The organism is Mesorhizobium sp. WSM4816, from assembly GCF_055811535.1.
The window spans coordinates 1-53022 of the sequence record NZ_JBVVQR010000040.1 but is presented as its reverse complement, the minus strand read 5'-3'; the positions used below and the strand labels follow the sequence as shown (position 1 = coordinate 53022).

General features: G+C 62.6%; 54 protein-coding genes and 1 tRNA gene. 29 read left to right on the top strand and 26 right to left on the bottom strand.

Translation table 11 applies throughout. The annotated features are described in order from the left end of the window. Positions 1-297 precede the first annotated feature (297 nt). Positions 298-837, bottom strand: coding sequence for an outer membrane protein assembly factor BamE (locus AC0L3H_RS28365; RefSeq protein WP_473587664.1), 540 nt, complete (start codon positions 835-837; stop codon positions 298-300). Between the two features lie 114 nt (positions 838-951). Here AC0L3H_RS28365 and AC0L3H_RS28360 point away from each other — a divergent pair, with 114 nt between their 5' ends. From AC0L3H_RS28360 to AC0L3H_RS28340, 5 genes are all read left to right on the top strand, one after another. Continuing rightward, complete coding sequence (locus tag AC0L3H_RS28360; RefSeq protein ID WP_473587663.1) at positions 952-1494, top strand: ubiquinol-cytochrome C chaperone family protein; 543 nt, start codon at positions 952-954, stop codon at positions 1492-1494. A gap of 26 nt (positions 1495-1520) precedes the next feature. Then, on the top strand, positions 1521-2084 hold the full coding sequence (locus AC0L3H_RS28355) for a YceD family protein (RefSeq protein ID WP_473587662.1): 564 nt from the start codon (positions 1521-1523) through the stop codon (positions 2082-2084). 131 nt (positions 2085-2215) lie between these two features. Further along, positions 2216-3286 carry a phosphate acyltransferase PlsX gene (plsX, locus tag AC0L3H_RS28350; protein ID WP_128183722.1) on the top strand — a complete coding sequence of 357 codons (1071 nt, stop codon included), beginning with the start codon at positions 2216-2218 and terminating at the stop codon, positions 3284-3286. Between the two features lie 9 nt (positions 3287-3295). Further along, on the top strand, positions 3296-4267 hold the full coding sequence (locus tag AC0L3H_RS28345; protein WP_023798388.1) for a beta-ketoacyl-ACP synthase III: 972 nt from the start codon (positions 3296-3298) through the stop codon (positions 4265-4267). 105 nt (positions 4268-4372) lie between these two features. Then, the gene (locus AC0L3H_RS28340) at positions 4373-4696 is read left to right on the top strand and encodes an integration host factor subunit alpha (RefSeq protein WP_023798387.1); all 324 of its coding nucleotides are present in this window, start codon (positions 4373-4375) and stop codon (positions 4694-4696) included. Positions 4697-4706: 10 nt separating this feature from the next. Here AC0L3H_RS28340 and AC0L3H_RS28335 read toward each other — a convergent pair whose 3' ends face one another. Beyond that, the gene (locus AC0L3H_RS28335; protein WP_473587661.1) at positions 4707-4892 is read right to left on the bottom strand and encodes a hypothetical protein; all 186 of its coding nucleotides are present in this window, start codon (positions 4890-4892) and stop codon (positions 4707-4709) included. On the opposite strand from AC0L3H_RS28335, the gene AC0L3H_RS28330 reads away from it, so the two are divergent. Then, the gene (locus AC0L3H_RS28330) at positions 4891-5433 is read left to right on the top strand and encodes a MerR family transcriptional regulator (protein WP_095485784.1); all 543 of its coding nucleotides are present in this window, start codon (positions 4891-4893) and stop codon (positions 5431-5433) included. The two genes, AC0L3H_RS28335 and AC0L3H_RS28330, sit on opposite strands and share 2 nt — an antisense overlap. 151 nt (positions 5434-5584) lie before the next feature. Then, complete coding sequence (locus AC0L3H_RS28325) at positions 5585-5923, top strand: hypothetical protein (protein ID WP_473587660.1); 339 nt, start codon at positions 5585-5587, stop codon at positions 5921-5923. Between the two features lie 53 nt (positions 5924-5976). On the opposite strand, the gene AC0L3H_RS28320 is transcribed toward AC0L3H_RS28325, so the two are convergent. Continuing rightward, positions 5977-6252 (bottom strand): hypothetical protein, encoded by a 276-nt coding sequence (locus AC0L3H_RS28320; protein WP_473587659.1) that lies wholly within the window; start codon positions 6250-6252, stop codon positions 5977-5979. Between the two features lie 382 nt (positions 6253-6634). Continuing rightward, positions 6635-6793 carry a hypothetical protein gene (locus tag AC0L3H_RS28315; protein WP_473587658.1) on the bottom strand — a complete coding sequence of 53 codons (159 nt, stop codon included), beginning with the start codon at positions 6791-6793 and terminating at the stop codon, positions 6635-6637. Here AC0L3H_RS28315 and AC0L3H_RS28310 point away from each other — a divergent pair. Together AC0L3H_RS28310 and AC0L3H_RS28305 are read left to right on the top strand one after the other, a co-directional pair. After that, positions 6792-6974 (top strand): helix-turn-helix transcriptional regulator, encoded by a 183-nt coding sequence (locus tag AC0L3H_RS28310; RefSeq protein ID WP_366510174.1) that lies wholly within the window; start codon positions 6792-6794, stop codon positions 6972-6974. The genes AC0L3H_RS28315 and AC0L3H_RS28310 overlap by 2 nt on opposite strands. A gap of 175 nt (positions 6975-7149) precedes the next feature. Further along, a tRNA-Pro gene (locus AC0L3H_RS28305) sits at positions 7150-7226 on the top strand. A 233-nt stretch (positions 7227-7459) separates the two neighbouring features. Here AC0L3H_RS28305 and AC0L3H_RS28300 read toward each other — a convergent pair. From AC0L3H_RS28300 to AC0L3H_RS28280, 5 genes are all read right to left on the bottom strand, one after another. Further along, positions 7460-7897 (bottom strand): hypothetical protein, encoded by a 438-nt coding sequence (locus tag AC0L3H_RS28300; RefSeq protein ID WP_473587657.1) that lies wholly within the window; start codon positions 7895-7897, stop codon positions 7460-7462. A gap of 271 nt (positions 7898-8168) precedes the next feature. Further along, on the bottom strand, positions 8169-9428 hold the full coding sequence (locus AC0L3H_RS28295) for an O-antigen ligase family protein (RefSeq protein ID WP_473587656.1): 1260 nt from the start codon (positions 9426-9428) through the stop codon (positions 8169-8171). Beyond that, positions 9425-10960: an undecaprenyl-phosphate glucose phosphotransferase gene (locus tag AC0L3H_RS28290; RefSeq protein WP_473587655.1), complete on the bottom strand. Its 1536-nt coding sequence runs from the start codon at positions 10958-10960 to the stop codon at positions 9425-9427. Before AC0L3H_RS28290 ends, AC0L3H_RS28295 begins: the two co-directional genes overlap by 4 nt. 124 nt (positions 10961-11084) lie before the next feature. After that, positions 11085-12215 carry a glycosyltransferase family 4 protein gene (locus AC0L3H_RS28285; RefSeq protein ID WP_128246696.1) on the bottom strand — a complete coding sequence of 377 codons (1131 nt, stop codon included), beginning with the start codon at positions 12213-12215 and terminating at the stop codon, positions 11085-11087. 5 nt (positions 12216-12220) lie between these two features. Beyond that, positions 12221-12784: a polysaccharide biosynthesis/export family protein gene (locus tag AC0L3H_RS28280; RefSeq protein WP_091591533.1), complete on the bottom strand. Its 564-nt coding sequence runs from the start codon at positions 12782-12784 to the stop codon at positions 12221-12223. Between the two features lie 259 nt (positions 12785-13043). Here AC0L3H_RS28280 and AC0L3H_RS28275 point away from each other — a divergent pair, with 259 nt between their 5' ends. Then, entirely contained in the window at positions 13044-15278 is a 2235-nt protein-coding gene (locus AC0L3H_RS28275) for a GumC family protein (protein ID WP_473587654.1), read from the top strand. Positions 15279-15609: 331 nt separating this feature from the next. Here the strand turns inward: AC0L3H_RS28275 and AC0L3H_RS28270 are convergent, their stop codons facing one another. Beyond that, entirely contained in the window at positions 15610-16833 is a 1224-nt protein-coding gene (locus AC0L3H_RS28270; RefSeq protein WP_473587653.1) for a GNAT family N-acetyltransferase, read from the bottom strand. A 90-nt stretch (positions 16834-16923) separates the two neighbouring features. Between AC0L3H_RS28270 and AC0L3H_RS28265 the strand changes: the two genes are divergently transcribed. Further along, positions 16924-17979, top strand: a complete 1056-nt coding sequence (locus AC0L3H_RS28265; protein WP_473587652.1) for a polysaccharide deacetylase family protein — start codon at positions 16924-16926, stop codon at positions 17977-17979. Between the two features lie 188 nt (positions 17980-18167). On the opposite strand, the gene AC0L3H_RS28260 is transcribed toward AC0L3H_RS28265, so the two are convergent. Both AC0L3H_RS28260 and AC0L3H_RS28255 read right to left on the bottom strand, forming a co-directional pair. Then, positions 18168-20033, bottom strand: coding sequence for an adenylate/guanylate cyclase domain-containing protein (locus AC0L3H_RS28260; RefSeq protein WP_473587651.1), 1866 nt, complete (start codon positions 20031-20033; stop codon positions 18168-18170). 351 nt (positions 20034-20384) lie between these two features. Next, positions 20385-20603: a DUF2842 domain-containing protein gene (locus AC0L3H_RS28255; protein WP_023798362.1), complete on the bottom strand. Its 219-nt coding sequence runs from the start codon at positions 20601-20603 to the stop codon at positions 20385-20387. Positions 20604-20755: 152 nt separating this feature from the next. Here AC0L3H_RS28255 and AC0L3H_RS28250 point away from each other — a divergent pair, with 152 nt between their 5' ends. Further along, the gene (locus AC0L3H_RS28250; protein WP_473587650.1) at positions 20756-21847 is read left to right on the top strand and encodes a COX15/CtaA family protein; all 1092 of its coding nucleotides are present in this window, start codon (positions 20756-20758) and stop codon (positions 21845-21847) included. Here the strand turns inward: AC0L3H_RS28250 and AC0L3H_RS28245 are convergent. From AC0L3H_RS28245 to speB, 3 genes are read right to left on the bottom strand one after another with little or no spacing between them, the layout of a single operon-like run. After that, a complete protein-coding gene (locus AC0L3H_RS28245; protein ID WP_473587649.1) occupies positions 21837-22676 on the bottom strand; it encodes an aminoglycoside phosphotransferase family protein in 840 nt (279 codons plus the stop codon). The two genes, AC0L3H_RS28250 and AC0L3H_RS28245, sit on opposite strands and share 11 nt — an antisense overlap. After that, entirely contained in the window at positions 22677-23609 is a 933-nt protein-coding gene (gene argC / locus AC0L3H_RS28240; RefSeq protein ID WP_473587648.1) for an N-acetyl-gamma-glutamyl-phosphate reductase, read from the bottom strand. Between the two features lie 31 nt (positions 23610-23640). After that, positions 23641-24648: an agmatinase gene (gene speB / locus AC0L3H_RS28235; protein ID WP_473587647.1), complete on the bottom strand. Its 1008-nt coding sequence runs from the start codon at positions 24646-24648 to the stop codon at positions 23641-23643. A 405-nt stretch (positions 24649-25053) separates the two neighbouring features. Here speB and AC0L3H_RS28230 point away from each other — a divergent pair, with 405 nt between their 5' ends. Then, positions 25054-26103 carry a glycerophosphodiester phosphodiesterase family protein gene (locus tag AC0L3H_RS28230; protein WP_473587646.1) on the top strand — a complete coding sequence of 350 codons (1050 nt, stop codon included), beginning with the start codon at positions 25054-25056 and terminating at the stop codon, positions 26101-26103. A gap of 270 nt (positions 26104-26373) precedes the next feature. On the opposite strand, the gene AC0L3H_RS28225 is transcribed toward AC0L3H_RS28230, so the two are convergent. Continuing rightward, the gene (locus AC0L3H_RS28225) at positions 26374-27246 is read right to left on the bottom strand and encodes an aldo/keto reductase family oxidoreductase (RefSeq protein ID WP_473587645.1); all 873 of its coding nucleotides are present in this window, start codon (positions 27244-27246) and stop codon (positions 26374-26376) included. An 88-nt stretch (positions 27247-27334) separates the two neighbouring features. Between AC0L3H_RS28225 and AC0L3H_RS28220 the strand changes: the two genes are divergently transcribed. Beyond that, positions 27335-28243, top strand: a complete 909-nt coding sequence (locus AC0L3H_RS28220) for a LysR family transcriptional regulator (protein WP_473587644.1) — start codon at positions 27335-27337, stop codon at positions 28241-28243. Positions 28244-28316: 73 nt separating this feature from the next. On the opposite strand, the gene rpsI is transcribed toward AC0L3H_RS28220, so the two are convergent. From rpsI to AC0L3H_RS28200, 4 genes are all read right to left on the bottom strand, one after another. Further along, positions 28317-28799 carry a 30S ribosomal protein S9 gene (gene rpsI, locus AC0L3H_RS28215; protein WP_027155304.1) on the bottom strand — a complete coding sequence of 161 codons (483 nt, stop codon included), beginning with the start codon at positions 28797-28799 and terminating at the stop codon, positions 28317-28319. Position 28800: 1 nt separating this feature from the next. Continuing rightward, complete coding sequence (rplM, locus tag AC0L3H_RS28210; protein WP_287120404.1) at positions 28801-29265, bottom strand: 50S ribosomal protein L13; 465 nt, start codon at positions 29263-29265, stop codon at positions 28801-28803. A 261-nt stretch (positions 29266-29526) separates the two neighbouring features. Next, complete coding sequence (locus AC0L3H_RS28205) at positions 29527-30177, bottom strand: LysE family translocator (protein WP_473587643.1); 651 nt, start codon at positions 30175-30177, stop codon at positions 29527-29529. Between the two features lie 87 nt (positions 30178-30264). Next, the gene (locus AC0L3H_RS28200) at positions 30265-30729 is read right to left on the bottom strand and encodes a PaaI family thioesterase (protein ID WP_473587642.1); all 465 of its coding nucleotides are present in this window, start codon (positions 30727-30729) and stop codon (positions 30265-30267) included. A gap of 180 nt (positions 30730-30909) precedes the next feature. On the opposite strand from AC0L3H_RS28200, the gene AC0L3H_RS28195 reads away from it, so the two are divergent. The 5 genes from AC0L3H_RS28195 to AC0L3H_RS28175 all read left to right on the top strand — a co-directional run bounded on the left by AC0L3H_RS28195 (position 30910) and on the right by AC0L3H_RS28175 (position 34638). Beyond that, positions 30910-31731 carry an enoyl-CoA hydratase gene (locus AC0L3H_RS28195; RefSeq protein WP_473587641.1) on the top strand — a complete coding sequence of 274 codons (822 nt, stop codon included), beginning with the start codon at positions 30910-30912 and terminating at the stop codon, positions 31729-31731. Positions 31732-31733: 2 nt separating this feature from the next. After that, positions 31734-32156: a VOC family protein gene (locus AC0L3H_RS28190; protein ID WP_287054895.1), complete on the top strand. Its 423-nt coding sequence runs from the start codon at positions 31734-31736 to the stop codon at positions 32154-32156. 107 nt (positions 32157-32263) lie between these two features. Beyond that, positions 32264-32785 (top strand): CoA-binding protein, encoded by a 522-nt coding sequence (locus tag AC0L3H_RS28185; RefSeq protein ID WP_287120401.1) that lies wholly within the window; start codon positions 32264-32266, stop codon positions 32783-32785. A 200-nt stretch (positions 32786-32985) separates the two neighbouring features. Then, the gene (locus AC0L3H_RS28180; RefSeq protein WP_473587640.1) at positions 32986-34266 is read left to right on the top strand and encodes an O-acetylhomoserine aminocarboxypropyltransferase; all 1281 of its coding nucleotides are present in this window, start codon (positions 32986-32988) and stop codon (positions 34264-34266) included. Positions 34267-34287: 21 nt separating this feature from the next. Then, positions 34288-34638 (top strand): cupin domain-containing protein, encoded by a 351-nt coding sequence (locus AC0L3H_RS28175; protein WP_091591484.1) that lies wholly within the window; start codon positions 34288-34290, stop codon positions 34636-34638. Here the strand turns inward: AC0L3H_RS28175 and AC0L3H_RS28170 are convergent, their stop codons facing one another. Continuing rightward, positions 34639-35892, bottom strand: a complete 1254-nt coding sequence (locus AC0L3H_RS28170; RefSeq protein WP_473587639.1) for a cytochrome P450 — start codon at positions 35890-35892, stop codon at positions 34639-34641. It lies immediately after the preceding gene. Positions 35893-36165: 273 nt separating this feature from the next. Between AC0L3H_RS28170 and AC0L3H_RS28165 the strand changes: the two genes are divergently transcribed. Next, positions 36166-37269 (top strand): NAD(P)/FAD-dependent oxidoreductase, encoded by a 1104-nt coding sequence (locus tag AC0L3H_RS28165; protein ID WP_473587665.1) that lies wholly within the window; start codon positions 36166-36168, stop codon positions 37267-37269. A 1-nt stretch (position 37270) separates the two neighbouring features. Here the strand turns inward: AC0L3H_RS28165 and AC0L3H_RS28160 are convergent, their stop codons facing one another. Next, on the bottom strand, positions 37271-37858 hold the full coding sequence (locus AC0L3H_RS28160; protein ID WP_473587638.1) for a hypothetical protein: 588 nt from the start codon (positions 37856-37858) through the stop codon (positions 37271-37273). A 334-nt stretch (positions 37859-38192) separates the two neighbouring features. Here AC0L3H_RS28160 and clpP point away from each other — a divergent pair, with 334 nt between their 5' ends. From clpP to AC0L3H_RS28140, 4 genes are all read left to right on the top strand, one after another. Beyond that, a complete protein-coding gene (gene clpP, locus AC0L3H_RS28155; RefSeq protein WP_091591479.1) occupies positions 38193-38822 on the top strand; it encodes an ATP-dependent Clp endopeptidase proteolytic subunit ClpP in 630 nt (209 codons plus the stop codon). 294 nt (positions 38823-39116) lie between these two features. Further along, entirely contained in the window at positions 39117-40391 is a 1275-nt protein-coding gene (clpX, locus tag AC0L3H_RS28150) for an ATP-dependent Clp protease ATP-binding subunit ClpX (RefSeq protein ID WP_027155315.1), read from the top strand. Between the two features lie 284 nt (positions 40392-40675). Next, complete coding sequence (lon, locus tag AC0L3H_RS28145; protein WP_091591478.1) at positions 40676-43087, top strand: endopeptidase La; 2412 nt, start codon at positions 40676-40678, stop codon at positions 43085-43087. Positions 43088-43281: 194 nt separating this feature from the next. Further along, positions 43282-43554 (top strand): HU family DNA-binding protein, encoded by a 273-nt coding sequence (locus AC0L3H_RS28140; protein ID WP_023798342.1) that lies wholly within the window; start codon positions 43282-43284, stop codon positions 43552-43554. 76 nt (positions 43555-43630) lie between these two features. On the opposite strand, the gene AC0L3H_RS28135 is transcribed toward AC0L3H_RS28140, so the two are convergent. Further along, a complete protein-coding gene (locus tag AC0L3H_RS28135; protein ID WP_473493593.1) occupies positions 43631-44653 on the bottom strand; it encodes an aldo/keto reductase in 1023 nt (340 codons plus the stop codon). Positions 44654-44693: 40 nt separating this feature from the next. On the opposite strand from AC0L3H_RS28135, the gene AC0L3H_RS28130 reads away from it, so the two are divergent. Next, a complete protein-coding gene (locus AC0L3H_RS28130; RefSeq protein WP_473493594.1) occupies positions 44694-44843 on the top strand; it encodes a hypothetical protein in 150 nt (49 codons plus the stop codon). Positions 44844-44958: 115 nt separating this feature from the next. After that, on the top strand, positions 44959-45702 hold the full coding sequence (locus tag AC0L3H_RS28125; RefSeq protein ID WP_473493595.1) for a creatininase family protein: 744 nt from the start codon (positions 44959-44961) through the stop codon (positions 45700-45702). 273 nt (positions 45703-45975) lie between these two features. On the opposite strand, the gene AC0L3H_RS28120 is transcribed toward AC0L3H_RS28125, so the two are convergent. From AC0L3H_RS28120 to AC0L3H_RS28110, 3 genes are all read right to left on the bottom strand, one after another. Continuing rightward, positions 45976-46893, bottom strand: a complete 918-nt coding sequence (locus tag AC0L3H_RS28120; RefSeq protein WP_027155318.1) for a carbohydrate ABC transporter permease — start codon at positions 46891-46893, stop codon at positions 45976-45978. A gap of 11 nt (positions 46894-46904) precedes the next feature. Next, positions 46905-48026 (bottom strand): carbohydrate ABC transporter permease, encoded by a 1122-nt coding sequence (locus tag AC0L3H_RS28115; protein ID WP_473493596.1) that lies wholly within the window; start codon positions 48024-48026, stop codon positions 46905-46907. Positions 48027-48178: 152 nt separating this feature from the next. After that, complete coding sequence (locus tag AC0L3H_RS28110; RefSeq protein ID WP_473587637.1) at positions 48179-49843, bottom strand: ABC transporter substrate-binding protein; 1665 nt, start codon at positions 49841-49843, stop codon at positions 48179-48181. A gap of 308 nt (positions 49844-50151) precedes the next feature. On the opposite strand from AC0L3H_RS28110, the gene AC0L3H_RS28105 reads away from it, so the two are divergent. The 3 genes from AC0L3H_RS28105 (at position 50152) to rbsK (ending at position 52726) form a co-directional block, all read left to right on the top strand. Further along, positions 50152-51210, top strand: a complete 1059-nt coding sequence (locus AC0L3H_RS28105; protein WP_027155321.1) for an ABC transporter ATP-binding protein — start codon at positions 50152-50154, stop codon at positions 51208-51210. A 96-nt stretch (positions 51211-51306) separates the two neighbouring features. Beyond that, on the top strand, positions 51307-51759 hold the full coding sequence (locus tag AC0L3H_RS28100) for an RbsD/FucU family protein (RefSeq protein WP_473493599.1): 453 nt from the start codon (positions 51307-51309) through the stop codon (positions 51757-51759). A gap of 4 nt (positions 51760-51763) precedes the next feature. Further along, on the top strand, positions 51764-52726 hold the full coding sequence (rbsK, locus tag AC0L3H_RS28095) for a ribokinase (protein WP_473587636.1): 963 nt from the start codon (positions 51764-51766) through the stop codon (positions 52724-52726). Positions 52727-53022 lie beyond the last annotated feature (296 nt).

The window sequence follows — 53022 nt, the reverse complement described above, 5'->3', positions numbered from 1 at the left end:
CACCGTCACATCAAAGGAATGCGCCAACTACTTCACCGAGGCCGGCTATGTCCCAACCTAAAATCATCGCGCTCTAGGCCCGAAATTCAGAACCGAACCCGCGGGAGCGATCCCGCGGGTTCGTCTATTTTGGACGTCCAGCGTCAGGGCATTGGCGCCGGTGACGGGTCCAAGCTCGCGTTGAAATGGTCTGAGGAAAACAAAAACCCGCGGGATCGCTCCCGCGGGTTTTCGGTCGCCTGAGATGTTGCTGCTTCCCCCCCGAAGCAAAAGAAGGGAAGCAAAAGAAAAGGAGGATCAGGTGTCGGGCGAGGCGCCGCCGCCGGGGAGGCCGGGCGCCAGCTTGCTGGCGCCACCCATGATCTGGCTGAGGAAGCTCTGGTCCTTGCCGCCGGTCGGCGTGGTCCGCGAGATGAAGTCGAACACCTTGCCGTCCTTCAGGCCGTAATTGGCGATCTGGGTAACGCGCCCGTCCTCGCCGAAATAGACTGCCAGCACCTTCTGGTCGACCAGCCTCGGCTTGTCGAAGGCGACGTAACGCTTGCGCGTCTGTGAGATGTAGTAGAAGGCCTCGTTGTCGAAAGTCGCCTTGGTCGACGGGGTGCCGAGCGCCAGAAGCACCTGTTCGCGGCTCGAGCCGACCGGCACCAGGTCGATCGCCTGCTGGTCGATGACGTAGCCCTGCGTCAGCGTCTCGCTCGGATTGAGATCACCGATCATCTTCGACGAGTTGCAGCCGCAAAGCGCCGAAGCTGCCACCAGCAGCGAGATCGCGCCGGCGGATCTCGGAAAAGCGGACCTGGGCAGAAAAGTCGACTTGATTTTCAGCGCGCGCAACTACAACTCCATTAGCTGGCCGCAACTTGCGCTGGGCCGCAAAACCGGTAAACCAGCTTGCTCGCCGATGCAACAAGGCCAATTCAACAAACGGTCCCCGGGAGACCACCCTCAATGTTCCAGCGCCTTTTTGGTCGCGAACGTCACGCCAACCGCGCTATCACCGAGGCGCTTTACGCACAAATCGTGGCAGCGGCGCGGCAAACCGTGTTTTATTCCGAGTGGGATGTCCCGGACACGCCGCTTGGCCGCTTCGAGATGCTGTCGCTGCACATGTTCCTGTTCCAGCACCGGCTGCGCGGCGAGGGTGGTGTTGCCGGGGAGGTCGCGCAGGTGCTGATCGACGAGTTCTTCATGGATGTCGAGCATTCGCTGCGCGAACTCGGCATCGGCGACGTCGGCGTGCCGAAGCGCATGAAGAAACTGGCGAAGATGTTTTATGGCCGCACCGCCGCCTATGACGATGCGCTGGAACGAAACGACCATGACGCACTCGTCGCGGCGCTTGCCCGCAATGTCAGGCCCGATGCCGGCACCTGGCCGCAGGCGACGCATCTGGCCGGCTACGTCGCCGATGTCTCCAGGCGACTCGCGGAACAGCCGACCGAATCGATTGTTTCCGGCACTGTGGCATTCCCCGCGGCCAAACCTATTTAAGAAAACAAGCCTATTTAAAGGAAAATATGAAACACGCCGATTCCCAGAGCCCCGATCGCCAGAGCCCCGTGTCCTTCGTGGCCAACGTCGCCCGGCTGCCGCAAAAGGGACTGCCGGTGCTGATCGAGGCCAACGCCGCGCAGCGCGCCGCGCTGGCAGGCGAGCACGAGTTGCTGTCGGTCGAGAACTATCGCGCCGAACTGCTGGTGGCGCCATGGAAGCGCAACGGCGTCAAGGTCAGCGGCCGCGTCGAGGCCGATATCACCCAGGCCTGCATCGTCACCCTGGACCCGATCGAGGCGCATATCGACGAGGCGGTCGACGCACTGTTCCTGCCGGAGCAGTCGAAGCTCGGGCGGCAGGGTTTCGAGGGCGGTGGCGAGATAATGCTCGATGCCGAAGGGTCGGACAGCCCGGAAACATTTTCCGGCAATTCAATCGATGTCGGGGCCCTCGCCGAACAGTTCTTTGGACTAGCGATCGATCCCTATCCGCGCAAGCAAGGCGTTTCGATGGAGGCTGCCGACGATGCCGGGACTGCGGAAAGCGAATTTCAGCAAAAGCTGCGTTCCCTGCTGGGGAAATCCTGAAAACCCGACCCAATCGGAGAAAGCCGGTTGTGCGGCAGCCCAAAAACGCTATTTTCGCCGAACCTTCGCGAGCCCCAAACCCGTTGCCAGCGCCAGGCGCTCGCTCAAGCAAACTGTGAGATGAACACCGCGTGATCAGGATTTCCATCGATGCCATGGGCGGCGATCACGGACCAAGCGTGGTCATCCCGGCGCTCATGACGGTCGCGACCCGGCGTCCCGACATCCGCTTCGTCATCTATGGTCGCGAGGAGGCAGTGCGCCCCGAACTCGCAAAGCTGCCCAAGCTGGCGGAAGTTAGCGAGTTCGTCCACTGCGAGATAGCAGTCCGGATGGACGACAAGCCGAGCCAGGCGCTGCGCCATGGCCGCTGGAAGTCGTCGATGTGGAAAGCGGTCGAGGCGGTCAAGGCAGGCACTGCCGACGCCTGCATCTCGGCCGGCAACACCGGCGCGCTGATGGCGATGTCGCGATTCTGCCTCCGCACCATGGCGACCATCGACCGTCCGGCGATCGCGGCGCTGTGGCCGACATTGCGGGGCGAAAGCGTGGTGCTGGACGTCGGCGCCACCATCGGCGCGGATGCGCATCAACTGGTTGATTTTGCCATTCTGGGCACTGGCATGGCGCGCTCGGTTTTCGGCATCGAACGGCCGAGCGTCGGTCTGCTCAATGTCGGCGTCGAGGAGATCAAGGGCCAGGAAGAGGTCAAGGAGGCGGGCCGCATGTTGCGCGAGGCCAACATGGCCTCGATGAACTACCATGGTTTCGTCGAGGGCGACGACATCGGCAAGGGCACGGTCGACGTGGTCGTCACCGAAGGATTTGCCGGCAACATCGCGCTGAAAACGGCGGAAGGCACGGTACGGCAGATCGCCGGTTACCTGCGCGCCGCGATGGACCGCACGCTGATGGCCAGGATCGGCTATGTATTCGCCAAGGGCGCCTTCGATCGCCTGCGCGAAAAGATGGATGTCGGCCGCTCCAACGGCGGGGTTTTCCTGGGTCTGAACGGCGTCGTGGTGAAAAGCCATGGCGGCGCCGATTCGGACGGCTTCGCGGCGGCGATCGAGCTTGGCTACGACATGGTGCGCAACAATCTGCTCGATCGCATCGAAGCCGATCTTGATCTGTTCCATGCGCGCAATCCGCATGCCCAGACATCCAGGAAATCCGACGTCGTTGCCGACGCAGAGGAATAGGAAAGAGCCTTGATCAGATCAGTCGTGCGCGGCACAGGCTCCGCGCTGCCCCGCCGCATCATGAAGAATGCCGATTTCGAAGGCATGGTCGAGACGTCAGACGCATGGATTGCCCAGCGCACCGGCATCCGCCAGCGCCATATCGCGGCCGACGACGAGACGACGGCTTCGCTCGGCGAGGCGGCGGCGCGCGCAGCCCTCGACAATGCCGGCCTGACGCCGGCCGATATCGACCTGATCGTGCTGGCGACCTCGACTCCCAACAACACCTTTCCGGCGACCGCCGTCGACATCCAGAACCGGCTCGGCATGCATCACGGCTTCGCCTTCGACATGCAGGCGGTGTGCTCGGGCTTCGTCTACGCGGTGACGACGGCCGACCTCTATATCCGCGGCGGCCTCGCCAAACGCGTGCTGGTGATCGGCTCCGAAACCTTTTCGCGCATCCTCGACTGGAGCGATCGCTCGACCTGCGTGCTGTTTGGCGACGGCGCCGGCGCGATGGTGCTGGAAGCAGGCGAGGGGGCGGGCGGCATTGCCGACCACGGCGTGCTGGCTGCCAGCCTGCGCTCCGACGGGGCTCACAAGGACAAGCTGTTCGTCGACGGTGGAGCGTCGACCACCGGAACGGTGGGCCATCTCAGGATGGAAGGTCGCGAAGTGTTCAAGCACGCGGTCGGCATGATCACCGACGTCATCGAGGCGACGTTCTCAGCTGCCGGGATCACCGCTGAAGATCTCGACTGGTTCGTGCCGCATCAGGCCAACAAGCGGATTATCGACGCTTCCGCCAGGAAGCTCGGGATAGCGGAACAAAAGGTGGTGGTTACCGTCGATTTGCACGGTAACACCTCGGCTGCTTCGGTGCCTCTGGCGCTGTCGGTGGCGGTCGCCGACGGCCGCATCAAGAAGGGTGATCTGGTGCTGATCGAGGCGATGGGCGGCGGCTTCACCTGGGGCGCGGTCCTGGTTCGCTGGTAAGTGCCGAACGGACCGGTTCGGTCCTTGACCTTGCCGGATCAATTACTTAGGCTCTATCTTTGCTTATATAGAGTTATGTTTTTTGAGCTGATGGGGACGGTTCGCATGGGGGGAAAGACACTTACGCGCGCCGATCTTGCTGAAGCCGTTTATCGCAAGGTTGGCCTGTCGCGTACTGAATCGGCCGAGCTCGTAGAAGCGGTTCTGGACGAGATCTGCGAGGCGATCGTTCGCGGCGAGACGGTGAAATTGTCGTCGTTCGCAACCTTCCATGTCCGCTCCAAGAACGAGCGCATCGGGCGCAACCCCAAAACCGGCGAGGAAGTGCCGATCCTGCCGCGCCGCGTGATGACCTTCAAATCGTCGAATGTGCTGAAGAACCGCATCCTGCGCGCGCACCAGATCAGCAAGGCCAAGGGCAGCAAATAGCGCCTGCGCCTCAAACCCGGTTGAAAACGGTCGCCTGCTTTGACGCCGGGCTTGAATATTGTTTCATAAACCGCTGAAATAAGGCTCGATTCGGCAGGACAAGCCGGATCGGAATGACTCTTTGTTGAGCATGATCCTGGCCGAAAACCGTTTCCCACTTTTCGGGACCATGCTCCAGCGTGAGGATTTCGCCCATGGACAAGAGCCCCGACGCTTTCCGCACCATCAGCGAGGTCGCAGAAGATCTCGACCTGCCGCAGCATGTGCTGCGTTTTTGGGAAACGCGCTTCAACCAGATCAAGCCGATGAAGCGCGGCGGTGGCCGCCGCTACTACCGGCCGCAGGATGTCGAACTGATCAAGGGCATCCGCCACATGCTCTACGATCAGGGATACACGATCAAGGGTGTGCAGAAGCTGTTGCGCGAGAACGGCAATCATTTCCTGGTCGCCATCGGCAATGGCGACATGGCGGCCGTCGAGGCGATCTCGCAGCGCCGGCAGGCCGATGCGGTGCCGTTGACGCCGGCGGCCCAGCCGCGCGGCGCCGATGACGAGATGCTGGTCGGCGAGCCCAAGGTGAAACCCAGCCGGCGCTTCTTCGGCCTGGGCAAGACCGACGACGAAGGCCCGGTGCAGCCGGGCACGTCGAAACTCTCGCGCGACAATCGCGCTTTGCTGCAGGAGGCGCTGTTCGACCTTCTGGAATGCAAGCGCCTGCTCGATCAGGTGCGCTAGCGCATGGCCCCGGGATAGCGACTGCATAGAACGTCACGCGGGTCGCATGAATCGCTTCTGACGCGACGCGCTCTGGGCCCCGATCGGTCGCGGCAAAAACCGGAACCGGTTTTGCGATCGTGCGTTCCTTCGCAAAAGAAGGAAGCCTGTCATGGTATCATTTTCGACCCTCTCCGACATCGATCTTGAAAAACAGGTCGCGGCTCTCTCCAGGGAACTGGCGGCGCTGAGGAAAGCCGTTTCCAGGCGCGGCAGCGCCTATTACGAGGACGGGCGTGACACCGCGTCGGACTATTACTCGGACCTCGCCGAGCGTTTCAGTGACGCTCTGCCTGCGATCAGGAGGCATGGCAGGGTGATAGAGAAGACAGCCCGCGATCATCCCGCGACAGCGGCCGCAGTCGGTCTGGTTGTGGTCGGGCTCGTCGCCAGCCTGTTCCTCAGCCGCCAGCAGAAAACGTCGCGAACGAGATCGGGATCGGCACGTTGAGACAAGAAAATGGCGGCGTGGACGGCCGCCATTTTCGTTGACCAAAAGGTCGATCAGCGCGCGAGCTTGAGCTTGTTCTTCGGGCTCACCTGCGCGGTCTGGCTGCATCTGCCGTAGACGGTGCCGTTGGAGTCGGTGGCGTCCGTATAAGTACCCTTGCAGTCGAGCTGCAGCACCAGGCAGTGACCCGCGCCCTTGCAAACCGCGCCGCCGCCGCTCGGATGCGTGCCGTTGGCGAAGGCCGGGCCCGGCAGTGAAATCGAGGCGAAGGCCGAGACGACGATGGCAGCGGCGAGCGACAGGCGCTTGAAGTTCGAGATGTTGGTCATTTGAGCATTTCCTTCTCTTGATCGAGGATCGCCGTCGGGGCGTCCTTCCGGTTGGGACCGCCTTTGTGGCGTCCATGTCGTGTTGGTGCGGCCCGGAGAGAAAAGGTTCACGCGTCGGTTCAAGAAAATTCGCAGCCCCTGACGCGTTCTGCGTGCTCCGGCTCCCGCTGCTGAGATTCGATCCTACAGCCGCTTGACAAGGGAGCGGCTCAGAACCGTCGAACAATTCGGCGATCGGCCAGTCAAAGACCCGGATCGAGATGACGGTCCCGTGCCGGTGCCGCCGAGGCCGTGCCGGGCTGCGCCGATCGGAATCACGATGCCGTGACGGCGTTTTTGGCGCTTGGCAAATCACCATCGAGAGGGCATTCTCTGCGCCGTCTCAGGCAGCTTTCTTGATTTGATCAAACTCTTTAAATCCACGGAGTTGCCAAATGCCCCAAATAGCAACAAGCGAAGCTTTTTCCGAACTGTCGGCGACCGAAGCTGCGCCCGACCACAGCGCCCTTAAGGCCATCCGAGAAACCAGGGGATACAGCATGGAAGAGCTGTCCCTGACGTGCGGACTGTCGGTCGATGAGATCGCCGACATCGAGAACGGCAGGAATGCCGATTTGTCGAAGCTCAGGCGAATAGCCTCTGCGCTCCGGCTTCCGGAAAGCGCGCTGATCGATACGGCCGCGCTGACACAATCCGTGGAAAATCCAAGACCCGTCTCATAGCAGCGACGCCAGAGGATCAAGCCAACAAGCGAGGTGTGTTCTGGATTTGAAGTTCCTGAATGCTGACGACATCCACCAGAGCAGGAACTTCAAATCCACCATGCCGGGCATCGGCGTGATGGCCGCCGAATTCGGTTGACCCGAACCGGGTTATCACGATACATCGCGACCGGTCCGGAGTGTAGCGCAGCCCGGTAGCGCACTTGACTGGGGGTCAAGGGGTCGTCGGTTCGAATCCGGCCACTCCGACCAAATAAGCCCTTAGAACCCTAAGGCTTATTTGAAATCCGGGGAAACTAGCTGAGCCGCGAAAACGAGAAATTGGGCCTTTCTGGGCCCTTTCCTTTTCTGGGCCGTGCCAATCTGGGGCCATGTCGCCCGAATCGCGCCGTGAACGGGCCGACGATCGGCTGCCAAGCGCTGATCGACAGGCTCGGATCAATCGCGGATCGATGCATCAGGATCTGGTCGGGCTGTTTGGCTGCTCAAAATGCAAGGCCGAAGGCAGCGACCGCCGCCCGGTGTTCTTCACGTTCATTCCCGACGACAAAAGCCAGCAGCGAGAGCGGCACCGCACCTGGAAGCGGACCTTCGAAAGTGAAGGGCTCGAAACGCGGGAACCTTTCATCCGCGAGCCGCTTTGTGTGCATGTCCCAAGCCGTGCAACCACCCATATTGCCAAAGGGTAGCCCAGATCGGGACGTCAACTGTGAAGTCGCCTTGGAAGCCGCATTTGCAGCCTTGGTGACTGCCTCGGAAGCGAAGGGGTGGACGCCGCGCGAAACGGCTGCAGCCCTACTGAAAATCGCAACGGAGCATGCCCAGCGGTTCAGGCTTGTGCCGGCTGAGCCGCCAAGGTGGCGAACGCGAAGAGGTATGTTCATCGCGTGTGCCACGCTCGTGTTTTTGCTGTGTTCAGCCATCGTTGGTGGGTTGCTTAGATGACGATCAACGCCCCCGGATACGGCCGTTGCCGCGGTCGTAGTGATGGCGTTGCCGCCTATACGTTAGATTGCGCAACGCTCGCCTAAGTTCATCCGGCCAGCGCCATGCCGACGGCTATGCCTATGCCCATCACCAGCCCTGCAGCGAGTTCCCGCCATGTTCGACGGCAATGGGTAAGACCACCACTCGCTACGCCCACGTGCTGGACTCCGACCATTTTCAAGACTTAGACTTGCCCCAGAAAATCCATCATGCTCCAGCCGCCGGCGAACACAGCGCCGCCGGCCGCAACTGCCGCTGATGGCGGTGTTCGAGAGCGATCGCGCCCCAGATCAGCCCGAGCAGCAGATAGACGTGGCGCCAGTGATCGATGTCGATGAAGGTGCCCAGCGCGATATTGCCAATGAAGGCGACATAGGCGCACAGAAGGTAGGGCTGCCACGGCCTGTCACGCAGGAGAATGCGGAAGCCGGCTGCCATCGTCCAGCAGGTCAGCGTCAGGAACGAGACGAAGCCGAGCCAGCCATAGTCCATCAGCATTTTCAGCCAGATGTTGTGTGTGTCTTCGCCGAAAATCGTGCCGAAGACGAGCGGGCCGATGCCGAGCGGATGCTCCAGCGCCATCTGGAAACCGAAGATATAGCGGGCGAAACGGCCGAGGCGGGCGGTGTCGTAGCTTTGTTCCAGCTGGGCGCGGCTGGAGAACATTTCCGAGACGCCCGGCAGCTGCAGGATGACGAGCATCGCGATGACCAGCAGCGAAATGGCGGCGATGGTCATGACGACGACACGCAGCCGGAATTTTCCGCTGGCGCTCTGCAGGAACAGGGCGCCGGTGAGCAGGATCGCCGAAACGCCGAACATGCCCCAGGCGCCGCGCGAGAACGAGAAGAAAATCCCGGCGGTGATGATCAGCAGCGGCATCGCCAGCAACGGCATGCGTGAGACGGGGCCGGTCAGCAGGAGATGGAGCAGGTAGATGCCGGGCAGCACCAGGAACGGCCCGAACACGTTCGGATCCTGGAAGGCGCCGGTGGCGCGGTCGTATCTGGTGAAGATCTCCGCCCCCGGGAAGGCATGGAAATAGCCTGATATCCCGAGCAGCGAGGTCAGCACCGCCGACATCACATAGGCCCGGAAGATCACCCGGTAGAGATTTGGCTGGACCGATGTCACCGAGGCGAAGAACACCGCGGTAAACGCCAAGAACAGCGACACGGCGAGATAGAGCGGGGTGCCGGCAATATCCGACATCTGGGTCATCGCGATCATGCCGCCGATGTTCATGACCACCAGCAGCACCAGCAGCGGCGCCGCCGCGCGCGATATGCGCAGGCCGAACAGGGCCCACACCGCCATCAGCGCGACCATATAGAGGTCGTATGGCGCCGGCTCGGCGATGACGAAGCCGGACAGGAAGACGCCGAGGAAAACCGCGCCCGACGCAATCAGCGCGATCAGCTTGGCGTTGACCGCGGCCGGCGACAGTTCATGCGCGACTGCGCTCAATAGGCATTTTCCGTATTGAGCAGCCGGATCGGTGTCAGGAACAGGATCCTCAGATCGAACAGCAGCGACCAGTTCTCGATATAATAGAGGTCGTACTCCGTCCGCATGCGGATCTTCTCGTTGGTATCCATCTCGCCGCGCCAGCCATTGATCTGCGCCCAGCCGGTGACGCCGGGCTTGACCTTGTGGCGTGCGAAATAGCCGTCGACCACCTCATTATAGAGAAGGTTGTGCGACTGGGCGGCAATGGCGTGCGGGCGCGGGCCGACCAGCGACAGCGAACCGAAAAGCGAATTGAAGAACTGCGGCAACTCGTCGATCGAGGTCTTGCGGATGAAGCGGCCGACGCGGGTGACGCGCGGGTCGTTCCTGGTCACCGTCTGCCTGGCGGTCGGGTCGGCCTTGTCGGTGTACATCGAACGGAACTTGTAGACCTCGATGATTTCGTTGTTGAAGCCATGCCGCTTCTGGTGGAACAGCACCGGTCCCTGGCTGTCGAGTTTGATGGCGATCGCGGTCGCCAGCATGACCGGCGAGAACACGATGATGCCGATGATCGAGAAGACGATGTCGAAGGCGCGCTTGGCGACCGAATCCCAGTCGTTGATCGGCCTGTCGAAGATGTCGAGCATCGGCACCGAGCCGATGTAGGAATAGGCGCGCGGCCGGAATCGCAGCGCGTTCGAATGCGCCGAGAGCCGGATGTCGACAGGCAGCACCCACAGCTTCTTCAAAAGCTGCAGGACGCGCGATTCGGCGGTCAGCGGCAGCGACACGATCAGCATGTCGATGCGGGCGATGCGGGCGAACTCGATGAGCTCGGAAACGGTGCCGAGCTTTGGATAGCCGGCGACGATGGGCGGCGAGCGCTTGTCGCCGCGGTCGTCGAAGATGCCGCAGATGCGGATGTCGTTGTAGGGCTGCTTTTCGACGGAGCGGATCAGGACTTCCGCCGCCGTGCCGCCGCCGACGATGACGGCGCGGCGCTCCATGCGCCCGTCGCGCGCCCAGCGCCGGATCAGCTTCGACATCAGCAGTCTCAGGCCGAAGATCAGCATGAAGCCGACGACGAACCAGGTGCCGAAAACCAGGCGCGAATAGTCTTGCGACATTTTCATGGCGAATGCCGTCAGCGCCATCAAGGCGAAGGTGCCGGCCCAGGCCATCAGCAGACGGCCGAAATTGGCGAGCGGCCGCATAAACGAGACGATCTGGTAGCAGTCGGTGACGTCGAGCAGCACCACGGCGAGGGACGAAGCGGCGGCGATCGCCAGCGGATATTGCCAGGCGAGATGGTTGAAGAAGCCGACATAGTAAAAATAGATGCACAGGCCCGACAGGAACAGCAGTGCGAATTCGACCATCCGCAAGACGCCGCTGACCATGATCGGCGACATGGTGTCGCGCCGGTATTGCGACGCGACCTGACGGGCGACGTCGTTCATGCCGCCGGGGCTATCGTCAGCGGCCGGGCCGTTGAAATTGCGCACCGCGTCTTTCGAAAAGCGGCGTTTGGGATCGAAGTCGCTCATGATGCATCCGCAAAGCTTCACGCAAGGGAATAGCGAAATAGAGCTAAGAAACCCTTGAAACAACAAATAGGTTTTGGAGAAGCTTTGAGGTCAGCGCCGTTTTGGGGTTAGCGCCCATTTCGGGTTAGCGCTTGAGCGCCGCGAAATAGGCCGTCTCGATCGCGGCGGCCATCACGTCGGCGCCGAATCGCGCCTTGAGGTCGGCGGTATCGGGCATCAGCCTGCCATAGGCATCGGGGTCGGCCAGCGCCGCGCTCATCTTGTCGGCAAGCTCGCGCGGATCGGGCCGGATCAGGGCAGGGGAGCCGGCGCCAAGAATTTCCGGGATGCCGCCGACGCCGGTGGCGATCATCGATTTGCCGGCGGCGAGCGTCTCCAGCACGATGTAGGGCATGGCTTCCGCGCGCGAGGGCACGACAACCAGTTCGGCCAACTCGAAGGCCTTGCGCGCCGGCATCGGCGGCAGGAAGCGCATATGGCCTTCGAGCCCGAGCCGCTTCACTTGCGCATGGTAGCGCGGCAGGTCGTCGCCGTCGCCGACCATCACCGCATTCACCGGGCGGCCGAGCCGCGTTCCGGCAAGAACCAGCGCATCGATGAAGATGTCCGGTCCCTTGAGGTCGCGCATCATGCCGATATAGAGGGCATCGGCCGCATTCGGTTCGGTTCGCACCGGCTCGAACTCGGCGGCGCTCAGTCCATTGTAGACAAGGTTGTTCGGGATCGGCGGTTCGCCGACCTTCCTGCGATAGGTCCGCCTTTCATAGTCGGAGACAAACAGAAGATAGTCGGTGAAGCGCGCCATGAACCGCTCGAGCGCGAAGAACAGCTTCCCCGTGGCGGTGGTCTCGTCATAGTGAAGAGAGCCGCCGTGCGGCGAATAAAGGCGGGCGACGCGAAACCTTGATACCCGCAACAATGAGCCGAACAGGCGGGCATAGGCGCCGCCCTTGGCGCCGTGCCCGTGGAGCACGTCCGGCCGCAATTCCTTGATGATCCCAAATGTGCGCCAGGCCGAGGCGAGGTCGCCGGGTCCGACATGCCGCTGCATCGGCGTGCGATGGATGCCGAGCGCCATTATGCCCTTCATCTGTTCGAACAGATGTTCCTCGAAGTCGCCGCCCGTCGTCGAATCGCAGACGATGCCGACGGCATGCCCGGCGGCGACCTGCGCCTCGGTCAGGTCGCGCACGTGACGAAAAATCCCCCCGACAGGTGAGCGAAAGCAGTGGACGATCCTGAGTGTGTCCGCCACGTGGTCTAGAACAGGCGTTCGCGAACATAGACCGTGTCGCCGGGCAGAAGCGGGTCGGAGGTGGCAACGCGACCGGTCATGACCTTGCCGTTGATGTCGCGGGTGATGTCGACGCTTCCCTGGTTGGCGCGCGGGCTGAAACCGCCGGCGATGGCAATCGCCTTTTGCACGGTCAGGCCGGGAACATAGGAGTACTGGCCCGCAGCACCGACTTCGCCCATGATGAAAATCGGCCGGTAGCGGTCGATCTCGACCGAAACGTCCGGATCACGGAGATAACCCTGGCGTAATTTATCGGCGATTTCGCCTTCGAGTTGCTGTGCGGTGTGGCCGCGCGCCGGCACGGCGCCGACCAGCGGGATGGACAGATAGCCGGATTGGTCGACACTGTAGACGTTGGTCAATCCTTCCTGCTCGAACACGGTGACGCGGACCCGGTCGCCGGCGCCGAGGCGATAAGGCTGATCGAGCATTTTATGAAAGGCGGCCGGCGCCGGCCGGTAGCTGGAGCAACCGGCAAGCAATGACACGGCGAGCAGCGCACGGAACAGGGGAGCAGTGCTTTTCATGACCGGACATGTACCTTCGACTGGCCGCCGCTGCACCGCGGCAAACTCTGGAGATCGAGGCCCGTTATCGTCCGGTTAGGGTTAATGGCCGGTAAAGGCGGGCGGCCGAAGCGACGGCAACCGACAACAGGCGGCCGGTTCCGGTGCGTTTAGCTGCCGCGTGCGCGTAAAACCTGACAGGTTGCTTACCGCAATATTAACGGCTGAGTTACCATATTTGTTTACGGTGTATACTGACTAAAATACCGGAGCAGGATGCATGTCCGTTCAATCCGCGGCCGCAGATATCGACGTCGATCTCAGGCAGCTCTTCGCCAGCCTTGCGAGGAATTGGCTGCGCATTCTTGTCGTCGCGCTTGTCGTAACCGGCCTGGCGTTCGCGCTCACCTGGCTCGCCACGCCGCATTACCGGGCCGAAACCCGGCTTTTGATCGAAACGCGCGAATCGGTCTACACGCGCCCCGACGGCACCAATGACAACGACAAGCCTATACTCGACGAGGAAGGCGTGACCAGCCAGGTCGAGGTCATTTCTTCGACCGACATCCTCAAGCAGGTGGCGCAGAAGCTTGATTTGTCGCGGCTGCCCGAGTTCGACGAGACGGCGGATATGCCGGCGTTGAGCCGTCTGCTTGTCGTCGCCGGCCTGAAAAGCGACCCCAACGAGATTCCGCCGGAAGAACGCGTGCTGACGAGGATGCGTGAGAAGCTCAACGTCTATCGCATTGAAAAATCCCGCGTTATCGTCATCGAATTCTCCTCGGAAGATCCTCGGCTCGCCGCCGCAATCCCGAACGCCATCGCCGACGCCTACATCTCCGTCCAGGGCAATGCCAATATCGAATCGAATTCCGCCGCAACCGACTGGCTTGCGCCGGAGATCGCCGACCTGTCGAAGCGGGTGAAGGATGCCGAGGCCAAGGTGGCAAGCTACCGCGCCCAGTCCGATCTTCTGATGGGCGGCAACAATTCAGTGCTCGCCACGCAACAGCTTTCCGAACTGTCCAGCGAATTGTCGCGGGTGCGGGCCAATCGCGCCTCGGCGGCAGCGACTGCCGACAGCGTGCGCAGGGCGCTGCAGAATGGCGGCTCGCTGGATGCGGTACCGGAGGTGCTGTCGTCCGGACTGATCCAGCGGCTGCGCGAGCGGCAGGTCGAGCTCAAGACCAACATCGCCGACCTTTCCACCTCCTTGCTCGACAATCATCCGCGAATCCGGGCGCTGAGGTCGCAGCTTGCCGATCTCGACCGCCAGATCCGCAACGAGGCGGAAAAGATCATGACAGGGCTGATGACGCAGGCGCAGACCGCCCAGGCCCGCGAAAACCAGCTTGTCGCCGACGTCAACACGCTGAAGGCCGCATCGGCGCGCGCCGGCGACCAGCAGGTCGAACTGGACGCGCTGCAGCGCGAAGCGACCGCCCAGCGCCAGCTGCTCGAAACCTATCTCACCCGTTATCGTGAGGCGTCCTCGCGCAAGGACAGCAACTATCCGCCGGTCGACGCCCGTGTCTTTTCCCGCGCGGTGGCGCCGTCCCAACCCTATTATCCAAAAATCCTGCCGATCATCGGTGCGGCCTTCGTCGGCTCGCTGCTGGTCATGGCGATCGTGACGCTTCTGCAAGAGCTGTTTTCGGGTCGCGCCATGCGGCCGGCCGCCGGCGCCCGCTTCGAGCGGATCGAACAGGTCGCGATGCCGGTTGCCCACGAACCGCCCAATCACGAACCGTCCGATCACGAACCGCCCGATCACGAGCCACCCAATCAGGAACCGGCCGATATCGAAGACCTTGGGGACCGGACGGCGGAAGTCCAGGCAGAGCCGCAAGCGGCTGCCGCGGCGCCAGCAACTGGCCCGGCAACTGGTGACGACGTCGGGCCGGCGCGCCGCAGCCTTGGCGAGGTCGAAATCGACAAGGCGGTGGAGAAACTGATCACAAGCGGTGCGGCACGCGCCATATTCGTGTCGCCGGAAGGCGACGAGGCGGCCGCCTCGGCGGTGCTGGTGGCGCGTGAGGTTTCCGACACAGGCCTGCGCGTGCTCCTGCTCGATCTCACCGCTTCGGGCGCCGCTTCGCGGCCGACGCTGGACAGCAGGCTTTTCCCGGGCATCACCGATCTGCTCGCCTCCGAAGCGCAGTTCAGCGACGTGATCCATGCCGATCTCTATTCGGACTGCCACGTCATTCCCGTCGGCAACGCCGATCCGGTTCGCGCCATGCGCGCCGCCGACCGGCTGCCGATCATCATGCAGTCGCTGACCACCGCCTACGATCTGGTCGTGGTCGAATGCGGACCCACCGACGCGCAAGGCATCAGCCGCCTTGTCGGCGAGGGCACAGAAGTCTTCCTGTCGCTGCTGGAGCCGAACGACGAGGTGGCGCAGGCCGCGGTCGAGCTGATCGAGAGCGGCTATCCCGACCTGACGCTGGTGACGCCGGTCGGCCATCAGACGCCAGGGACGCCGCTACCCGGACGGCGCTCCGCCGCCTGAGACAGTTCGATAATTCTCTTGAACGTTGTCGACCAGAGTTTGCAGCAGTGGCGGCAATAGCGCGCTCTTGCCTTCTCCCCTTGTGAGGCATTCGCGCAGGTTGGCGCCGCCCCTCATCTGCCTGCCGGCATCTTCTCCCCGTATAGGGACGGGGAGAAGGGCGCCTGCGCAAAGGATTTCGCCAATATCCGGCGCTGCAAAAAACGCGCCGAGGGTGGGGCCAGCCCCTTCTCCCCGTTCACGGGGAGAAGATGCCGGCAGGCAGATGAGGGGCGGCGCCGACATCGACAGTTAATCTCAAGTGGTGCCAGCTGCATCGCCGGCTCAGCGTTCAGCTGTCGTCCTCTGCTGGCACAGCCTGTCCGGCCGTCTTGCGGCGCAGCATCTTGGTCAGCTTCCAGATCGTCGGGCTGTTCTTGACGAAGGCTTTCAGGCGTGCGCCCTGCCGCAGGACAAACACCAGCGCGCGGCCTTTTGTCGTCAGCGGAACCAGGACCTCGAAATGCCGGGTTTCGATATCGCACCACAGCCGCTTGTAGGGTTCGTCGCCGACCGAGAAATCGTAGACATCGAACCCCTTCTCGCAGGCTTCCTCGATATTGTCGAAGAACAGGAAGTCGCCGGGGCTGGCATGGGCGAGGTCGTCGTCGGCGATCGCTCCGAATTCGCAGATCAGGCGTTTTCCCGAGCGGCTCGATCCGGTGACGGCGCGAAGCTTGCCGGCGACTTCGAGCCCATGCAGCACGAAGGACGGCGTGTCGTCGGAGAGCGCTTCGACGAACAAGGCGCGGAAGAAAGCACGAACCTGTGGCTCGCCGAAGACGTTGGCGATGCCCATCTTGCGAAAGCGGAACTCCTTCATCTCGAAAAACGCATCGAGCAGCCTGTTCACCTCGTCCGCCGTCCGGGCCTCGATGCGGCGGTGGCTGCCGACGGCCCCAAACTTGCGCGCCTGCGAGCGGTGCCTCTTGCGCCTGCGCTTGCCGCTGGCGCGGGAGAGCAGGGCATCAAAACCTCCCGCCAGGTCGACGGCCAGCGACAGGTTGGGGCTGGGAAAATGCGGGAGGGACAGAAGCGGATTGGCAACGCGGTCGAGATCGGGCAGCAGCCGTTCCAGCGAGACGAGGTCGATGTCCGGCCGCGCCCTGGCGATCGCCGCCAGCATCGAGCGGATCGCCGCGCCATCCGCCCTGGTCAGCCAGGACGGGTCGGCGGCGGCGAAATTGCCGTTGGCATGGCGGCCGCCCATGAAACGGGCGACGCGTAACGGACCGCGGCTGGTGACTTCCAGCGCCAACAAAAAAACCGGCCGGCCGTCAGCGCTCAGCGTCGCCAAGACGGTGTCCGCTTCGGCATGTCTGGCCCAGTTCAGGATCCAGGCCGGGCTCTGCGCCGGCGCGAACAGCGCCGAACCGCAGAACTCGGCATAGGCCGCAAGTGCCGCACCGTCGGCGACCGACACCGACAGGCCGGCATGATCCGCAGGCACCGCGCGCGGCGCCGCCTGCATGGCCTCGAGCCGATTGCCGTCAAATGACGCGATGGCGTCAACCATACCTCAATCCTTTAGGGCGTATTCACCGCGATTGGGGCGCGCATAGGCGCATTTCGTGCTTGGATGAGCCTAGGCGCAAAAGGTGAATGAATGATCGACGGGGGTGAGGCAATCCGGAAGCTGGCGCTCAACGTCGTGCGCTATACCGGTCTTGCCCCGCTGGCCAAGCCGTTCGTCGGCGGCATCGGCGCCATCCTGATGCTGCATCGGGTAACCGCCACGCCGGAAAAGCCTGATAGCGTCAACCGGCATCTCAACATCGCGCCTGAGTTCCTCGACGCTGTCATCGCCGACATGAAGGCGCACGGCTATGCATTCGTCACCCTGGACGAGGCGATCAAGCGCATCAAGGCCGGCGGCAAGGGTGGCCAGTTCGCGGCGATCACCGCCGACGACGCCTATCGCGACAACATGACCGAGGCGCTGCCGGTGCTGGAAAAGCACGGCGCGCCGATCACCATCTATGTCGCGCCGGGGCTGATAAACGGCGCCGCCGATCTATGGTGGGAGGTGGTCGAGGACATCGTCAGCGCGCGCAACCGGCTGGTTTTGACGACACCGAACGGTCCGGTGACGATCGACTGCTCGACCTCGGGCAAGAAAATCCAGGCCTTTGCGCGCCTGCACGATTATCTGACGCTGGAGGTCCGCGAGGAGGACCAGCGCGCGGTGCTGCGCGAATTGGCGCGGTCGAACGGTATCGAGTCGGGCGCGCGCCAGAACCTGTTGATGAACTGGGACGAGATCCGCGCCATGGCAGGGCATCCGCTGGTGACGATCGGCGCGCACACCGTCAATCATCGCAATCTGAAGCGGCTTTCCGAAGCCGATGCTCGGCACGAGGTCGACGACGTCAGGCGCATATTGCAGGCCGAGCTTGGCGAGGCGCCGCGCCATTTCGCCTATCCCTATGGCTATGCCAGCGCCGTTGGCGACCGCGAAGTCGGCTTTGCCCGCGATGCCGGCTATGCCTCGGCGGTGACGACACGCCACGGCGTGCTGCGTGCCGAACATGCCGGCTTCCTGCACGCGCTGCCGCGTATTTCGGTCAACGGTCGCTATCAGAGCGTTGCCCATATCCGCACGATGCTGTCGGGCGTGACGACGCCGCTGGCCAACGCCGGCAAGATGCTCGTCACCATCTAGTGGTCTGACACTCTGGTGGACGGCAACCCCTTGCGGGCCATCCCTGATGGGAGGTCAAGGGAACGTCGTGACCCCTTGCTGTCCTTCCCTTCAGGGAGTTGGAAAGGCCTGAACGGGGGTGGAAAGCGGACATAAGACAGATGCATAACCGATGTAGGGCGTCGAAGGCTGAACATCATTCCCTTAGGCTATTGAGTCGGGCTACCCGGAAGGCCGGCGCGCGCAAGGTCTGCGGCGGCTTGATCGAGAATGGAAGGGTCTCGGAAGTTCCAGGCCTGCCGCCACGACTGGATCGTCACACCCGGGGTAGACTTGAGCATCTTCTCGACGGCAGCGCGAGCGTCTGCTTGGCGCCCAAGACGCATATAGGCGATGGCGAGTTGTAACGGAGCGTCGGCGAATTCCGTGGTCTTCAGGACCTCAACTGCCTCTTCGTTCTTACCAAGCACGATAAAGATGAAACCTCGCACGTAGTTGAAGAACCAGGACAACCCCGGATCCCGCGCGGCTGCAGCGTCGGTCAGTTCCAGCGCCTTTTCGGGTTGACCGGCTTGTAAGAAAATACTTCCTGCATCCGTGAGGGTGAAGGCATTATAGGGTGCCGCCGCGATGGCTTTGTTCATTTCCGCAACGGCCCTATCATGGTCCCCCTTGACCGTCAGAAGCCACGCGTGGAGCCAGTGCGCCAATCTCGCCACCTGCGGGCTTAGGTTCTTGTTTGAAAGAACCTGGTTTACGAGTCGCTCCGCCTCCTGAAGATCAGCCTGCGGGTCAGAACTGTAAAACAGCGCAACTTTCAACCAGTGAGACCACCCCAACTCCACGGTTAACAGGGGAGAGCCGGGGAAAACCTGCAGCCCGTCGCGCGAAATCTCACCTGAACGCTCGATACCTTCCTTCGTGTAGAGGTTCAGCTGGCTTTCCGCGCGCAGGTAGTAGTCGTATTCAGCCAAGTTAGTGCTGTCCTTGCCCCAGGCCTGACTGTAGTCCGATTTGCGAATGGCTCCGAATTCGCCCGTCATCGCCCCCACAATCTTGCCGGTCAACTCATCCTGAAGCGCCCATGGGTCGGATCCGGCCTTGTCGAAGCGGTCTGCCCAGACATGGTCCCCCGTATTGGCGTTGATGAGTTGCGCAACGATCCGCACCCTATTGCCTTCCTTGCGCACGCTGCCTTCGAGGACATAGCCAACGTCCAGCTCTTTGCCGATCTGACGGATATCGCCTTCCTTGCCCTGGTAAGCAAAGGACGAGGTTCGCGATACGACCGCGATGTCAGAAAAGCGCGAGAGGATCGCGATGACGTCGTTCGCCACTCCTTCTCCCAAGTAGCCTAGACTCTTGTCGGCACTCAGATCCTTGAATGGAAGGACGGCGACAGACGGGATCGTACTGGATCCCCCTGAAGAGGACATTGTTAGCGGATGGTACAGCGCCACCCATATAGCCACCACGGCCACCACGGTCGCTGCCGGGACGCCAAGTGCCCGCCATAGTCGGCTTGTCCCGCGCTTGTGCAGAATGCGTCGGCGTGGCGGGGCGTCGATGCGCACGTGATAGACATCGACAAGCTCTTCGATGTTCTTGACCTTCTGCTGCCCAACCGGGTCGAAGGTAAACGCGAGCTTATTCTCCACCTCCTTCGCCACCTTGCCTGATACGCAGATCCCACCCGGGGACGCGAGTTGCTCCAGCCTGGCCGCGACGTTGACGCCTTCGCCATAGCGGTCGTCGCCGTCCACGATGACTTCGCCAATGTTGATGCCGATGCGGACGTTGAACCTGTCCTCCTCAGCTACAGAGGCGTTGCGATCTGCCATTCCGCGCTGGAGAGACACGGCACATTCGACAGCGTCAACCACGCTTCCGAACTCCGCGAGGAGGCCATCGCCCATGAGCTTGAAGATCCGCCCATGATGCCGCGCAATCTCGGGCTCAAAAAGCTCGGTGCGTCGCGCTCGTAGGCGGTCAAAGGTACCCGCTTCGTCTTGCTCCATAAGTGCGGAGTATCCGACCACGTCGGCGGCCAGGATTGCAGATAATCGGCGCTCCATGTCTTAGCTCCCAACATGAATTCCGCGCCAAACACTGTACATGACTTTGCCGCATGTTTCACGCGGCTACAGAGTTGATCACCAAAAGCGTGGTCTACTGGTTGCATGACTCGTTTACGACAACCACAATTCGCTCACGCTTACTTCGCTTGTGTTCTCGGCCACCGTCGCTGCGGCCTCTGTACCTGCGCTATGAATGTCCGCCTAAGGGTCGGATCGCGAAGTTCCCCGCCGCATTAGCGGATGTCCTAAGATGGCGCCGCCGGCGCGTTCCGATTGGCGACACGGAAGGCAGAAAACCACCCTGAGTTTCCTCGGGCGTCAGGCTTTCACCGCGGCGGCGAGCGAGCCTCAGTTCTTCGGCCGCGGCGGCTCCAGGATCAGCCATTTGATGATGCCCATGGCCGGCAGCACCCAGAGCATGCCGCTGAGCAGGAAGAACAGGAAATGCGCCCACGGTCCCGATTCCGCCAGTTGCGCAACCGCCACGATCGATGCCACCAGCGCATAGACGATGACCAGCGCCACCAGCAAGATTGTTCCGATCAGCTTTTTCAGGCGAATGGGCATTTCGCGATCCGGTTGATCCCTATCGCTTAGGCCCAACGGAAGAGGCACGCAACAGCCAAGAAGTGGCGCGACGGCGTGCCGCGCTGTCCGGTCTTGCCAGTTGGATTGCGATGGTTCACCAATCCGCGACTGCAACCTGCCGGGACAATACCATGGCTGCCATATTAGCTGCCGCGCCTTTCGTGGCCCGCGACCGCGACCTGCGTAACCGGGCGCTGGTGCGCGGCTGGCTCTACGTCGTGCTCCTGGTGCTGTTTGTGCTGGTGCTGGTCGGCGGCGCCACCAGGCTCACCGAATCCGGCCTTTCGATCACCGAATGGAAGCCGATCCACGGCATCATCCCGCCGCTCAACGACGCCGAATGGCAGGAGGAATTCCAGCGCTACCAGCAGATCCCGCAATATGCCGAGCTCAACAAGGGCATGAGCCTCGAAGCGTTCAAGTCGATCTTCTGGTGGGAATGGTTGCACCGGATCCTGGCGCGCGGTGTCGGCGTGGTTTTTGCCGTGCCGCTGGTGTTTTTCTGGGCGACGCGCCGCATCGAACGCGGCCTTGGGCCGAAACTGTTGGGCATTCTTCTTCTCGGCGGCCTGCAGGGCGCGATCGGCTGGTGGATGGTGGCGTCCGGGCTGGTCGACCGGGTCTCCGTCAGCCAGTACCGGCTGGCGACGCATCTGACGCTGGCCGCACTGATCTTCACCGCGACCATGGTGGTCGCGCGTGGATTGGCCCCGCATTCCGAGCCCGCGACCGACCGCTCGACCCAGCGTCTGGCCAGCTTTCTGGTGCTGCTGGCGCTGATCCAGATCTATTTCGGCGGGCTGGTCGCCGGGCTCGATGCCGGCCTGAGCTACAACACCTGGCCGCTGATGGACGGCAAGCTCATCCCCGGCGACCTGTTGATCCTCGAGCCGGCATGGCACAACTTCTTCGAGAGCCCGAAGACGGTCCAGTTCATCCACCGGCTCGGGGCCTACGCGATGTCAGTCGCAGCACTTTGGCACATGATCGCGACCCACCGCCGCCAGCCCGGCACCACCCATGCGCGCCGCGCGACGCTGCTGTTTGTGCTGGTGCTGGTGCAGGCCCTGATCGGCATCGGCACGCTGCTGATGCAGGTGCCGCTGCACATGGCGCTGATGCATCAGGCTTTCGCGCTTGTCCTGCTGGGCTTTGCCGCAGCGCATTGGCGCGGCACCAAGGGCGCTTATCCCATGCCCAACCAGATCGCCGTCAGAGGCTGAGCCGCACCGTCCTGATCGCCGTGGCAATGGACAATTCGCGGCTTTCCTCGACCGCATTGCCGTCTTCATGATGCCATGACGCCGACAGGCAGCCATAGGCGATGGCGTGATCCAGGATGGCTGGCGGCGTCTGGCCGAGCGTCGTGGCGAAAATCTCGGCCATGTCGGCAATCCGCCGGGGATCACGGCAAAGCTCGTCGCGGTCGAGCGGGTTGTAGAACATGTTCGCCGCATCGAAGCCGGGATCGCCGAGAACGCCCTTCGGGTCGATCGCCAGCCAGCCGCGCGCTCCCAGCATGATGTTGTCGTGATGTAAATCGCCATGCAGCGGCAGCACGTCGACAGGATCGGCCAACAGCCGTTCCGCGGTCGCAGCCGCTTCGACATAAAGGGCCTTTTCGCCGGCGTCGCGATCGATCCTCGCGTTGTTGAACAGACTGGAAAACCGCACCCGCAGCGGCTGAAGGTCTGGCGGGGCAGGGTGGTCTGATGGCGAGAACAGTCTTGCCATCACTTCGGCCGCGATTGCTGTAGCGGCATTGTCGCCCTGCTCGGCGAGAACCTGTGACAGCAAGGTTTCACCGGCATATTCGAGCAGCATGCTGTGGCCGTCGCGGCCGAGCAGCCGCACCGCGCCTTCGCCGCGCCGCCAGGCGAGGAAATGCTCGCCGCGCAACTCGTCTTCGACGTCGTCGAAAGCCTTGAGAGCCTTGACGATCGCCGGCGAACCGTCCTCGCGAACAACCTTCCAGATGCGGCTGCTGAACGTCTCGGCAATCAGTTCTGGCGCGCTGATCTTCCAGCGGCCTGGGAATGCCGGAGCGTCCATTCAGTGCTTGAGGCCGAGCATCAGATCCATGTTCTGCACGGCAGCACCCGAGGCGCCCTTGCCGAGATTGTCGTAGACGGCGAACAGCAGCGCCTGGGCCCTGTCGTCGTTGGCGAAGACATGGAGCATCATCCGGTTGGTGCCGTTGTAGATTTCCGGATCGATCTCCGGCACGCGCTCCAGCTGCGCATAGGGCGCCACCTCGACCACGCCGCCATCGATGGCGGCGAAATGGTCGGCGATCGCCGCATGAAGCTCGGCGCCGGTCGGCACATAGTCGAGGCCGCCGAGCTGCAGCGGCACCACCGTGATCATGCCTTGCGCGAAATTGCCGACCGCCGGCTGCATGATCGGATCATGCGACAGCTTCGCATAGGTCCTGAGCTCCGGCACATGCTTGTGCTGCAGGGTCAGCCCGTAGGGCAGGAATTCCGACGCTTCCTCGCCCTTGGCGACATAGTCCTCGATCATCGGCCGGCCGCCGCCCGAATAGCCCGTAATGCCGTTGACGGTGACCGGAAAATCCGCCGGCAACAGCCCGGCCGCCACCAGCGGCCTCAGTGTCGCGATCGGCCCTTGCGGCCAGCAGCCTGGATTGGTGACGCGCTTAGCCGAAGCGATCTTGCGACCCTGAGCGTTGTCCATTTCGGCAAAACCATATTCCCACCCTTCTGCCACGCGATGCGCGGTCGAGGCGTCGATAACCCTTGTCGTGTCGTTGCTGATCAGCGAGACGCTTTCTTTCGCGGCTGCGTCCGGCAGGCACAGGATCGCGACATCGGCGGCGTTGAGGAACTCGGCTCTGGCCTCCGGTTCCTTGCGGCGCTCGGTCGGAATCGAGATGATCTCCAGGTCGCCGCGCTCGGCAAGCAGCGCCCTGATCTGGAGACCGGTGGTGCCGTGCTCGCCGTCGATGAAGATTTTCGGTTTCATTTGACTGCCTGAATTCCCTGATACTTCGAAATTATATGCCACTTGCCTGGTTCAATCCGGCAACAATGTGATTGCCGTTGTTCAGCTCTTCGAGCCGGGCCTTTCGTTCCGCCAGCAGCCCGAGATAGTGCATGGCCACCGTCGACCCGGCAATTGCCGTTATATCGGCGTGATCATAGGCCGGCGCAACCTCCACGACATCGGCGCCAACGATATCGAGCTGATTGATCTGGCGCAGCACCGACAGGATCTTTGCCGAGGACGGCCCGCCGGCGACCGGTGTGCCGGTGCCGGGCGCGAAGGCCGGGTCGAGGCAATCGATGTCGAAGGTGACGTAGGCCTTCTTGCCGCCGGTGCGGTCGACGATGGCATAGGCGATATCGGACGCGCGCATGTCCTCGATTTCGTGGCCGTACAGGATCTTGATGCCGAAGGTGTCAGGCGCATGGGTGCGGATGCCGATCTGGATCGAACGGTCGGGATCGATAATTCCCTCTTTGACCGCACGGCCGACGAAGGAGCCGTGATCGATGCGCTTGCCGTCGTCCGGCCAGGTGTCCTGGTGGGCGTCGAACTGCACCAGGGCCAGCGGACCGTGGATGGCGGCATGCGCCTTGAGCAGCGGCCAGGTGACGAAATGATCGCCGCCGAGCGATAGCAGGAAGGCGCCGGATTTCAGGATCTTTGCCGCCTCGCGCTCGATCGTCCCCGGCGTCTTCTGGTGGTTTCCGCTGTCGAGCAGGCAATCGCCATAGTCGACCACGGCGAGATGTTCGAACAGATCGCGTGAAAACGGATATTGCGGGTCGTTGTCGAGGATGGTCGAGGCGCGGCGAATCGCCTGCGGTCCGAAACGCGCGCCCGGCCGGTTGGTGACGGCGGCGTCGAAGGGGATGCCCCACACCACCGCGTCCGCGCCCTTCACGTCCTTGGTGTATTTGCGCCGCATGAACGACAGCGCGCCGGCATAGGTCGGCTCGAAGGACGCACCCGTCCTGGCCCGGGCGGTGAAGGCGTGGTCGATGTTGGTGTTCGGCATGAAGCGGTCTCCTGTGCATCGAGGCGCAACCTTATTGGATATAATTCCAGGAAATGCGACCCCTTCCGAGGGCCATGACCGTTCGAGCTCGGTCACAACTTCTTGCTTGCCAGGTGAGCCCGCATGGCCAACCCGGAATTTGCGTAGATTTGCATGAATACAACCAAAAGTAGCCAGCGGTCCTTGCGCGGGATGGTTGTCAGCCGGGGAACGCAGCAGATTTCAGCACGCCAAGCCGGCCACCGACCGCCAGGACGGCGGCATCGATCTCGGCAAGTCGAGATTGAAGAACAGCCGCTTCAGCCGGCATTGACCTGACTTTCCGGCATTTGCGAAGCCGGCTTCGTTCACTGGGCTGTCACGCGCGTCGGTTATCCGGGTTTGCATCCGGTAGGAGCGATTCTCATGCGAACGACCTGGCTGAAACTTGTGCTTGCCGCCGCCTCGGTGCTGTTCACTGGCTCGGCATTGGCTGGCGAAACACGCGCCAGGCAGATTCTTGACCGTTTCGAACACGCTAACCAATGGCGCGACCATGTCATGGTGGCGGCACACCGCGCCGGCAGCCTGCAGGCCCGCAAGACGCTGTTTGCGGAGAACTCGATCGCCGCCCTCGAGGCATCGATCGCGCTTGGCGCCGAAATCGTCGAGGTCGATGTCAGGCGCTCGAAGGACGGCCAGTTCGTCGTCATGCATGACAGCTGGCTCGACCGCACGACGAACTGCAAGGGCGAGGTGGTCAAGCGCACGCTGGCCGAACTCAAAACCTGCAGGCTGGTGATCGAAGGCACCGGCGCCGTCACCGACGAGCCGGTTTCTACGCTGCGCGAGATGCTGATGGCGACCAGGGACAGAATCCTCGTCAACATCGACAACAAGCTCGACGTCGACAGCCTGGCCGGCATGATCGCGGTGGCGCGTGACCTTGGCATGGCCGAACAGGTGATCGTCAAGGAGAACCTGTGGAATCCGGCCAGGATCACCACTGTCAAGGCAGCCATGGGCGCGATCGGCAGCGGTTTCCAATTCATGCCGATCATTGCCGACGACGCGGTTCGCGACGCCGGTTTTGCCGAGAAGGTCAGCAGCGCCTTTTCGCCGCGCGCGGTCGAGATGATCAACTGGCGGGACGGCGCCGAGACGCTGACCGAGACCGGCGGTCCGCTGTTCAGCCCGCGCATGCGCGCCGCGGCGATAAGGGGCGACTGGCACATCTGGGCCAATACCTACGCCATCGTCAACAAGCCGGGCGGCTTCCTCGCCGGCGGTCGCGGCGATGAACTGGCGGTGTTCGCCAGCCTACCGCGCGAGACCTACGGCTTCTGGGCCGAGCGCGGCGCCACCATCATCCAGACCGACGAGCCGAAAGCGGCGATCGACTGGCTGGCGGCAAACGGCTACCGCGTGCCATATTCGGATGAGGCACGCCCGGCGAATACGGCGAGCATCAATTAGTTCCTCTGCACAGAGGATTTGTTCTTTGAGTGACGCTGGCGATTAGCCACATCCCATCACACCTTCGTCATCCTAGGGCAAAGCAAGGAGCGAAGCGACGCGGCGCAGACCCTAGGATCCATGCCGTTGCCTCGGAGCGCTGCTGCGGTGCAGAACCTTTGATCGCGGAGGGACAGCGCCCAGGACAGCGCCCCTCTGTCAGAGGGGAGCACTGTCCCGCCAGCCCTGTCGATCAGGGCGAGATTGGCTCGTTGCCGCTTTCGCCAATCCTCAGGCCGCCATCGCCACGCCGTCCAGCTCCCTGACGGCATCCTCCGGCAGATCGAGTTCGGCCGCGGCGAGGTTCTCCCGCAAATGCGCAACGGAAGACGTGCCGGGGATGAGCAGGATGTTGGGCGCGCGACGGAGCAGCCAGGCGAGCGCGACCTGCATCGGCGTGGCGCCCAGGCGCTGAGCGACGCCGGACAGGGTAGACGACTGCAGCGGGTTGAAGCCGCCGAGCGGAAAGAACGGCACATAGGCGATACCGTCGTGGGCGAGTTGGTCGATCAAGGCATCGTCGCCCCGGTGCGCCAGATTGTATTGGTTCTGCACGCAGACGATCCTGGCGATCCGTCGCGCCTCTTCGATCTGTGCAGACGTGACATTGCTGAGCCCGATATGACGCACCAGGCCCTGTCGCTGAAGCTCGGCCAGCACAGTGAGCGGCGCCTCGATCGAGCCTTCGGCCGGGCCATGCGCGTCGAACATGATCCTGAGATTGACCACGTCGAGCACGTCGAGCCCGAGATTGCGCAGATTGTCGTGCACCGCCCGGGTCAGCTCTTCGGCCGAGAAGGCCGGCAGCCATGATCCGTCTTCGCCGCGCCGGGCGCCGATCTTGGTGACAATGACGAGGTCGTCGGAATAGGGCGCGAGCGCTTCACGGATGAGTAGATTGGTAACGTGCGGGCCGTAGAAATCGCTGGCGTCTATGTGATTGACCCCGCGCGCAACAGCTTCGCGCAGCACGGCCAATGCCGCGCCATGGTCCTTGGGCGGACCAAAGACGCCGGGTCCTGCGAGCTGCATGGCGCCGTAGCCGAGCCGCTTCACGGTGCGGTCGCCGAGAGTGAACGTGCCGGAAAGGTCAATGCTGGACATGGTCTATCTCCGTTCAGGTTGAGATAGGCGCTGTCCGATCTCACGATAATTGGGTACATTCCGCACGGGCTGTACGGAATGTCGAACAATGAAGATCGACCTCGGAGACCTCAACGCCTTCGTCGCCGTAGCGCGGGCCAAGGGTTTTCGCGATGCCGCCCGCGCCAGCGGCGGCAGTGCGTCGGGCTTGAGCGAGGCGGTGCGCCGCCTCGAGACGCAGCTCGGTGTCAGGCTGCTCAACCGGACGACCCGCAGCGTCGTCCTGACCGAAGCGGGCGCGAGCTTGCTGGCTCGGCTCGGCCCTGCCTTGACCGAGGTGGAATCGGCCCTCGACGTTGTGAATGGCTTCCGCGACAGGCCTGCAGGTACGTTGCGCCTCAACGTGCCGGTCAGCGCGGCCCGGCTGGTGCTGCCCAGCATCGTCCCGGGTTTTCTCGCTGCCTATCCTGGCATCCGGCTGGAGGTGATCGCCGAGGAGAGCTTTGTCGACGTCCTGGCGGCAGGCTGCGATGCCGGCATCCGTTACGACGAGCGGCTGGAACAGGACATGATCGCGGTGCCGATCGGACCGCGCCTGCAGTGCTTTGCCACCGCCGCCAGCCCTGCCTACCTTGATCGCCATGGCCGGCCGCAACACCCGCGCGATCTGCTCGGCCACGCTTGCCTGCGCGGCCGCTTCGCCAGCGGGGCGATGCCGCCATGGGAATTCGAGCGCGACGGCGAGGTGGTGCGGGTCGATCCGACGGGGCCGCTTCTCGTGACCCTGGGCGGAGCGGCCGATCTCGCCGTCGATGCAGCCATCGCCGGTACCGGCATTGTCAGCCTGTTCGAGGATTGGCTTCGCCCTTACTTTGAGAGCGGTGCGCTCGAACCCGTCCTCGAACCTTCGTGGCAGAGCTTCCCCGGGCCGTTCCTCTATTATCCCGGCCGGCGTCTCGTGCCGGCGCCGTTGCGGGCGTTTATCGACTTCATCAAGGTACCGGCCGATCGTTCCTAAATTTGGGCCAGGTTCACCAAAAGAAAAGGCCGCCCGGAGGCGGCCTTTTCGAATGTCTGAAGCTGCGCGGTGCTTAGCGCTTCGAGAACTGGAACGAGCGGCGGGCCTTCGCCTTGCCGTACTTCTTGCGCTCGACGACGCGGCTGTCGCGGGTCAGGAAGCCGCCCTTCTTGAGCACGCCGCGCAGCGCCGGCTCGTAATAGGTCAGCGCCTTGGAGATGCCGTGGCGCACGGCACCGGCCTGGCCGGAAAGGCCGCCGCCAATGACGGTGGCGACTATATCGTACTGGCCGGCGCGGTTGGCGGCGATGATCGGCTGGTTGAGGATCATCTGCAGGACCGGGCGCGCGAAATATTCGGCGAACACCTTGTCGTTGACGACGATCTTGCCGGAGCCGGGCTTCACCCAGACACGGGCGATGGCGTTCTTGCGCTTGCCGGTGGCATAGGCGCGGCCCGACTTGTCGAGCTTCTGGACGTGGACGGGTGCAGCCGGCTGCGTGTTGGTGTTGCCGGTGGCAGTTCCGAGTTCTGCGAGCGAGGAAAGCTCAGCCATTTTACGAAACCTTCTTGTTCTTGGCGTTCAGCTTGGCCACGTCGAGCGTGACGGGCTGCTGGGCGACATGCGGATGTTCCGTGCCTGCATAGACGCGGAGATTCTTCATCTGGCGACGGCCGAGCGGACCACGCGGGATCATGCGTTCGACGGCCTTCTCGACGACACGCTCGGGGAAACGGCCCTCGAGCAGCTGGCGCGCGGTGCGCTCCTTGATGCCGCCGGGGTGGCCGGTGTGCCAGTAATAGACCTTGTCGGTGAATTTCTTGCCGGTGAACACCACCTTGTCGGCATTGATGACGATGACGTTGTCGCCGTCGTCGACATGCGGGGTGAAGGTGGGCTTGTGTTTGCCGCGAAGATGGTTGGCGATGACAGTGGCGAGACGGCCGACGACGAGACCCTCGGCGTCGATCAGCACCCACTTCTTCACCACATCCGCAGGCTTCTGCGAAAAGGTTACCATGGATTGTTGCTTTCGGTTCGGACCTTCCCCATCGACGAACGACAAGGAAAGGCGTTTCTTGTTGCTTGGATTGACGCCGAGCGCTCGCCCGCCGCCAATAACAAAACGGCGGCCTTTGCGGGCCGCTGTTCCGTGAGGGCTTATAGGCGAGGGGAATTAGCCAGTCAAGTTGCATATCTGGCCACCTCTGAAGGATTGCCTTGCTAAATCAAGAGGTTAGTTTGAGGTATTATTATACCGCGTTTGACTCCGACAATTTGACTAGCGCCGTCCCGGAATAATCGCAGCCAGCAGCAGTTTGATCCCGACAGCGATCATGATCGTACCAGCCAGGCGTTCTTGCCAGACAAGAAAACCGGTGTAGCGTGCCAGCCAGTGGCCGACCGCGCCTGAGGCCAAGGCTACAGCTCCCAGGACCAGAAGGCCCGTAGCCTTCATGGTGCCCCCGAGCACGATAAATTGCATCGCCGGCGATCCTGTGGAGGAATGAACGAACTGCGGCAGTACTGCGAGCATGAAAACCAGTGCGGTAGGGTTGGTCAGGTTGCAGATCATGCCTTGCCGAAAGGCACCTGCCAAACCTCCCTCCTTGGCTGCGACGATGTTGGTTGTTTCCGCTCCCTTGCGCGTGAGCAAGAACTTCGTCCCGATTGCGATCAAGTACGCCGCTCCGAGCAGTTGCAGCAGGCCATACGCGACAGGCGAGGACGTGACCAGCGATGCAAGTCCCATTGCCAACAGCGGAATCTGGATCACGCCCGCGAAAACGCAGCCGGTCGCCGTTGCCAGTGCTGCCCGCCAACCCTGTCCGATACCGCGGCTGATCACCAGAAGCATGTCCGGCCCCGGACCGGACAGTTGGTAGCCGAGCACAGCGACCAGGAATGCCAAATAAGTGGGAAGTTCGGGCATGTTTTTGCAGACCTGATTGGACCTGCGAACGTGTTGTCCGACATTTCGTTCCGTGGAACGAGCGGAAACACGTATCCGTCCTGCAAATCAGGCCTGCGATTGAAAGCTCTTCTTCGGCGGGATCGAATAGGTTCCCGTCGCGTGCGCTACCGTGTGTCCGTCCGCTCCTGCGATGATGTCGATATCGAACACCATCAGGCTCTTACCCAGCTTCAGGATGCGGCAATGGCCGTCGATCGGGCCTGCCTCGGCTTTGCGGACGAAATTGATATTGAGATTGGTGGTGACCGAAAGCGCATCCGGCCCGGCATGCGAAAGTACGCAGACATAGCCGCCAATGTCGGCCAAAGTGAACAGCGACGGGCCGGAAACGGTTCCGCCGGGGCGCAAATGCCGCTCGTCGGCATTCAGGCGCACCGTGCAGCCGCCGGGAAACACCTCGATCGCCTCGTAGATGGTGAACTGGTCGTTGAGCTGCGGGTAGACGGTCTCCATCAGCGCGTTGACTTGCTCTGCTGTCAGCACCGGCTTGAGATTGTTTTGGGCAGGCATAAGCGGTTTCCTGTCTGTGGCGTCGGCATAGCCGGCGGTTTTCAAGGCGAGGGCGCTTGGCCGAGGCTGCGCCGCCGAGAAAACACGTCCTAAGGCTGTTCTTCAATCGGCAGCGTGCTAGTTCTTTTGTTCCATGGCCGGCGTATCCGATGCCGCCGGCCGATGAAGAGGTTGGAGACCATGGCCGAAATCGTCGCCATCAAGCCGGCTGTTGCCGAAGGTCCTGTTATCGCGAGACTGGACGAGGGCATCCTGCGCCTGACGCTCGCCAATCCGCCGGCCAATGCCCTGTCGCTGGCGGTCATGGCGGCGCTGATGGCGGAACTCGACCGCGCGAAATCAGACAGATCCGTCCGCGTCATCATTCTGGCTGCGGCCGGAAAAATGTTTTGCGCCGGACACGACCTCAAGGAAATGACCGCGCGCCGCGCCGACGCCGATTGTGGCAAGGCATTCTTCGAGGAGACGTTTTCCGCTTGCGCGGCACTGATGCAGGCGATCGTGCGCCATCCGAGGCCGGTCATCGCCGAGGTCGACGGTCTGGCAACGGCGGCCGGGGCGCAACTGGTGGCGAGCTGCGATCTCGCCATCGCCTCGCACGAGGCGACCTTCTGCACGCCGGGCGTCAATATCGGCCTGTTCTGCTCGACGCCGATGGTGGCGCTGTCACGCAACGTCTCGCGCAAGCATGCGATGGAGATGCTTTTGACCGGCGAGACCATCGATGCAGCGACGGCCAAGGAATTCGGTCTCATCAATCGCGTGGTGCCGCGCGAATATCTGAATCAGATTGTCACCAAATATGCGCAAACCATTGCTGCCAAATCGTCTTTGGTGGTCAAGACCGGCAAGGAAGCCTTTTACGCGCAGGCCGAGATGGGGCTGGCCGAGGCCTACGCCTATACCGGCCGCGTCATGGTCGACAACATGCTGGCGCGCGACGCAGAAGAAGGCATCGGCGCCTTCATCGGCAAGCGCAAGCCCGAATGGACGGACGACTAGATATGGAAGCCCGCATCTCCATCATCACCATCGCCGTCGACGATCTCGAGCGCGCCACACGCTTCTACGAGGCGATGGGCCTGACCCGCCATGCCGGCATCACCGACGGCGTCGCCTTCTTCCAGATGGGCGGCGTCATTCTCGGCCTGTTCCCGCGCGCAAGCGCCGAAGAGGATTCGGGCATCACCTTCGGCACGGCGCCGTCGGCGATCTACCTCGCCTACAACACGCGCTCCGACGCGGAGGTCGATGACGTGCTGACGATGGCCGAGAAGGCCGGCGGCCGCATCGTCAAGCCGGCCGGCCGCGCCTTCTGGGGCGGCTGGTATGGCTATTTCGCCGACACCGAAGGGCATGTCTGGGAAGTGGCGCACAATCCGGCTTTTCCGATCGCGGAAGACGGCAGCATCTCGCTGCCGGGTTGAGCGCGTTTCCCACCGCTTCCGACGATACCGATCATTTCCGCATGATGTGCAGTTTTCTGCAACGATCCGGATGGTTTTCTCGCCGAAGCTCTGTATGAGGACGAGGCATGAACCATGACGCCTACGACAATGCCTATATCGCCGGCATCCTCAATTCGGTGAAGACCATCGCCATGGTCGGTGCGTCCGCCAACGATGTGCGGCCGAGCTATTTCGTGTTGAAATACCTGCTGGGCAAGGGGTTTTCCGTGTTCCCGATCAACCCCGGCCAGGCCGGCAAGGAAATCCTTGGCCGGATGACCTATGCCAGGCTCGCCGATGTTCCCGAGCCGATCGACATGGTCGACGTCTTTCGCGGCTCGGCGGCGGTGCCGGGCGTTGTCGACGAGGTCTTGCGGCTCGATCCGTTGCCGAACGTCATCTGGATGCAGCTTGGCGTGCGCCATGACGAGGCAGCCGCACGCGCCGAGGCCGCCGGCATCAAGGTGGTGATGAACCGCTGCCCCAAGATCGAATATGGCAAGCTGTCAGGCGAGATCGGCTGGACCGGCGTCAACTCAGGCGTGCTGTCGTCGAAGAAGCCGCTGATGCGGCCGGGATTCCAGAGTTTTGGCGTCCGCCGGAAGTAGGTGGTGAATGGTGAATATTGAATGGTGAATGGAGGGATTTTTCCGGAAGGCGGCCACAGCGGCATATGAGCCGCTTGCAATCAGGATGGGGCTGGCCGACCTTGCCTTCACCATTCACCATTCACCATTCACCATTCACCATTCACCATTCACCATTCACCACTCAGCATTCAGCATTCAGCATTCAGGGGAGGTAATCCATGACCCGCACGCCCGGTTTCAACACGCTCGCCGTCCATGCCGGCGCCAAGCCCGATCCGGCGACCGGCGCGCGTGCCACGCCGATCTACCAGACGACCTCCTTTGTCTTCGATGATGCCGACCATGCCGCTTCGCTGTTCGGGCTAAAAGCCTTCGGCAACATCTACACCCGGATCATGAACCCGACGCAGGCGGTGCTGGAAGAGCGTATCGCGGCACTCGAAGGCGGCACCGCGGGTTTGGCCGTCGCGTCGGGCCATGCCGCGCAGGTGCTCGTGTTCCACAACCTGATGCAGCCCGGCGACAATTTCGTCGCCGCGACAAGGCTTTACGGCGGCTCAATCAACCAGTTCGGCCACGCCTTCAAGAATTTCGGCTGGCAGGTGCGCTGGGCCGACACCAACGACATCTCGACCTTCGAAAGCCAGATCGACGAAAGGACCAAGGCGATCTTCATCGAGAGCCTGGCCAATCCGGGCGGTGTCTTCGTCGACATCGAAAAGATCGGCGACATCGCCCGCAAGCATGGCCTGCCGCTCATCGTCGACAACACGCTGGCCTCGCCCTATCTGGTGCGGCCGATCGAGCATGGCGCCGACATTGTCGTGCATTCGCTGACCAAGTTCATCGGCGGCCACGGCAATTCCATCGGCGGCGCCATTGTTGACGGCGGCACCTTCGACTGGTCGAAATCCGGCAAATATCCGATGCTGTCTGAGCCGCGCCCCGAATATGGCGGCCTCGTCCTGCACGAAACATTTGGCAATTTCGCTTTCGCCATTGCCGCGCGCGTGCTCGGCCTGCGCGACATGGGCCCGGCGATCTCGCCCTTCAATGCGTTCTTGATCCTGACCGGCCTGGAAACCCTGCCGCTCAGGATGCAGCGCCATTGCGACAATGCGGTCACCGTCGCCGCGTGGCTGTCCAACCACCCAAAAATCGCCTGGGTGTCCTATCCCGGCCTGCCCAGCGACAACAACAATGCGCTGCAGAAGAAGTACTCGCCGCTTGGCGCCGGTGCCGTGTTCACCTTCGGCCTGAAGGGCGGCTATGCGGCGGGCATCAAATTCGTCGAGGCGCTCGAATTGTTCTCGCACCTCGCCAATGTCGGCGACACCAAGTCGCTGGTCATCCATCCGGCATCGACCACGCATCGGCAACTGTCCGACGAGCAGAAGGTCGCGGCCGGCGCTGGGCCGGATACGGTCAGGCTGTCGGTCGGCATCGAGGATGTCAACGACATCGTCGCCGATCTGGAACAGGCTCTCGCCAAGGTCTGACCCCTGCTGCAAGGAGTTTCCATGACCGCGCCGAAGTTTCTCTCCGTCGATATTGAAAGCGTCGAGCCGGAACCTGGCGCGCCGGCGCCGGATCGCCTGATTTCAGGCGATCCAAAGTTCCGCACCTGGAATGTCGAGGAACGCGACGGTGGCCTCTATGCCGGCATCTGGGAGGCGACGCCGGGCAAATGGCGCATCGAATACGACGAGTGGGAGTTTTGCCACATCCTGTCGGGCGTTTCGGTGATTTCAGAGGAGGGCGGCGAGGCGCGCACCGTCAGGGCCGGCGACAGTTTCGTGCTCAGGCCAGGCTTTAAGGGAAGCTGGGAAGTGCTTGAAACGACACGCAAGGAGTATGTGATCAAGCTTTGATCATTGCCCGGTGTGCACGACGAGTCTTTCCAGCCCGTGGAAATGATAGGTGTCGCGAAAACGCTGCTGTTCGGCCAGATGCAGCCGCGGCAGCCGGTCGAACAAGGTTTTCAGCGATACCTGCAATTCGAGCCGGGCGAGCGGCGCGCCGATGCAGAAATGAATGCCGGCGCCGAACGAGACGTTCTTCTGGTCGGCGCGATCCGGCCGGAAGGCGAGGGGTTCGGCAAAGGCCGCCGGGTCGTGATTGGCCATGCCGAGCAGCAGGCCGATCGTCTGGCCCGGCCGCACGATGACACCGGGACCGACCTCGATCTCTTCATAGGCATAACGCGTGAACATGTGCAGCGGCGCGTCGAAGCGCAGGCATTCCTCGACCGTGGCGGTGGTCGTTTGCGGCGAGGTGAAGAAGCGGCGCGGGTGGCCGCCTTGCGCGAGAATCGCGCGCACCGCATTGCCGGTCTGGTGGACGGTCGCCTCGTGGCCGGCATTGAGCAGCAGGATCGCCGAGGACACCAACTCGTCCTCAGAGAGTCTTTGGCCATCGTCTTGCGCCGAGATCAGCAGCGACAGCAGATCGTCGCCGGGTTTTTTGCGCCGCTCGGCAACATGGCCGCGCAGGAAATCCGAAAAATCATGTGCTGCGCGATTGGCCGTCTCTTCCGTTTGGCGGGTGCGGCCGTGCATGTACATGGCGACCATCCGATGCGACCATTCGAGGAGTTGCGGTCCCATCTCGACCGGCACGCCGAGCATCTCGGCAATGATGGTGATCGGCAAAGGCGATGCGAAGGCTGGCAGCAGGTCGACCTGGCCCGGTTCGAAACGGTTGATCAGTTCGTTGGCCAGCGCCTCGACGCGTGGCCTCAGCCGCTCGACCTGGCGCGAGACGAAGGCGCGGTTGACCAGCGTTCTGAGCCTGGTGTGAACGGGCGGTTCCAGCTCCAGCATCGAATTGGCCTCGATGCCGTCGAAGCTGCCGAGATGGCTGCGATCCTCGCCGACGGCGCTTCTGTCAGGGATGCCGGCCGGGTTGTGGCGGCCGAAGCGCCGGTCGCGCAGCAGCCGGCTGACGTCGTCGAAGCCGCCAAAGCACCAGAAGCCGAACTCTTCCCAGAAGAAGACATTCGATGCGCCATGCATGAAGGCATAGGCCGCGTAGGGGTTCTGGAAGAAAGCCGCCTCGTGCGGGTCCAGTCGCAGATGGCGGGTCGAGGAATCGAAGGCAAGATAGGTCGGCTTCAATTTGGTCATGCCAGACAATTAACGCATGACCCCGAAAACCGGAATCGGTTTTCGGAAAGGATCATGCGCAGATTCAAAGTTTTGGAGCGTCCCTTGCGCGTCGAACGACGCGCGGCGCTCCAAGGCTTGCCAGCTTGATGCCAGACCGTATGTTGGCGCCCGGCAATCTGATGCGTGTCGCCCAAAAGCATGCCCTTGGGCCTGACCCGAGGGTGTGAATCGACAACGACATGCACAAAAGCGCATTGAGCCAGCCGGCGCGGCTGCGGAAAGACTGACTTGATGAATGTGATCGTGGTTGGCGCAGGTATTGCAGGGCTGTCGACGGCCTGGTTGCTGGTCAAGGCCGGGCACCGGGTCTCGATTGTCGAGCAGGGACCGATTCCCAATCCGCTTGCCGCCTCGGGCGACCATCACCGCATCATCCGCCGCGCCTATGGCGCAGCCTCGGGTTATGGCCGGCTGATCACCGAAGCCTATGCGGCCTGGGACGAGATGTGGGCCGATCTCGGCGAGAACCATCTCGACCCGCGCGGCTTCATCTGCATTTCGCGCGAGCCGGGAGACGAAGCCGAGGAATACCGCGAGGGCATGGAAGCCGGGAACTACCCGATCGAACTGTTCGAGCCGGACGCCGCGGCCAAGCGCTGGCGCTTCCTGCAGCCCGGCTCGTTCCGCTACGCGTATTTTTCGCCGGAGGGTGGTGCGCTGCATTGTCGCAAGATTGCCTTCCGTCTCGCCGAATGGCTGCGGAGAACCGGCGCCAATGTCTACGAAAACAGCAAGGTGACGGAGGTCGACGCCGAGGCTGGCCGCCTCGTGCTTGAAAGCGGCGAGACGATGCAGGCCGACCGCATCGTCGTCACCGCTGGCGCCTGGGTGCTGAAACTGTTTCCAGAGCTGGGCGGCGACCTGAAGACCTGGCGCACCGCGCTCGCCTATGTCGAACCGCCGGCGGATCTGAAAGCAGCATGGCATTCAGCCCCGGTCATCCTCGACGTCGGCGGCGCCGTCGACGGCTACGTGATCCCGCCGTCCGGCGGTGCCGGCATGAAATTCGGCTCAGGGCTGCACAGGGTGCCGACCAGCGATGCCGACTGGAACCGCCAGCCGGTGGCGGGCGAGGGCGAGGCGATCCGCGACCTGTTTTCGCCGCCGATTGCCCGTGTCGAAGAATACAAGGTCACCGAGGTCGTCACCTGCGCCTACACCTTCACCGTCGACGAAAAGTTCCTGGCGCATGAGAAGGGCAAATGCCTTGTCGTCTCGGCCTGCTCCGGCCACGGCTACAAGTTCGGCGCGGCAGTCGGCAGGCGTGTCGCAGCGACCGTCGGCAATGGCGACGTCGGCGGCTTGAAAGCGTGGCTGCGGGCGGAGGCGGTCTGACCTAAAACCGGCAGTGCCGCGCAATACGCACCTGCCGCCAGCGCGACGAGCCCTCGCGGACCAGAACCCGGCGCGCCACTGTCTGGTAGGTGGCGGGAAAATTGACGATCCGCCGCTGCTCCGGCTGCACCAGAACCTCCTCGGCGATGCTCTCGTACTCGGCGGGACTGACGACGCGCCGCTGGCGCCCCGGCTGCACCACCACGGTCTCGGCCACCCGTTGGTAGCGCGCCTTGTGCCAGATCTTGCACAGCACCTTGCGGCCGTTGATGACGCGCCATTCCCAGGAGAAGCTCCCATCGACCTTCACCGTGCGGTAGACGGTGCGGGTGATGGCAGGCTCGATCTCGTAGCTGACACGCGCCGGTGCGATCTGCACCACCCGCTCGCGCGTCCCGTAGATCGCCGGAACGGATTCCACCTGCTGACCGGCCGGGCTGACGAGCACGTTTTCGTAGACGGTCTTGTAGACGGCCGGCCTGTTGACCTGCTCGTAGCACTCGACGGCGCGCCCGCCGGCAGCCGTTTCGGACACCATGCTGAGGACGGCGAGGCTGGCGATGGCCGAGGAAGCCGTTTTCCCGATCATTGCACTCCCCCCAGTTTGAACTTTCCACGCAAGCTCAACGTTGAATTGTAGGGGAAGCCGTGTCGCGGGAAAGCGGTTTCGGCACATTTCGTTAAGCGACGCGGTTAAGAAACTGTTACAGGGCGGCGGCGCCGCGCCGCTTCAAAAGCAGCCGGCGCAGCTTCGGGCGAATTCTGTGCAGAAACCTTGATTCGACTTAACCGGATGGCTAGGACGGGCGGCCTTGCGCTAGGGTGAGCCGACATCCTATTTACAGGGATAACGATCCAGAACCGATTCTGCCCGACTTGCTCATCTCCGGCGCCGGAATCCCATCTTCAATAAGGGATAGTCCATGAAGAACCCCGTCGAAACCTACATGAACCTCGTTCCGATGGTGGTCGAGCAGACCAATCGCGGCGAGCGGGCCTACGACATTTTCTCGCGGCTCTTGAAAGAGCGCATCATTTTCATCACGGGTCCGGTCGAGGACGGCATGGCGACGCTGGTCTGCGCGCAGCTCCTATTCCTCGAGGCGGAGAATCCGAAGAAGGAAATCAACCTCTACATCAATTCGCCCGGCGGCGTCGTCACCTCGGGCATGGCGATCTACGACACCATGCAGTTCATCAAGCCGGCGGTGGCGACGCTGTGCATCGGCCAGGCCGCCTCGATGGGCTCGCTGCTTCTCACCGCCGGCGAAAAGGGCATGCGCTTCGCCACGCCGAACGCCCGCATCATGGTCCACCAGCCTTCCGGTGGTTTTCAGGGCCAGGCTTCCGACATCGAGCGCCACGCCCAGGACATCATCAAGCTGAAGCGCCGCCTCAACGAGGTCTATGTCAAGCACACCGGCAAAAGCTACGACGAGATCGAAAGGACGCTCGACCGCGACCATTTCATGACCTCCGACGAGGCCAGGGATTTCGGCCTCATCGACAAGGTCATTTCGTCGCGTGAGCCGATCGAGGGTCTTGCCACATAAGCCCGGTGGCAGCTGGATGGTGCGAAAACACGCTTTTGATGCCGCTTGCGGCATTTCGGCCACAATTGGCTGTTCCCTCGACGGGAGCGATTGCCTACGTTAAGCCTATGTTGATTTTCGACGGCTTAGCTTTGTGCGGGGTTGATGCGAATCATTGCGACGTTTTCTGATATGTGTTTCGTATGGAATGCGTTGCGGGAGCCGGACTACTGGCGGCGGCGATTTCCCGCGATAGATTGAGTTATGCGCCCTTTCAACCAGACCATCGGCGGGCGGCTATGAAAGGACATGAAAATGAGCAAGGTCGGCAACAGCGGCGGTGATTCCAAGAACACGCTTTATTGCTCGTTTTGCGGGAAGAGCCAGCACGAAGTGCGCAAGCTGATCGCCGGCCCGACGGTGTTCATCTGCGACGAATGTGTCGAGCTCTGCATGGACATCATCCGCGAGGAGAACAAGACCTCGATGGTGAAGTCGCGCGAGGGCGTGCCGACCCCGCAGGAGATCCTCAAGGTTCTCGACGACTACGTCATCGGCCAGCCCTACGCCAAGCGCGTGCTGTCGGTGGCCGTCCACAACCACTACAAGCGCCTCGCGCATGCCGGCAAGAACAACGACGTCGAACTGGCGAAGTCCAACATTTTGCTGATCGGCCCGACCGGTTGCGGCAAGACGCTGCTCGCGCAGACGCTGGCCCGCATCATCGACGTGCCGTTCACCATGGCCGATGCGACGACGCTGACCGAGGCCGGCTATGTCGGCGAGGACGTCGAGAACATCATCCTCAAGCTGTTGCAGTCGGCCGACTACAATGTCGAGCGCGCCCAGCGCGGCATCGTCTACATCGACGAGATCGACAAGATTTCGCGCAAGTCGGACAATCCCTCGATCACCCGTGACGTGTCGGGCGAGGGCGTCCAGCAGGCGCTGTTGAAGATCATGGAAGGCACGGTCGCTTCCGTACCGCCGCAGGGCGGCAGGAAGCATCCGCAGCAGGAATTCCTGCAGGTCGACACCGCCAACATCCTGTTCATCTGCGGTGGCGCCTTCGCCGGGCTGGACAAGATCATCTCGGATCGCGGCCGCAAGACCTCGATCGGCTTCGGCGCCACCGTCGCGTCGCCCGAGGATCGCCGCACCGGCGACGTTTTCCGTCTGGTCGAGCCTGAGGATCTGTTGAAGTTCGGCCTCATTCCCGAGTTCGTCGGCCGTCTCCCGGTCCTGGCAACGCTGGAGGACCTCGACGAGCCGGCGCTGATCCAGATCCTGACCGAGCCGAAGAACGCGCTGGTCAAGCAGTACCAGCGGCTGTTCGAGATGGAGAATGTCGACCTGACCTTCCACGAGAACGCGCTGTCGGCGATCGCCAAGCGCGCCATCGAGCGCAAGACCGGCGCGCGCGGCCTGCGCTCGATCATGGAAGCGATCCTGCTCGACACGATGTTCGAGCTGCCGGCGCTGGAAGGCGTGCGCGAAGTGGTTATTTCGGAAGAGGTGGTGTCCGGCAACGCCAGGCCGCTCTACATCTATTCCGAGCAGAAGGAAAAGAAGGGCAACGTCAGCGCCTGACGCCAGTCCTGTAGTGGAGTTCTTCAAACGGCGCCGCAAGGCGCCGTTTTGCCGTTTGCGGATGGGCAGGCTATGATGAACGGATTATGACGGATTGGATGAACGGTTTCGTGTCGACCCTTGATCTTTGCCTCGCGTGCCTCCAACTAACGGAAGAAGGCCGTGGCGCCGAATTCTGTGCTGTAAAACTCCCGTCACAAACGGTGGTAGGCGGAACCATCCCCGGTCGTTAATATGAGAATCGCGGTTGGCCGATTGGCGGTCGCGACATGAAAGGTTGGACAATGGCCAAAATATCCAAGGCTCCCAGCGACGGCGTCTACGCAGTCCTCCCACTGCGCGACATCGTGGTGTTCCCGCATATGATCGTTCCGCTCTTTGTCGGGCGTGAAAAGTCGATCAAGGCGCTGGAAGAGGTGATGGGTCAGGAAAAGCAGATCCTGCTTGCGACCCAGATGAATGCCGCCGATGACGATCCCGAGTCCGATGCGATCTTCGACATCGGCACACTCGCCAATGTGCTGCAGTTGCTGAAGCTGCCGGACGGCACCGTCAAGGTGCTGGTCGAAGGCGCCTCGCGCGCGAAAATCGTTTCGTTCACCGACCGTCCCGACTTCCACGAGGCCCGCGCCGCAGCACTGGTCGAACCGGATGAGGAAGAGGTCGAGGTCGAGGCGCTGGCCCGTTCCGTCGTCACCGACTTCGAGAACTACGTCAAGCTGAACAAGAAGATCTCGCCCGAAGTGGTGGGTGCCGCCAGCCAGATCGACGACTATTCCAAGCTCGCCGATACGGTTGCCTCGCATCTTGCCATCAAGATCCCCGAGAAGCAGGAGATGCTGGCCACGCTTTCGGTCAAGGAGCGGCTGGAAAAGGCGATGGGCTTCATGGAAGCCGAAATCTCCGTCCTTCAGGTCGAGAAGCGCATCCGCTCGCGCGTCAAGCGCCAGATGGAGAAGACGCAGCGCGAATACTACCTCAACGAGCAGATGAAGGCGATCCAGAAGGAGCTCGGCGAGGGCGAGGACGGCCGCGACGAGGCCGCCGAGATCGAGGCGCGCATCAAGAAGACCAAGCTCTCCAAGGAGGCCCGCGAAAAGGCGGAAGCCGAACTGAAGAAGCTGCGGACGATGTCGCCGATGTCGGCTGAATCGACCGTCGTGCGCAACTATCTCGACTGGATCCTGTCGATACCGTGGGGCAAGAACTCCAAGGTCAAGCAGGATCTGGCCTTCGCGCAGAACGTGCTCGACACCGACCATTTCGGCCTCGACAAGGTCAAGGACCGCATCGTCGAATATCTCGCCGTGCAGAGCCGCCAGAAGAAGCTGAAGGGGCCGATCCTGTGCCTCGTCGGACCTCCCGGCGTCGGCAAGACCTCGCTCGGCAAGTCGATCGCCAAGGCGACCGGCCGCGAGTTCATCCGCATGGCGCTGGGCGGCGTGCGCGACGAGGCCGAGATCCGCGGTCACCGGCGCACCTATATCGGCTCGATGCCCGGCAAGGTCATCCAGTCGATGAAGAAGGCGAAGAAGTCCAACCCGCTCTTCCTGCTCGACGAGATCGACAAGATGGGCCAGGATTTCCGCGGCGACCCGTCGTCGGCGTTGCTCGAGGTGCTCGATCCCGAGCAGAACTCGACGTTCATGGACCACTATCTCGAGGTCGAATACGACCTGTCGAGCGTGATGTTCGTGACGACGGCGAACACGCTGAACATCCCCGCGCCCTTGATGGACCGCATGGAGATCATCCGTATCGCCGGCTACACCGAGGACGAGAAGATCGAGATCGCCAAGCGCCACCTGATGCCCAAGGTGATCCGCGATCATGCGCTGCAGCCGAAGGAGTTCTCCGTCGGCGAGGACGCGATCCGCGGCATCATCCAGACCTACACCCGTGAAGCGGGCGTCAGGAGCCTGGAGCGCGAGCTGATGAAGCTCGGCCGCAAGGCGGTGACCGAGATCCTGAAGACGAAGAAGAAGACCGTCGACATCACGGCCGACAATCTCGCCGATTACCTTGGTGTTCCGCGCTTCCGCTTCGGCCAGGTCGAGGCCGACGATCAGGTCGGCGTTGTCACCGGGCTCGCCTGGACGGAAGTCGGTGGCGAGCTGCTGACGATCGAAGGCGTCATGATGCCCGGCAAGGGCCGCATGACGGTGACCGGCAATCTGCGCGACGTGATGAAGGAATCGATCTCGGCGGCGGCCTCCTACGTCCGCTCGCGGGCTCTCGATTTCGGCGTCGAGCCGCCGCTGTTCGACAAGCGCGACATCCACGTCCACGTACCAGAGGGGGCAACGCCCAAGGACGGACCGTCGGCGGGCGTGGCGATGGCGACGGCGATCGTCTCGGTGCTGACCGGCATCCCGGTCAGGGCCGACGTGGCGATGACCGGCGAGATCACGCTGCGCGGCAGAGTGCTGCCGATCGGCGGGCTCAAGGAGAAGCTGCTTGCAGCACTGCGCGGCGGCATCAAGAAGGTGCTGATCCCGGAAGACAACGCCAAGGATCTGGCGGAGATTCCGGACAACGTGAAGAACGGTATGGAGATCGTTCCGGTCGGGCGGGTCGGTGAAGTCTTGCGCCATGCGCTGGTGCGTATGCCGGAGGCGATCGAGTGGGTCGAGCCGGTCAATGCGCCGGCTGCGGTGGATGCCGGAGACGACGCCAGCAAGTCGCTAGCTCATTAGCACGTGCTAAAGTTGCAATGCACAACGGGGAGCCGGGCCTAGAGCCCGGCTCTTTCATGTGAAAAACCCCGGAATTCCGGGGTTTTTTCGACTCTTTTGACGCTTTTCGACTTGGTTGCGGAAGCGCTTCTTTCTAAAGTCCGTTTCCTGCCGGATGAGTCGTACGTTCCGGTTTCTCATGGAAGGGAATTTTTATGAACAAGAACGAACTGGTGTCCGCTGTCGCCGACGCCGCGAGTATTTCGAAGGGTGACGCGCAGTCGGCGGTCGATGCGGTGTTCTCCGTCATCACCGGCGAACTCAAGAAGGGCGGCGATGTCCGGCTTGTCGGCTTCGGAAATTTCACCGTCTCAAAACGCGCTGCCTCGACCGGCCGCAATCCGCAGACCGGCGCAGAAGTGCAGATTCCGGCGCGCACCGTGCCGAAGTTTTCAGCCGGCAAGGGCCTCAAGGACGCAGTCAACTAAGCGCCCTCGTACCCTTTTCAGAGACCAGAAAAGCCGGGCATGCCCGGCTTTTCCTTTGCGCCCACTTTGGCGGGCTCTATACCGTCGGTGCATCGGCGCGCATCAGCCCTTCCTGCTTGAGATCTGCCCACAGTGCCGGTGGCAGCTTCGCGTCGAGCAGCGACCGGTTGCTTTCGACCTCGCTCGGCCGCTGGCCGCCGGGGATCACCGACACGACCGAAGGGTGCAGCAGCGGAAATTGCAGTGCCGCCTCGATCAGGCGCACACCGTGGCGCTTGCAGACAGCCTCGATGCGCGCGACGCGGTCGATGATGTCCTGCGGCGCCTCGGTATAATTGTAATAGGCGCCGGGCTTCGGACCGGTTGCCAGGATGCCGGAATTATACGGCCCGCCGAGAACGATGCCGATGCCGCGCTTCTGGCATAGCGGCAGGAAGGATTGCAGCGCCTCCTGCTCCAGCAGCGTATAGCGCCCGGCAAGCAGGAACAGATCGAAGTCGCCGCGCTCGGCAAGCGTCTGGGCAACCTGCCATTCGTTGATGCCGCCGCCGAACGCCTTGATGACGCCCTGGTCACGCAGGGACAGCAGCCCGTAATAGCCCGAGCGCATGAACTCTTCGATGCGCTGGTCCGCGGCCTGCTTGCTGCCATGGGTGAAGACGTCGATGTCATGCACGAAAAGAATGTCGATGCGGTCGACGCCGAGGCGTTCCAGCGAGGCTTCGAAGGAGCGCATGACGCCGTCATAGCTGTAGTCAAAAACCTCGCGGCGCGACGGCGTGTCGAAGAACTTGCCGATGCCGGTGCGCTGGTCCGGCGGGCAGGCGCGCATGATGCGGCCGACCTTGCTCGACAGCACATAGGCGTCGCGCTTTTTCGAGCGCAGGAACGGATTGAGCCGCGTTTCCGACAGGCCAAGCCCGTAGAGCGGCGCGGTGTCGTAGTAGCGGCAGCCGACCCGCCACCCAGCCTCCAGGGTGGCGTTGGCATCCTCATCGGAGACGGCGCGATAGAGATTGCCGAGCGGCGCCGTGCCGAAGCCAAGTTCCGTGAACGCGATGCCGCCATTGCCGATGCGGTCGAAATGCCGTGTCTTCATATGCTGCCGTTTCCTTATTTCCGTATGTCCCGAGACTATCATGCCTGAGGCGCTGCAAAAGCACTCCGAGCCGTTGGACACGAACTTTCACGGTGATAGCATGAGCAAAAACAAGCTGTTCGGGGAAGATGTGACCAAACAATCCAGATGGGTTTTTGAGGGCAGCAAGCTGGTGGGTCTGTCATCATGACGAATGCCGGCACAGATCTGTTCAGGATTGCACTCGACGAACTTGGCACGGTGCTGGCTCGGATCGGCGAAAGCCGTATCGACGCCGCCCGCCACACCAACATGGAGTAGGCGGCATGCGCTACGAGCTGATGCTGCCGCACCAGATCCGCAAGGCGATCGCCGAGAACTGGCCGGTCGTGCTCCCGCTCGGCGTGCTCGAATACCATGGTGAGCACATGGCCGTCGGCATGGATACGCTGGCGGTGGTCAAGATGCTGGAGCTGTTCGAAAAGGAAGCCAACATCGCCATCCTGCCAGCCTTCTACTATGGCGCGGCGAGCTACGCGGTGGCGCCGCCAGAGGGCAATGGCTCGGTTCAGGTCGGCGGCAGGGCGCTGGCGCCGTTCGCGGAGGAACTGTTCTACAGCCTGCTGCGCATCGGTTTTCGCAACATCCACGCCATCATCCACCACCAGACCGAGAACTTTGTTGCCGGCATGCCGACCGATCTCGCCTTCAAGACCGCTGGCCGCCAGGCGATCTTCCGCTTTCTCGAGAAGGAGCGCGGCGAGGGCTGGTGGGCCTCCGAGACGATGGCCGGCTACTATGCCGAGCACGCCGAGAGCGGCAATTTCTTCAACTGGATACAAGTGCATCCGCTGATGCCGACGGTGACGGACGGCCAGTATCCCTTCGATCATGCCGGCATCGGCGAGACGTCGCTGATGCTGGCGCTGTGCCCAGAAGCGGTGGACGCCGGCCACTTCGCCGACAATACGGGATGGTATACGGCGACCGCCCCTGAGGCCTCGACGGAACTGGGGCAAAAGGGCGTCGCGATGATCCTCGAGCATATGCGGGCGATATTGTCACGCTAACGGATGCGCCATTTCGAGCGTTGCAGGATGCAGGATGAAAACCGTAGCGATCCTTCGCGCCCCCCTCTGTCCTGCCGGACATCCCCCACAAGGGGGGAGATTCGCTGTTTCAGCCGCCCCGCTCATTCCTGCGGCGTTGGAGATTAGCGAAAACCGGCGTGGCGGCCGATCTCCCCTCAAGTGGGGGAGATGTCCGGCAGGACAGAGGGGGGCGCTGTCCCGCCGGCGTTCAAAAGCATCCACAGTTGCAACGCTCGAAGGAGTGGCGAGGGCCTACTTCACCGCGCCTGCGGTCATGCCCATGATGAGGTAGCGCTCCAGCGCGATGCCGATGACGGCGAGCGGCGTGATCGCGGCGGTGGCGAGTGCGGCCATCGACCACCAGTTGATACCCTGCGAGCCGGTCTGGCTCGCCACCATGACGGGAATGGTTTTTGCGTCGGTCGAGGTCAGCAGTGCGGCGAAGAAATACTCGTTCCAGCACAGCACCATCGCCAGGATGAAGGCCGCGACCATGCCCGGCAGCGCGATCGGCATGACGATGCGGAAGAAGGCGCCCCAGATCGACAGGCCGTCGACGAGGGCTGCTTCCTCCAGTTCGACCGGGATCGAGTTGAACTGGTCGCGCATGATCCAGATGACGATCGGCAGCACCATCAGCGTGTAGAGCAGGATCAGCCCGATGCGCGTGTCGAGCATGCCGACTTCCCGGTACAGCACGAGAAAGGGCAGGGCGAGCACCACCGGCGGCAGGATCAGCTGCGACAGGAAGAAGAAGGAGATGTCCTCGTTCTTGAACCAGGCGAAGTGATAGCGGAAGCGGGTGAGGCCGTAGGCGGCGAGGCTGCCGATGACGATGGCGAGGCTCGATGCACCGACCGAGGTGATGACCGAATTCATGAAGCGCTTGATGAACTCGTCGCGCACCGTCGAGGTCCGGAAGATCGCATCCGGCGACAGGCCGAGCGAGCGCCAGCCCTTCCAGTCCGGCTGGAAGTCGACGAACGGGATGAGATGGCCCTGGGTGACGTCGACCGCGGTCTTGAACGAGGTGGTTATCGTCCAGTAGATCGGGAACAGGCAGATGAAGGCCCAGAACACCAGCGCGCCATAGATGAAGACGCGGTTGGCGAAAAAGCTCGCCGGCGAGCGGATTTCGGAAGCGGCATAGTCGGTGGTCTGGACGCTCATCTGGCCGCCTGTCAATTGACGTTGCGCACGAAGCGATTGGCGAATTTCAACAGCCACGTCACGAACACGATGATGATGATCAGGTAGGCCATCGCCAGCATGGTGCCGTAGCCGACATTCGAGCGGTCGCGATACTCGCGGTAGATGAAGCTCGACACCGAATCGGTCGCGCCGCCCGGGCCGCCCGAGGTGACGGTGATGATGATGTCGGCCAGCTTCAGCTTGAAGATGATGCGCAGGATGATCGCCGTCACCGATACCGGCAGCATCAGCGGAAACGTGACCTGCCAGAACGTCTGCCAGGCATTGGCGCCGTCGACCCTGGCCGCCTCAAGCACCTCGCGCGACATCGCCTGAAGCCCGGCGAGCAGCATGATCATCATGAACGGGATGAACGTCCAGGCATCCAGCACCATGATCGAGATGCGGGCGGTGATCGGGTTTGAGAAGAAGGCGGGGTTTTCCCAGCCGAGCTGGCGCGCCAGCGCGGCAGCCGGCCCGAAGCGGTATTCCATCAGCGACTTGCCGATCATCCACGACACCGCGACCGGCGACAGCATCAACGGCATGAGGAAGACGACACGGAAGAATTTACGCGCGCGGATCTGTGCGTTGAGCAGCAAAGCGAGGCCAAAGGCGATGACGTATTCGACCAGCACCGCCAGCACATAGAGCACCATGTTGAACAGCGCGTTGCGGTAATAGGGATCGGCCAGCATCTGCCAGAAATTGTCGAGCCCGTTGAACTTGCGGCCGGAGAAGGAACTGAGATTCCAGTCGGTCAGCGCGATGTAGAAGCCGAACAGCGTCGGGAAGATCACCATGGCGATGGTGAACAGCAGCGCCGGCAGCAGGAACAGCGCGCGCTGGCCGTCTTCGCCGCGCGTCAGTACCTGGCCGATGCCGAGTGCTATACCCCACAGCACGTAGGCATAGACGACCGGCCGCCAGGTCTCGAAGCCGATCGTGTTAACCTCTGACTTGTAAAGGATCTGAACTGCGATCACGGCCAGAAGGCCGAGCGTCGCAACGGCCATCAACGCCCGGCCGAGCCGCCTGCGGCCCGGCGATATCAGATCGGATGGAGCGGCGTTTGCCGGCCACGCACTGGTGGGCAAAGTCTGGTCTGCCACGCGTCTCGTCCGTTCACTGAAGGCCGCTATGACCGGCAGGCCGGTCAAGCTGTTATGACCGGCTGGCCGGTCAAACTGTTATGACCGGCTGGCCGATCAAACTAGGGTCCGGCGGCTTTGCGTCGCCGGACCGCGGTTCCCGAAATCTCAACCTACATGCCGAGCGAGGCCTTGTAGAGCTTGATTTGGTTGTCGCGACCGATCTGGTCGGTCAGCTTCTCCCAGGCGGCTGCGATGGCGTCAGCGCCTTCTTGCGCCGTCATCTTGCCGGCGAAGGTGTTGGCCAGGATGTCCTCGGCGGCGCTGTAATATTGGAAGATGCCGGGGATACGCGGCTCGATCGCGGCGTTCGGATGGTTGTAGCTGTCGGCCTCCGATTTCAGATACGAGGTGATGAAAGCCTCGTCGTAACCGGCCGCCACCCATTCCGGAATGTCGAAATGCGAGTTGCGGTAGGGTTGGAAGCCGGACGGGTATGCTGCGCACCAGAGCGACAGGTCCTTGCCGCCGAGATGGGCAGCGGCAGACCAGGCCGCCTTCTTCTTCTTTTCGTCGCTGTCGACCCGTGCCATGACGTAGACGCCCCAGCCGAGATAGGCGCAGTTCGGCGAATAATTCGGGCCGCTGGCGAGCTTGTCCCACTGGCCGGTCTTGGAATTGTAGACGTCATCCGAGCCGGGCAGGATCGAGAAGCCGGTGACGTCGCCGACAACAGAACTGTCGTTGGTCTTGACGTTGGAGCCGACGTCGCCCCACCAGGTGACCATCGAACCGGTGCCGGCCAGGAACTGCTGGAAGGCGGTGGTGTTCGGGTCGGCGTTGATCTGGTCGGCAGGCTCGGACGGCAGCGCGTCGATCACGTCCTGGATCGCCCGCACCCAGGCCGGATTGTTGATGCGCGGCTTCATCGTATCGGCGTCGAACAGCCAGGCCTTGTCGTCGGGATGCTTGGCATATGCGCTGGCGCGGCTGCCGAGGAAATAGAAGCCGAAGCCGCCCCAGGCCTTGGGCGCGTCGAGATAGCCAAAAACATCCTGGCCCTGGAACTGCTTGCCCTTGAGGAATTTTGTCACCGCCTGCACCTGCTGCCAGGTTTTCGGCACGCCCCATTCACCGCCACCGCCGCCGTCCTTCCACGCCTTGGCGAGGTCGGCATCGGCAAACACGTCGGTGCGGTAGTTGAAATTGTGCGCGTCGCCGTCGACGGTCACGCGGTACTGCTTGCCGTCCCAGGTGCCGACCGGTGGCTGCAGATAGGCCACGACGTCCTTCATGTCGATCTGGTCCTTGACCCAGTCCGGCATTTCGGAGGTCAGGCCCTTGCCGCAGACGTCGCCTTCGAACGGCGCGCCCATCTCGATGATGTCGAAATCGACGGTGCCGGTGGCGATCGACTGCTGCAGGCGAGCGTTATAGTCCGCCTGCGCCAGGTCGATCCAGTTGATCTTGGCGCCGGTATAGGTCTCCCACGGCTTCAGGAAGCCGCGAAACAGCACATTGTGCAGGTTCTGGTTGTTGAGCCCCATGAAGGTGAGCTGGACGCCGGCGAATTCGCCTTCCTTGACGCTGGCCTTGGTCGCCTCCAGGCAAAGCTCGCCGACCTGCTGGAAGTCGGCATCGGTCGGCTGGCCCTTGCCGACACCGGGGATCTGCAGGATCTGCGCGCGCAATTCGCTTGCCGCGGAAGCCGGGCGCGTCAGCGCGCCAAGCCCGGCGCCGGATGCCGCTGCGATCGCGGCCATGCTGGCCGCGCCCTTGAGGACATCGCGGCGAGTGGCACCCGCCCGCATGAATTGGTTGTAAAGGCTGACTTTCATTTCGTTCCTCCCAGAATCTTATGTGCTTGAATCTCTGTGGTGATTGTTCGGGTGTTTGGAGCGCTGGAAATGTTCCCCAACAACAGCGGCTCCCAGAAATAGCGGCCCAAGTTTTCCTCCGCAACGCTTCGACTTCCGTGGTCCGACCAGCGTGCCGGCGCGCCCGGAACAGGGTCAAAACCCGAGCCCGTTCACTATTCTCACAACCAGGTGCCGTGTCAAACGCGAACAGAGTTTTTTATCTATAAAAGACTGACTTGCCCTCGCCGTTTGCCTTGTTTAGCTTCACCGCAACGAAAGGGGGGCCGATGGCTCAAGTCGCGATCAGCAATGTGGCCAAGGCGTTCGGAACCGTCAAGGTCCTGCACGGTGTCAGCGTCGACATCGCCGACGGGCAGTTCGTGGTGCTGGTCGGCCCTTCGGGGTGCGGCAAGTCCACGCTGCTCAGGATGGTGGCGGGGCTGGAGACCGTTTCCGGCGGCACGATCGCCATCGGCGACCGTGTCGTCAACCATCTGCCGCCGGCCAAACGCGACATCGCCATGGTGTTCCAGAATTACGCGCTCTATCCGCACAAGACGGTCGAGCAGAACATGGCCTTTGCGCTGAAACTGCGGAAGACCGATCCGGCCGATGTCGCCGAGCGGGTCAAGCGCGCCGCCGATATCCTCGATCTCAACCCCTATCTCAAGCGCTATCCGCGCCAGCTCTCCGGCGGCCAGCGCCAGCGCGTCGCCATGGGTCGCGCCATCGTGCGCAACCCGCAGGTGTTTTTGTTCGACGAGCCGCTGTCTAACCTCGACGCCAAGCTGCGCGTCCAGATGCGCACCGAGATCAAGGAACTGCACCAGCGGCTGAAGACCACCACCATCTATGTCACGCACGACCAGATCGAGGCCATGACCATGGCCGACAAGATCGTCGTGATGCGCGACGGCCGCATCGAGCAGGTCGGCGCGCCGCTGGAACTGTTCGACCGGCCGGCCAATCTGTTCGTCGCAGGCTTCATCGGCTCGCCGTCGATGAACCTGCTCAAGGGCGTGGTGCGCAAGGGCGACAAGCCCATCGTCGAAATCGCCGGGACGCCGTTCCCGATGGCTGCGAGCAGCAAGGTGGAGGACGGGCGCAATGTCGTCTACGGCGTCCGGCCCGAGCATCTCGAAATCCACCCTGACGGCGTGCCGGCGAAGATTTCCGTCGTCGAGCCGACCGGTTCCGAAACGCTGGTGTTTCTGCGTTTCGGCGAGGGCGAGATGGTGGCGCTGTTCCGCGAGCGCCACGACTTCAAGCCGGGCGACACGCTGCATCTGAAACCGCGGCTCGACCAGGTCCATCTCTTCGACGCAGAGACCGGCAATCGTCTCTAAAACACTTTGATTGCGCATGATCTTGTCCGAAAACCGACAACGCTTCGGGATCATGCGCCAGGCTTGGCATCAAAAAAGCCCGTTCGGGAGGGAACTATGCTCAAAGGGATCAATCCGCTGCTCAATGCCGACGTGCTTCAGGCGTTGCGGGCAATGGGCCATGGCGACGATTTGATCATCGCCGACACCAACTTCCCCTCCGATTCGGTGGCCCGCCAGACCGTGCTCGGCCGGCTGCTGCGCATCGATGCACCGGCGGCTGACGTGGTCAAGGCGGTGCTGTCGCTCTATCCGCTGGACACTTTCGTCGACGATGCCGCGGCCCGCATGGAGATCGTCGGCAAGCCGGACGAGATTCCCGCCGTGCAGCAAGAAGTGCAAAGCGAGATCGATGCGGCTGAGGGCAAGGCCTGGCCGATGATTTCGGTCGAGCGCTACGCTTTCTACGAACGTGCCAAAAATGCCTATTGCGTCATCCAGACCGGCGAGCGCCGCTTCTATGGCTGTTTTGCCTTCCGCAAGGGCGTCGTTCCGCCGGACGCGGAGTAGCGGGATGCCAGGCAAGCCTGTGGTCATCAAGCCTGTCGTCATATTGGGCGTCTTCGTCGCCGACACCGCCTACCGCGCCGCCCGCCAGCCGCGCATGGGCGAGACGATCCTTGGTACGTCCTTCACCCTCGGCCCGGGCGGCAAAGGCTCCAACCAGGCGGTCGCGGCCGGCCGTCTCGGCGCCGACATCACCTTTCTGACGCGCCTTGGCGTCGATCCCTTTGCCGACATGGCCAGGCAGACCTGGACGCAGGCCGGGGTGAAGAGCGCCGTCATCGACACGCCGGAGAGTTATACGGGTGCGGCCTATATCTTCGTCGAGGAGACGAGCGGCAACAACGCCATCATCGTCAGCCCGGGTGCGGCCATGCTGATTTCGCCCGACGACATCGAGGCTAACGCTGGCCTGATCCGCTCGGCCGGCGTCTTCGTCACCCAGCTCGAGCAGCCGATCGAGGCGGCGATGCGGGCGCTGGAGATCGCGCGCGGGGCAGGGGTGACGACCATCCTCAACCCGGCACCCGCGGCAAGCCTGCCCGAGCGCATCTACACGCTCTGCGACTATGTCACGCCCAACGAGACCGAGGCCGAGGAACTGACCGGCATCAAGGTGTCCTCCATCGACGACGCCCGCCGCGCCGCCGATCGTTTGCTTGGAAAGGGCGCCGGCGCCGTCATCGTTACGCTCGGCGAACAGGGCGCGCTGCTGCACACGGCCAGCCGCTCCGACCATGTCGGCGCGATCAAAGCCGGTCCCGTGGTCGAGACCACCGGCGCCGGCGACGCCTTCAATGGCGGCCTGGCCGCAGCACTTGCGAGAGGCGTGGACCCGCTGCAAGCGGTCCGCTTCGCCTGCGCCGTCGCCGGCATCTCGGTCACTCGGCCGGGCACGGCGCCGTCGATGCCGGCGCTGCAAGAGGTCGAGGCATTGCTCGCCAAGGCCGAAGCTGCCGATCTCCCCCCTTGAGGGGGAGATGTCGCCGAAGGCGACAGAGGGGGTAGCCTCGCGTGGAGCTCCGGCGTTCTCGCCCGCGAGGGGCCGTGCCCGGTCGAACCGACCCCCCTCTGTCCTGCCGGGCATCTCTCCCCCTCAAGGGGGGAGATTGGCCGTCACCGCCGCCTTCGCGAACCGCCACCGTTGCAGGAGCGAGCGGTGCGCCAAAGCTGCCAATCTCCCCCCCTTGAGGGCATATGCGCTAAGATAGCTTCGGCATGGACTGAAATTTGCGCTTTCGTGGTGGTTCACGCCATCGATGTCGCAAG

What these genes read in the sequence shown, in the direction of transcription:
- AC0L3H_RS28360 (WP_473587663.1), top strand. Translation starts at nt 952, where the DNA reads ATGTTCCAGCGCCTTTTTGGTCGCGAACGTCACGCCAACCGCGCTATC.
- AC0L3H_RS28355 (WP_473587662.1), top strand. Translation starts at nt 1,521, where the DNA reads ATGAAACACGCCGATTCCCAGAGCCCCGATCGCCAGAGCCCCGTGTCC.
- AC0L3H_RS28340 (WP_023798387.1), top strand. Translation starts at nt 4,373, where the DNA reads ATGGGGGGAAAGACACTTACGCGCGCCGATCTTGCTGAAGCCGTTTAT.
- AC0L3H_RS28330 (WP_095485784.1), top strand. Translation starts at nt 4,891, where the DNA reads ATGGACAAGAGCCCCGACGCTTTCCGCACCATCAGCGAGGTCGCAGAA.
- AC0L3H_RS28335 (WP_473587661.1), bottom strand. Translation starts at nt 4,892, where the DNA reads ATGGGCGAAATCCTCACGCTGGAGCATGGTCCCGAAAAGTGGGAAACG.
- AC0L3H_RS28325 (WP_473587660.1), top strand. Translation starts at nt 5,585, where the DNA reads ATGGTATCATTTTCGACCCTCTCCGACATCGATCTTGAAAAACAGGTC.
- AC0L3H_RS28320 (WP_473587659.1), bottom strand. Translation starts at nt 6,252, where the DNA reads ATGACCAACATCTCGAACTTCAAGCGCCTGTCGCTCGCCGCTGCCATC.
- AC0L3H_RS28310 (WP_366510174.1), top strand. Translation starts at nt 6,792, where the DNA reads ATGGAAGAGCTGTCCCTGACGTGCGGACTGTCGGTCGATGAGATCGCC.
- AC0L3H_RS28315 (WP_473587658.1), bottom strand. Translation starts at nt 6,793, where the DNA reads ATGCTGTATCCCCTGGTTTCTCGGATGGCCTTAAGGGCGCTGTGGTCG.
- AC0L3H_RS28300 (WP_473587657.1), bottom strand. Translation starts at nt 7,897, where the DNA reads ATGGCTGAACACAGCAAAAACACGAGCGTGGCACACGCGATGAACATA.
- AC0L3H_RS28290 (WP_473587655.1), bottom strand. Translation starts at nt 10,960, where the DNA reads ATGAGCGACTTCGATCCCAAACGCCGCTTTTCGAAAGACGCGGTGCGC.
- AC0L3H_RS28280 (WP_091591533.1), bottom strand. Translation starts at nt 12,784, where the DNA reads ATGAAAAGCACTGCTCCCCTGTTCCGTGCGCTGCTCGCCGTGTCATTG.
- AC0L3H_RS28275 (WP_473587654.1), top strand. Translation starts at nt 13,044, where the DNA reads ATGTCCGTTCAATCCGCGGCCGCAGATATCGACGTCGATCTCAGGCAG.
- AC0L3H_RS28270 (WP_473587653.1), bottom strand. Translation starts at nt 16,833, where the DNA reads ATGGTTGACGCCATCGCGTCATTTGACGGCAATCGGCTCGAGGCCATG.
- AC0L3H_RS28265 (WP_473587652.1), top strand. Translation starts at nt 16,924, where the DNA reads ATGATCGACGGGGGTGAGGCAATCCGGAAGCTGGCGCTCAACGTCGTG.
- AC0L3H_RS28260 (WP_473587651.1), bottom strand. Translation starts at nt 20,033, where the DNA reads ATGGAGCGCCGATTATCTGCAATCCTGGCCGCCGACGTGGTCGGATAC.
- AC0L3H_RS28255 (WP_023798362.1), bottom strand. Translation starts at nt 20,603, where the DNA reads ATGCCCATTCGCCTGAAAAAGCTGATCGGAACAATCTTGCTGGTGGCG.
- AC0L3H_RS28250 (WP_473587650.1), top strand. Translation starts at nt 20,756, where the DNA reads ATGGCTGCCATATTAGCTGCCGCGCCTTTCGTGGCCCGCGACCGCGAC.
- AC0L3H_RS28245 (WP_473587649.1), bottom strand. Translation starts at nt 22,676, where the DNA reads ATGGACGCTCCGGCATTCCCAGGCCGCTGGAAGATCAGCGCGCCAGAA.
- argC (WP_473587648.1), bottom strand. Translation starts at nt 23,609, where the DNA reads ATGAAACCGAAAATCTTCATCGACGGCGAGCACGGCACCACCGGTCTC.
- speB (WP_473587647.1), bottom strand. Translation starts at nt 24,648, where the DNA reads ATGCCGAACACCAACATCGACCACGCCTTCACCGCCCGGGCCAGGACG.
- AC0L3H_RS28230 (WP_473587646.1), top strand. Translation starts at nt 25,054, where the DNA reads ATGCGAACGACCTGGCTGAAACTTGTGCTTGCCGCCGCCTCGGTGCTG.
- AC0L3H_RS28225 (WP_473587645.1), bottom strand. Translation starts at nt 27,246, where the DNA reads ATGTCCAGCATTGACCTTTCCGGCACGTTCACTCTCGGCGACCGCACC.
- AC0L3H_RS28220 (WP_473587644.1), top strand. Translation starts at nt 27,335, where the DNA reads ATGAAGATCGACCTCGGAGACCTCAACGCCTTCGTCGCCGTAGCGCGG.
- rpsI (WP_027155304.1), bottom strand. Translation starts at nt 28,799, where the DNA reads ATGGCTGAGCTTTCCTCGCTCGCAGAACTCGGAACTGCCACCGGCAAC.
- rplM (WP_287120404.1), bottom strand. Translation starts at nt 29,265, where the DNA reads ATGGTAACCTTTTCGCAGAAGCCTGCGGATGTGGTGAAGAAGTGGGTG.
- AC0L3H_RS28205 (WP_473587643.1), bottom strand. Translation starts at nt 30,177, where the DNA reads ATGCCCGAACTTCCCACTTATTTGGCATTCCTGGTCGCTGTGCTCGGC.
- AC0L3H_RS28200 (WP_473587642.1), bottom strand. Translation starts at nt 30,729, where the DNA reads ATGCCTGCCCAAAACAATCTCAAGCCGGTGCTGACAGCAGAGCAAGTC.
- AC0L3H_RS28195 (WP_473587641.1), top strand. Translation starts at nt 30,910, where the DNA reads ATGGCCGAAATCGTCGCCATCAAGCCGGCTGTTGCCGAAGGTCCTGTT.
- AC0L3H_RS28190 (WP_287054895.1), top strand. Translation starts at nt 31,734, where the DNA reads ATGGAAGCCCGCATCTCCATCATCACCATCGCCGTCGACGATCTCGAG.
- AC0L3H_RS28185 (WP_287120401.1), top strand. Translation starts at nt 32,264, where the DNA reads ATGAACCATGACGCCTACGACAATGCCTATATCGCCGGCATCCTCAAT.
- AC0L3H_RS28180 (WP_473587640.1), top strand. Translation starts at nt 32,986, where the DNA reads ATGACCCGCACGCCCGGTTTCAACACGCTCGCCGTCCATGCCGGCGCC.
- AC0L3H_RS28175 (WP_091591484.1), top strand. Translation starts at nt 34,288, where the DNA reads ATGACCGCGCCGAAGTTTCTCTCCGTCGATATTGAAAGCGTCGAGCCG.
- AC0L3H_RS28170 (WP_473587639.1), bottom strand. Translation starts at nt 35,892, where the DNA reads ATGACCAAATTGAAGCCGACCTATCTTGCCTTCGATTCCTCGACCCGC.
- AC0L3H_RS28165 (WP_473587665.1), top strand. Translation starts at nt 36,166, where the DNA reads ATGAATGTGATCGTGGTTGGCGCAGGTATTGCAGGGCTGTCGACGGCC.
- AC0L3H_RS28160 (WP_473587638.1), bottom strand. Translation starts at nt 37,858, where the DNA reads ATGATCGGGAAAACGGCTTCCTCGGCCATCGCCAGCCTCGCCGTCCTC.
- clpP (WP_091591479.1), top strand. Translation starts at nt 38,193, where the DNA reads ATGAAGAACCCCGTCGAAACCTACATGAACCTCGTTCCGATGGTGGTC.
- clpX (WP_027155315.1), top strand. Translation starts at nt 39,117, where the DNA reads ATGAGCAAGGTCGGCAACAGCGGCGGTGATTCCAAGAACACGCTTTAT.
- lon (WP_091591478.1), top strand. Translation starts at nt 40,676, where the DNA reads ATGGCCAAAATATCCAAGGCTCCCAGCGACGGCGTCTACGCAGTCCTC.
- AC0L3H_RS28140 (WP_023798342.1), top strand. Translation starts at nt 43,282, where the DNA reads ATGAACAAGAACGAACTGGTGTCCGCTGTCGCCGACGCCGCGAGTATT.
- AC0L3H_RS28135 (WP_473493593.1), bottom strand. Translation starts at nt 44,653, where the DNA reads ATGAAGACACGGCATTTCGACCGCATCGGCAATGGCGGCATCGCGTTC.
- AC0L3H_RS28130 (WP_473493594.1), top strand. Translation starts at nt 44,694, where the DNA reads ATGCCTGAGGCGCTGCAAAAGCACTCCGAGCCGTTGGACACGAACTTT.
- AC0L3H_RS28125 (WP_473493595.1), top strand. Translation starts at nt 44,959, where the DNA reads ATGCGCTACGAGCTGATGCTGCCGCACCAGATCCGCAAGGCGATCGCC.
- AC0L3H_RS28120 (WP_027155318.1), bottom strand. Translation starts at nt 46,893, where the DNA reads ATGAGCGTCCAGACCACCGACTATGCCGCTTCCGAAATCCGCTCGCCG.
- AC0L3H_RS28110 (WP_473587637.1), bottom strand. Translation starts at nt 49,843, where the DNA reads ATGAAAGTCAGCCTTTACAACCAATTCATGCGGGCGGGTGCCACTCGC.
- AC0L3H_RS28105 (WP_027155321.1), top strand. Translation starts at nt 50,152, where the DNA reads ATGGCTCAAGTCGCGATCAGCAATGTGGCCAAGGCGTTCGGAACCGTC.
- AC0L3H_RS28100 (WP_473493599.1), top strand. Translation starts at nt 51,307, where the DNA reads ATGCTCAAAGGGATCAATCCGCTGCTCAATGCCGACGTGCTTCAGGCG.
- rbsK (WP_473587636.1), top strand. Translation starts at nt 51,764, where the DNA reads ATGCCAGGCAAGCCTGTGGTCATCAAGCCTGTCGTCATATTGGGCGTC.